The following is a 57671-nucleotide window of genomic DNA, read 5'->3' as shown; positions in this document are numbered from 1 at the left end:
CGACCCCCTGATTAACAGTCAAGTGCTCTAACCAGCTGAGCTATTCGGGCGTGAGCTGCGTAGTTTGTCGATAGCGCAGCGGGCTGTCAAGCCATCGCGGACAGGTTTTCGCGCGCTCTCAGCTGGTCAGCACCCGGTAGCACGGCACGTACGCCGCGCCGCCGGGCAGCTTCATCCGGTGCTGCTCGACGAACGCCTGCAATAGCTTGTCCAGCGCACGCATGATGTCCGCGTCGCCGTCGATATCGAACGGGCCGTGCTGCTCGATCGCCTGCACGCCTTCCTCCTTCACGTTGCCGGCGACAATGCCGGAGAAGGCCCGGCGCAGATCCGCCGCCAGCTCATGCCGCGGACGATCATGACGGATCTGCAGCGCGCGCATCGCCTCGTGGGTGGGGCGGAACGGCAACTGGAACTCCAGTGGAATCTGCAACGCCCAGTTGAAGAAGAAAGCGTCCTTGGTGTCCAGCCGGTTGTGGCGCACCTTGTCGACACCTTTGATCATCGCCCGCGCCACCGCCGACGGATCATCCACGATGATCTGGTAGTGCTGTGCCACCTCGTCACCCAGGCTCAGGCGCAGGAAGCGGTCGATCTGCTCGAAGTAGGCGGCCGATTCGCGCGGCCCGGTGAAGATCAGCGGGAACGGCGTGCCCGCGTTGTCCGGGTGCAGCAGGATGCCGAGCAGGTAGAGGATTTCTTCCGCGGTACCGACGCCACCGGGGAACACCAGAATGCCGTGGCCCATGCGCACGAATGCCTCGAGCCGCTTCTCGATATCCGGCATGATCACCAGATGATTGACGATCGGGTTCGGCGATTCGGCAGCAATGATGCCCGGCTCGGTGATGCCGATGTAGCGGTTGTGCCGACGCCGCTGCTTGGCATGCGCAATGGTCGCGCCCTTCATCGGTCCCTTCATCGCACCCGGCCCGCAACCGGTGCAGATGTCCAGCCCGCGCAGGCCCAATTGATAGCCGACCAGCTTGGTGTATTCGTACTCGTCGCGCGAGATCGAATGGCCACCCCAGCACACCACCAGATTGGGGTCGATGTTCGGCTTCAGGATGCGCGCGTTGCGCAGGATCTCGAATACCCCCTGGGTCAGCCCGGCCGAGCCGCCCAGATCGACGCCGATCTGTTCCAGCTGGGTAGACACATAGACGATGTCGCGTACGACCGCCACCAGCAGTTCGTTGATGCCGCGAATGATCTGGCCATCCACGAAGGCCTGCGCCGGTGCGTGGCTCAGCTCGATCTTGATGCCGCGATCCTGCTGCAGTACCTGGATATCGAAATCCGGATATTGTTCGAGGATCGCCCGCGGATCGTCACTGATGCTGCCCGAGGTCAGCACCGCCAGCGCACAGCGGCGCAGCAACGCATGCAGGCCCGAGCCGCTGGCACCGCGCAACCGCGCCACCTCGTTGCGGGAAAGAATATCCAGCCCACCGACCGGTGAAATGCGGGCGCTGACAGTGGCAGCTTTGCCGGCCGCACTCTTGTGTGTGTCATTCATTTGAATGGTTCTCCTTGCCGCTTCTTCGCGGCAGTACATCCGCACAGAGCAGCAGCAGACCGCCTAGCTTCCTTCGCCAGGCAGGGTGCGGTCAAGCCAACAAAGAAAAGGCCGGCGCCTTTGCAGACGCCGGCCGAGTTTCCGAGAGACAACTTGCTCAGAAGGTGTAACGCACGGTCGCCAGGATCGACCAACGCTGGGTCGGACCATTCAGCTCGTCTGCCCGCGGGAGGGCAAGTGGGCTGTAGTAACCGTTGCTGTCCTTGTACGCCGCCTTGGTGATGTCGTAGATGGGTTTGCCGGTGGCATCCACACCTGCGAAATCAGCAAGGTTGCGTACCAACGGGAAGCTGGCACGGTGATCGACGCCCCACTTCTTGTTGAGCATGTTACCGAGGTTGTAGACGTCGAGGCGGATCATGCCCTTGTTGCCCTTGAACAGACCCGGGATCTCCTGACTGAAACTCAGGTCGATCTGGTTGATCCAGGGAGCACGGGCGCCGTTGCGGCTGGCGATCTGACCCTTGTGATCTTTCAGGTACTTGTCGTTGTCGATGTACTGCCAGAACGAGTTCTGTAGCGCCTGCGAAGTACCCGGCACGAAGCTGATATCACCCTTGTTCGGGATATAGGCCAAGTCGGAGGTGAAACCGTCACCGTTGGCGTCGTTGCCGTAGCGCCAGCTATACGGAGTACCCGAGTGCCCGTCATAGAACACGGTGGCACTCGTGGCGTAGTCACCAAAGAAGCGGTGCTGCCAGGTCAGCGAAGCGATCACCCGCTTCGGGATCGAATAGCTGGAAGTGCTCGCCTTGTTCCCGTTCGGGTTCACCCAGACATTGTTGCTATAGCTCGAGCGGGCCACGCTTGAGGTACCCGGGTTCACCTCGGTTGCGCGGCTCCAGGTGAAACCAACCATACCGGACCAATCGTCCGCGAACGGCTTTTTCAACGCGAGGCTGAGACTATCGGCGCTGCCCTGGTCACTATTGGCCAAGTTGATCACCGCATCACCAAACGCCGGATTGGCCTTAGCGCGTGCCGTGTTGGACTGGGTCTTGCCAGCCACAAGAATCGGCGCACCGGTGGCCGGATTGATCAACACCGAGCCGCTGTTGGGATCCTTGTAGTAGGTGAAACGTCCATCGGGCAGCGTGCCGGTGGGATCGCCGATATTGAGGTTCTGATACCAAATCGCGTTACGGTTCTTGATGTGCTCGTAGTCGGCGCTGAACACCACACCCCACCACGGTAACTCACGATCGAAGCCGAGCGACATCTTCCACACGCTGGGAAGCTGGAAGTTGTCGCTGACCGTACTGACCGCCATCTGCGCGCCCTTGGCACCGGGAATCGCGGCCGAGCCGCCATTCTGCCCATACGGGTTGGCGCTAAACGGCGGCAGGCCGGTCGTGGTGTTGCAAGCGCTCTGCGTTGGGCCGCAGTTGTATTGCACCTGGGTCACGCCGGAGTTCTGGTAGATGTTGCCCAGCCACACGCTCGGCGGGTTGGAGATGAACAGACCAGCGCCACCACGCAGCTGAGTCAGACGCTCAGTGTCGAAGGTGTAGTTGAACGACGCGCGCGGCTGTACCTGGCGGTTGCCGTTGATGGTGCTGGTGTTGGTACGACCGAAGCCACCATAGGCCGTGACGCAGTTCGCTGCGGTTACTTTCTGACCTGGTGCAGCGGCATAGCAGGGGTTGTACAGCGGCCGATCGCCGGTCAACGGAATGTCGACGCGGAAGCCGTACTGCACCGACAGATTGTGGTTCACCTGCCAGGTGTCCTGCAGGAATATGCCGTATTCCTTCAACTCGAAGTTGGCGGCAACATCGCTCAGGCTGAGGCCCGCAGCCGGTGCGTTGTAACGATATTGATAATATTTGCCAGCATTGAAATCGGCGAGCGTGTTGAACTGGTAGCTGCCGAATGCGTTCTGCAGGAACAGGTTGTAGTACTGCCCGCGCTGGAAGTCGAAACCACCCTTGACTGTATGGTCACCCAGATAGAGCGTGCCGGCCCATGCAGCATTGAGCGTTTTTACGTGCAGCACGTTGGCCTGGCTGGAGTACTCGGTGCCGAACTCCACACCCGGCGAGCTGGTGGTGCTGGAGCAGCCGCTGGTGCCGTTCAAGCACACCGAGACATCCGGCTGCGCGACGCCGTTGTAAGGGCCACGGTTCTGCTGGAAGTCGGCGTATGAGAGTGTGGTGTCGGTGGAGAAGACATCCGACCAGTCATCGTAAAAATGCAACGCGTAACTCTTGTTGTCGACGTTGGTCTTGTACCAGCCACTGGACAACACAAGGATGTTGTTGCTGCCGGTGATGATCGGCTTGTTTTCCTTGGTCTGGCTGTAGGTGAAACTGGCGCGATGGTTGTTGGTGATGTTCCAGTCGATCTTGGCGAGGTAACGCTTGTCCTGCAGATCGGTGTTGCCGCCGCCGAGGCCGCCGACATCAAAGCCCTTGGCCTTGGCTGCGGAAGTGATGGCATCGACGTTCTGCTGGGTCAGACCACGGATCTCGGTGGCCGCACCGGAGCCCTGCACGCCGTACTGGGAGGACGGGCCGACCTGCTTGCTCTTCTCGTACGAGGCGAAGAAGAACAGTTTGTCCTTGATGATCGGGCCGCCGACGGTGGCGCCGGCGGTCCAGGTGCGACGGAAGCCGCCGTAGGGCTGGCCGTTGTAGTCGGCGATCATCTTGTCGCGATTCTGGAACACGTAGTACGCCGAACCATGGAAATCGTTGGTACCGCTCTTGGTCACTGCGTTGACGATCGCGCCGACACCGCGACGCGTGGCCACGTCGTAGTTGGCGGTCGAGATGTTGTATTCCTGGATGGTGTCCTGCGAAATCGGTGTGCCCAGCGTCGGCAAGCCATTCGCGTTCAGGCCGAACGGATCGTTCGCGCTGACCGAGTCGACAGTGATGTTGTTGTAGCGGCTGTTCTGGCCGATCGCGGAGATCTCGCCGCGGTCGCGGTCGGAGATCACGATGCGCGGATCGAGGCGCACGATGTTCTGGATCGAGCGACCCGGGGTCGGGGTTGCCTCGATTTCCCGCTGCGAAACGTTGGTCGAGATACCCTTATTGTCCGAAGAGAACGTCTGCGCCAGCGCATTGGCCGAAACGGTGACGCCAGAAAGATTCTGGACTGCCTTCGCCTGCTCCGCACCCATGGTCAAATTGACTGGTGTTTCCTGAGCCAGCTGCAGGTAGACATTATTCTGCACAGCCTGCGCTTGTCCCGCCTTGGAGACGGTCACATCGAACGGGCCACCGACGCGCAGACCCTGCGCCGAATAACGGCCATCTGCACCGGTGGTGGTGATCTTGGTGGTACCGGACGGTTCATGCACGATCTGCACCGTGGCGCCCGCCACCGGCTGGCCGTTCGCGTCGAGCACGCGGCCGCTGATCGAGGAGGAGGTGTCTTGGGCAATGGCCGGCAACGTCACGGCGAGCAACGCCGCAATGGCCAGCGGCAAGAGTTTTGCGCGAATGGAACTGTTCATCATGGACGGACCCCTGAGACTCGCAACGTAAGGAAATTGAGACTTTTGGAACGCAGATACGAGGGGCGGCCGCCGCGAGGCGGCAACCGCTCATGCTGTCGATTCCGTACTGTGTTTTTTGCGGTGGTTCGTGACGCGAAGGTGACGGGGCCACCCCGTCTGCCAACAAATTGTTAAGTCAACTTTAACGGCAGTTTATGACACTTTGGCGACTAGGTTCCACTGTTTTTGCAATATATTGCGCCCCGCGAGAAACGGGCATGTCGCCATTATTTTCATAAATTCAAATAGTTGTGATTGAATCACGCGCAAGATGCTGCAATGGCCAGAGCATGCGCCCGCGTACGGGCCACGGACTTGTCAGCCAGCCGTCCTGCCGAGATAACGAGCCCGTTTGGCGGGCTTCAGGCTCGCCAGATCCAGCATCACCAAGCCATCGACGCAGCCGGAAAAATCCGGGTCCTCGCCGAAGTCGAGGAACTGCACACCTTCGGGCTCGACCAGATCGACATACTGGCGATAGAGCACCGGCAGACTGACGCCGAGCGCATCCAGGTGATGCTTCAGCTTGCCCAGGCCGGCAGACGCGTCCAGGCCTTCCAGCGCGGCACGCACGCATTGCACGACTTCAGGCGAGATCACGAACGGCTGTCGCGCGGCGGCCAGTCCCGGCGCGCCGAAATAGTGCTGGTGCGCCGCGGCGATCCATTCACGTGCCTCACGCGGCAGGCTCACCGACATGCTGACCGGGCCGAACAGGTAATGCAGTTCAGGGTGCCGCTGCAGGTACAGCCCGATGCCCTGCCACAGCTGGTCGAGTGCGCGGGAGCGCCAGTACGCTGGGGCCACGAAACTACGCCCCAGCTCCATGCCTTGCGCCAGCCGCGATTCCAGCGCTGGTGAATAACTGAACAGGCTTGAGGTGTACAGCCCTGCCATGCCGCGTTCGGCGATCAGCCGGCCGCCATGTCCGAAGCGATAGGAGCCGACGATGCGCAGCGCCTGCGGATCCCACAGCACCAGGTGCTCGTAATGCGGGTCGTAAGCATCCAGGTCGCGGCGTGCGCCAGTGCCCTCGCCGACCTTGCGGAAAGTCAGTTCGCGCAGCCGACCGATCTCGCGCAACACCGCGCTGTCGAACGCGCCCTTGAACAGCCACGCTTGCTTGCCGTCGCCCAGGTCGGCCAGTTTTTCCGAGCGCACCAGTTCCGCAGCTACCTGCTCGGCCGGCTCCGGCAACGCCAGCGGCGCCTGACCGCCAAAGATCAGGCCACGATGCTGGCCGACCCGATAGACATGTCGGCGCATCAGCTTGGTGGCCTGCGCCGGCGAACCAGCGCTACGCCGCCCAAGCTCGTCGGCGCTGACCAGCGCACCGATGCTGAATCCGATCCGCCGCTTGCCCGGTGCCACCGCTTCACGCGGCAGCATCGCGGTGCTCAGCGGTTTGGCGAGCATCGACAGCCCGTAGAACATCGCCGAATTACGCGCGGCGACGTGGATCGGCAGCACCGGCGCCTTGCTGCGCAACGACAGCCGCGCAAAACCGTCCGACCACTTGCCGTCACGCACGCCACCCGGACGCACGCGCGAGACCTCGCCCGCGGGAAAAACGATTAACGCCTCGCCGTTGTCCAGTGCGCGGTAAATGCCGCGCAGGCGCGACGCCGCACCCTTGCCGAACACGTCCACCGGCAACATCAACTTGCCCAGCTGCGGAATCACCCCCAGCCAGTCGTTGCCCAGAAAACGCACATCGCGGCGTACCGAACCGATCAGTTGCAGCAAGGCCAGGGCGTCCTGCATGCCCAGCGGATGATTGGCCACCACCAGCAGCGGGCCATCGACCGGGATGTGCTCGCGTTCGCGCGGATTGACCTGATAGCTGGTACCGAGGATGTCCAGCACGCGCTCGACAAAATCAAATCCCTCGGCGGAGCCGACCCGCTCGAGTACGCGATTGAAACCCTCTTCGTCGGCCAACCGCCCGAGCACGCCTGCCATCGGGCGCCGGATGCGGGGGTATTGCGCCAGCCATGGCATACGTTCGGTAAGGGATTGTTCGATGCTCAGCATGTCTGCGCCCTCAGATTTTCCCCATCCTGGCGATCAATTATGACAGCTGAGCAATCATCCGAAACGCTGCGAGCGACAAATCCGGCGACGCTGTTGTTTCAAACGTTCAAATGCAGGAACGAGGCCACGCCGGCCATGAACATCTGAACCGACAGCGCGATCAGCAGCATGCCCATCACACGCTCCAACGCCGTCAGCACACTCTCGCCGAGCCAGCGGAACAGATAAGTGGCGCTGAGCAGGATCAACGAGGTGGCCAGCCACGCCAGCAGCAACGCGATCGTCCAGTCGGCAGTGCGGCCTGGCTGGGTATTGGTCAACAACAGCAACGCCGCCATGGCCGATGGACCGGCCACGCCGGGAATCGCCATCGGCACGATGAACGGCTCGCCCTGCCCGGGCTTGCCGAAGATGCCGCCGCCATCGGCCGGCGGAAACACCATGCGGATGCCGATCAGGAAAAGCACGATGCCGCCGGCGATGCTGATCGAATCCGGCTTCAGCTGCAGCAGCTTGAGGATGTGCTGGCCGCCGAACAGGAACGCCAGCAGCACGCCGAGCGCGATCAACAGCTCGCGCACCATCACCCGGCGACGGCGTTTCGGCGGCACGTCTTTCAGCAGGCTCAGGAAGAACGGAATATTGCCCAGCGGGTCCATGATCAGAAACAACATGATTCCCGCCGACAACGTGGTCATCTGCGTTTCCATCTCAACTCCATTTTCGTGAAGCGATCACGGCACCGCAGTGCCGCCGTTCAATCGGTTCGCAGATCCAGCACCGCTCCGCGAGCTGCCGCACCCTGTGCGCTGAGCAGGTAGATCGCTGCGGCAGCGGCAGCATCCGGCAGCGCTCGCTGCATGATGTCTTCGCCGAAATACGCCTGTTGCCGCAACGATGTACGCATCGGTGCCGGCAGCATCGCATGAACACGCAGTGCGCTGTCGTCGGTTTCCTCGTGCAGGATCGCCACGAAGCGCTCCAGTGCCGCCTTCGACACGCCGTAGCCGCCCCAGTGCGCGCGCTGCAGCAACTCGGGATCGTCCAGCACGAACACCACCGCGCTCTCGCCGGCCCGGGTCAGCAACGGCAGGCAGGCCTGGGTCAGTGCGAACGGAGCCGACACATTTACATGCATGGCACGCAACCATGCGTCAGGTTTGTGCATGCCGATCGGCGTCAATCCGGAAAAACTGACGGCCGCATGCACGATGCCGTCGAGCCGCCCGAAATCGCGCTCCAGCCCTTCGGCCAGTGCGGCGTATTCGCGCGGCGTCGCCACTTCCATGTCCAGCGGATGGATTACCGGCTCGGCCAGGCCTTCCTCGCGCATCGCGTCATACAGCTGTTCCAGTTGGCGTTTGCGCTTGCCGGTGATCACCACCGTGGCGCCTGCGCGCGACGCCGCTCGCGCCACCGCGCCGCCCAGTCCGCCATAAGCGCCGGTCACCAGCACCACGCGATCAACCAAGGTGTCCGCAGCCGGTAGCCAGTCGGCGGGCAAACGGGAAACCGGCAATGTCGTCAAGAGGTTGCTCCGGCAACGTCGCTGGCCATGCGGGACAATTCACCAGCGGATTTCAAATCCTCAATGATGTCGCAACCGCCGATCAACTCGCCCTGGATGAACAGCTGCGGGAATGTCGGCCAGTTCGCGAAATGCGGCAGCGCGGCGCGCAGCTGCGGATCGGCCAGCACATTCACCGCGTGGAACACGGCGCCAGCCTCCGACAGCGCCATCGCGGCGCGACTGGAGAAGCCGCACATCGGAAATTCCGGCGTGCCCTTCATGAAAAGCACGATGGGATGTTCGGTCAGGATCGCCCTGATTCGCTCGTTGATGTCCATAGCTCGATGTTTCATCTTTACAATGCAGGCAGACCGATATTGTATCAGTCACCCGTCGGCTGCCGTCCGCTGCGCCGGCCCATCTCCCCCCAGCTACCGCTAAGGAGCCTCAACATGGCGATTGAACTTCCCCCGCTTCCGTACGAAAAGAACGCGCTTGAGCCGCACATTTCCGCCGAAACGCTGGAGTTTCACTACGGCAAGCACCACCAAGCCTATGTGACGAACCTCAACAAGCTGATCGAGGGCACCGAATTTGCAGGCGCCGCGCTGGAAGACATCATCAAGAAGTCGTCCGGCGGCGTGTTCAACAATGCCGCGCAGATCTGGAACCACACGTTCTACTGGAATTCGATGAGCCCCAAAGGCGGCGGCGAACCCAGCGGCAAGCTGGCCGACGCGATCGCCAAGGCGTTCGGTTCGTTCGACAAGTTCAAGGACGAATTCAGCAAATCCGCCGCCGGCAACTTCGGCTCGGGCTGGACCTGGCTGGTGCAGCGTCCGGATGGCTCGCTGGGCATCGTCAACACATCGAATGCGGCCACTCCGATCACCGGCAGCGACAAGCCGCTGTTCACCACCGACGTGTGGGAACACGCTTATTACATCGACTACCGCAACGCCCGCCCGAAATATGTGGAAGCGTTCTGGAACCTGGTGAACTGGGACTTCGCGGCCAGCAACCTGGCCTGATCTACCTGGGTGAAAACAAAAAACGGAGCCTCACGGCTCCGTTTTTTTATGGACAGATCCGGGCTCGATCAACCCAGCGCATGCAGCACCGGCGCGACCTGCGCCTCGCGCCCGAGTGCCTCGGCAATCCCGCTCAGTCGTACCGCCAGTTGCCCGGCGTCCGGTGCGCACACGGTGGCATGACCCACCTTGCGCCCGGGCCGCGCCTGTTTGCCGTAGTCGTGCCAGTGCGCATCGACAGCTTTCAGCACGGGCGCCGTATCGGGCAATTCGCCAATCCAGTTGAACATCGACGAGATGCTGCGCGCGCCGGTGTCGCCCAAAGGCAGGCCAAGCACCGCGCGCACATGATTCTCGAACTGGCTGGTGTGCGCGCCCTCGATGGTCCAGTGGCCGGAGTTGTGCACCCGCGGGGCCATCTCGTTGCCGAGCAGTTCGCCGTCCTTGACGAACAGCTCCAGCGCGAACACACCTACGTAGTCCAGCCGCTCGGCCAGGGTACGGGCGAGCGCAGTCGCGCGCCGCTGTAACACGTCGATATCCGGCGCGGGGGCCAGGCTCATCGACAGCACGCCATCGGTATGCCAGTTGCGGGTCAGTGGCCAGGTGCGGAAATCGCCGTCGCGACCACGCACGGCAAGTACCGACAACTCGCGCTCGAACGGCACGAATGCTTCCAGGATCAAACCATGCTTCGATCCCTGCGCGCCAAGCGCGGCCCATGCGGCATCCGCATCGGCCAGTACACGGAGCCGGAACTGGCCCTTGCCGTCATAGCCGAGCCGACGGGTTTTCAGAATCGCCGGCGCGCCGACCACGGCCAATGCCTGATCCAGTTGCTCGCGCGTATCGACCGCCATGAAGGTGGGGGTGGGCAGACCGCACTCGCGAAACAGCGTTTTCTCGGCCAGGCGATCCTGCGCTACCGCAAGCGCCTGCGGCGCGGGAAATACGGCTACGCGCTGGGCCAGCCAGCGCGCCGTCTCGGCCGGCACGTTTTCGAAATCGAAGGTGACCACGTCGACTTGCGCGGCAAACGCCTCCAAGGCGGCGTAGTCGGTCCAGTCGGCGACCACCAACGGTGCGACCTGCCCGGCACAGGCATCGGCGGAGCTATCCACCACCAGCGCCTGTGCACCCAGTGGCGCCGCCGCCAGCGCGAGCATGCGCGCCAGCTGACCGCCACCGAGAATGCCCAGCACGGACTGCCGCCGCTCGCTCATTGGCGCGGATCCGGCTGTTCGAGCACGGCCTGCGTCTGCCGCGTACGCCAGTTGTCCAGCGCACCGGCCAGCGCCGGATCGTGCAGCGCCAGCACCGCCGCGGCCAGCAAGCCGGCGTTCACTGCGCCGGCGCGGCCGATCGCCAGGGTGCCGACCGGAATGCCGGCAGGCATCTGCGCGATCGACAACAGCGAGTCCATGCCATTCAGCGCCTTCGACTGCACCGGCACGCCAAATACCGGCAGACGGGTTTTGGCGGCCAGCATCCCGGGCAGATGAGCAGCGCCGCCGGCACCGGCGATGATCACCTGGATACCTCGCGCCCGGGCCTGCTCGGCGTAACTGAACAAAAGATCCGGCGTGCGATGCGCCGACACCACCTTGACCTCATGCGGCACACCCAGCTCGGTCAATACGTTGGCCGTGTGCTGCATGGTTTCCCAATCCGAACGAGAGCCCATTACCACGCCAACGCGCAGCGGCTTGGTTGTTTCTGTCATGGCCGGACCGTCCAAAAACGGCTATTGTACGGGCTTTCCCAGCCATGGCACACCCGCAAACTCTCATGGACAAACGTCTACTCGACATCTTGTGCTGCCCGGTCAGCAAAACGCCGGTGCGCCCGCTGAGTAAGCATGAGCTCGATGCGCTGAACGACGCGATTGTTGCCGGGAAGGTCGATTCCGTCGCCGGGGTGGCCGTACGCGAGCGCATTGCCGAAGCCTTGATCACCACCGACCGCAAGGTGATCTACCGGGTCGAGGACGGCATTCCGGTGATGCTGCCCGAGGAAGGCATCGGTACCGTGCAACTGACGGACTTTCCTGGGGTTTAGGGACGCCCTGATTGATTCAGCAACGACGGCATGACACGGGTGCCCGATATGGCTTATCGTCACCATCTGCGCGATTTGTTCCGGCTTGTCGCGCATTGCTGATGTTTCAGGGGGCTGGCAATGAACGAAGCAAGTGATCCATCCAGAGTGGTCAATTTAAGTCAGCGCCTGGATCCCACCAGCGAGCGCGTCGGCGAGTTGCTTAACGCCGTGCGCAGCATCGCAGCCAAGCGCCTGCAGCCATGGATCGGCAATGCCTTCGAGCATCTCGACGATGCGCTGTTCGACCTGGCCGAGAAGGCGGAAAACAACGCTGCCCAGATGCACTACTTCGACGGCATGCGCGAAGTGCGCAAAAGGCGTCCCGCGGTGGAGCGCAGCTTCCTGAGCACGGTCAACCGCGACCTCGGCGAGCTGGCACACCCACTGCAATCGTCGGGCAATGGCTTAGCCGGATCGCCAGGCACGGTCGAATTGACGCTGGTGGCCGACAACGAGCTGGAAGAGTCGCTGGCCATCACCAGCATGATCAGCAAACACGACTCGCGGCTGGCGAACGAATTGTTTGCGGTCAACCAACGGTTGTCGGTGATTTGCGGCGGCCACAAGATCGAGAACGCCAGCAATCCGGTGGCGCCGACACTCCTGACACAGGCGTTTCGTCAGGCGCTGCACGAACTCAACGCGGACATGCGCGTCAAGCTGATCATCTACAAGCTGTTCGATCGCTACGTCCTGTCATCGCTGGAAGAGCTCTATCAGGAAATCAACGTCGCGCTGGTCCGCGCTGGCGTGCTGCCGCAATTGCGCCAGGGAATGCGCAGCGGCGACGCGAAGGCCAAACCCGCCGCCACCAGCGCCCAGGCAGACGCGACGTCGGACGAAGCCGGCGAGATTCCCAGCGATCTGCTGCAGACCTTGCACGCATTGTTCAGCGCTCGACGCGGTCCGGTTATCAGCGGCGACGGTGGCATGCATGCCATGCCGAGCGGTCCACTGCCGTCGGCAAACGAATTGCTGGGCGCGCTCAGCGTATTGCAGAGCCAGATCGCCAGTGCTGGCCCGTTGCCATACGCGCGGCCTGACGATGCCGCCGAGCTCAGCCGCGAAGTGCTGCAACTGAAGAGCCAGTTGCTGACCCAGATCGGTGCACTGCGCGGCGAGCGGCCCAGCCACGTCGCCAGCATCGACGAGGACACCATCGATCTGGTCGGCATGCTGTTCGAATTCATCCTGGAAGACCGCAACCTGCCGGTGGCGATGCAGGTGATGCTGGCCCGGCTGCAGATTCCCTACCTCAAGGCGGCGATCCTCGACCGCAAGCTGTTCGCCCACCGCCAGCATCCGGCGCGCCGGCTGCTGGATAGCCTGGCCGAACAGGCCAAGAGCTGGTCGGAGGAGTCCGATCGCGATCACCGCCTGCACGAGAAAGTGAAGTCGATCGTCGATCAGCTGTTGCACGACTTCGACGACGACATGGGCATCTTCGAGCGCCTGCTGGCCGACTTGCAGCAGTTCCAGGAAATCAACAAGCGCCGTTCCGAACTGGCCGAGCAACGCGTCGCCGAATCCACCCGTGGCCGCGAAAAACTCGAGCAGGCGCGCCGCCGCGCCGCGCGCGAGATACTCGATCGCATCGGCGATCAGAAACTGCCACCGCTGGTGCATGGCGTGCTCGCCCGGGCATGGGCCAATCATCTGGTACTGACCCTGCTGCGCCAGGGTGAAACCTCGCCCGAGTTCAGGAGCGCGTTGCGCTTCGTCGACGATTTCATCGCCAGCACCCGGCCGGCGACGAGTCCGGAAAGCCGCCAGGCGCTGCGGCAGATGCTGCCCAGTGTCGAACGCGCTCTGCGTCAGGGCCTGATCAATGTGGCGTTCCAGGAGCAAGACATCGAGCGCCTGCTCGGCCAACTGCATACCTATTACCGGCAGCAGCTGGGCGAGACGCTGGATGCGACCGAAGTAGTCTCGGTCGACGAGGATGCGGCCATGCAGTCGATACCCGACAGCATCCAGCCGGTCATCGACCGCGATACCGCCGCAGACGATCCTGCCGACGAAGAAGAAATCGTCGAGGCGCCACTGGACAGCCCGGAATGGCATCAGGTCCAGGCGTTGCAACCGGGCACCTGGCTTGAGTTCTGCCTCACCGATGAAACGATGACCCGCGCCAAGCTGTCGTGGATCAGCCCGATGAGCGGCCGTTACCTGTTCGTCAACCGGCGCGGCTTGAAAGTGGCCGATTACGCGCCACGGGAACTGGCGGTCCTGCTGACGGATGGCCAGGCCCGCATACTCGCCGCCAACGCCTTGTTCGACCGCGCGATGACCGCGATCGTGGGCAAGCTCAGCCAACCCGAGGCCACACCGTCCACGGGAACGCCGTCCAAGGACTCCGATACCGCATGAGTCACGTTCCATCGTTCGCGCCGCCGGACGCGGCACAGATCGCTGTCGATATCGAACGCGCCTTCGCCGAAGATCTGGGTGATGGCGACGCCACCGCCGGCCTGCTGCCGATCGATGCGCATGCTCATGCCGAACTGACCTGCCGCGATGCGGCGGTGATCGCCGGCACGGCATGGTTCGATGCCTGCTTCCGTCGGCTCGATCCAGCTGTGCAGATCGACTGGCGAGCCTATGATGGCGCGCGTGTCGATGCCGGCACGGTGATCTGCCGCCTGTCCGGCCATGCCCGCTCGCTGGTCACCGCGGAGCGCTCGGCACTGAATTTCCTGCAGCTGTTGTCCGCCACCGCCACGGTCACCGCGGAATATGTCGCAGCCGTCGCCGGCACCGCTGCGCGCGTGCTGGATACCCGCAAGACCATTCCCGGTCTGCGCGTTGCGCAAAAGTACGCGGTGCGGTGCGGCGGTGGCCATAATCAGCGCATGGGTCTGTACGACGCGATCCTGATCAAGGAAAACCACATCATCGCCGCCGGTAGTATCGCCGCCGCGGTGCAGGCGGCGCGTCGGCTGCACCCCAATCTGATGCTGGAAGTCGAGGTGGAGAATCTCGACGAGCTGGCGCAGGCGCTGGCGGCCGGCGTGGACCGGATCATGCTGGATAATTTCGAGCTGGCGCAGATGACCCAGGCGGTGCAGTACACCGCCGGCCGTGTGCCGCTGGAAGTCTCCGGCAATGTCGATCTGCGCACGATCGGCGAGTTTGCCCGTACGGGCGTCGACTTCATCTCGGTCGGCGCGCTGACCAAGCACGTGCGGGCGATCGACCTGTCGCTGCGACTGAAGCTGGACTAGCTTGCACGCGACCGGTCGCGCCCACACACTGCGGGGATGAGCGACCTTTCCAATCTGCTGCTGTTGCTGGCACTCGGCGCCGTCGTCGGGCTGTGGCTGAAGCTCAGCGTGGCGCGCGAGCGTGCCGTGCAAGAGGCTCGACGGCAATGTCAGCAGCACGGTTTGCAACTGCTGGATGAGACCGTCGGGCTGCGCGGCGTGCGCCTGCGCCGCGTCAACGGACTGCGCATGATCGAGCGCTGCTACGGCTTCGAGGTAAGCATCGACGGCCATGACCGCGAGCCGGGACGGCTATGGATGATCGGCAACGCACTCACCAGCCTGAGCCTGCCCACGATCGAGCTGTTGCCACACGAGGACGTGATCGCCGGCAAGGCATTGCCCGCACCGGGCAGCAACGTCGTGCCACTGCATCCGCGAACGGACCATCGGCTGCATTGAGGGATCGCAAGGCGCTGCCTGGGTTCGGCGAGGCGCTACTTGACCACCCGCAAATGCGGCGCTCCGCGCTTCGGCTTGTCGCTGGCGTCGGCGGCTGGCGCGGGCCGTGTGTCGTCAGGTTCGGGTGCCGACGGCGGTGGCATATCGCCACCCTCTTCGTCCGCCGGAAACATCATGCCTTGCCCGTTTTCCTGCGCATACAGCGCCAGCACCGCCTGCACCGGGATCTGGATGCTGTGGCTGACACCGGAAAAGCGCGCCTGGAAGCTGATCCACTCGTTGCCTAGATCCAGGTTCGCCACCGCGCGCATCGCCAGGTTGAGCACCACCTGGCCATTCTTGATCACCTGCGGCGGCACTCGCACCCCGGCGAAGCCGGCGTCGACCAGCACGTACGGCGTCAAGTTGTTGTCACTGATCCAGTCATAGATCGCCCGCAGCAGGTACGGGCGATTGGAACTCATCGTTGCTGTTTCATTCGTGCTCATGGACTTGCCGCATCGCCTTTTCCTGATCGGTCATGCTGCGCGCAAAACCCTGACTGTGAAACAAACGCTCGCCGTAATCGACGATCGACTTGCCTTCGCGCCCCAGATCCACGCCCAGCCACGGCAGCCGCCAGATCACTGGCGCCACCAGGCAGTCGGCCAGGCTCATCTCCGGGTTGAGAAAAAATTTCGAGGCCTTGAACAGCGGCAGCGCGGACAGCAGCTGCTCGCGCAGACGCTTGCGCGCCGCCTCGGCAGGCCGGCCGCCAGCACGGATCGTATCCACCTCGGGCAGCCAGTCCTTCTCGATACGCACCGCCGCCACCCGCAGGCGTGCACGCGATTGCGGATCGATCGGCATCAACGGAGGATGCGGATAACGCTCGTCGAGGTATTCGCAGACCACCGTGGTATCGAACAAGGTCAAGTCCCGGTCGATCAGGGTCGGCGTACTGGCATACGGATTGAGATCGATCAAGTCCTCGGGCGGCTTGCCCGGGTCCACCAGTACTCGTTCATAGCTGACCCCTTTGGCGGCCAGCACCAGCCGCGCACGATGACATTGAATGTCATCGGCCGTGGTGTAGAGCGTCAGTACGGTACGCGAGCGAGCGCTTTGGACCATGCGCGGTTCCCCATCGGTGAGACGATTGCGGCGGCTCGTGGCCGCCGCAATCGGGATAATGCCATCCGCCTCAGTGGACGTCCTTCCAGTACTCTTTCTTGAGCATGGCGGCCAGCAAGGTGAAGAACGCCAGGAACAACAACACCCAGATGCCGTAGTGGTGGCGCTCCAGGGCGACCGGTTCGGAAGCGTATTCCAGGAAGCTGGTCAGATCGCGGGTGGCCTGCTGGTATTGCGCCGGAGTCAGCTTGCCCGGCTGCGACAGCACCAGCTTCTCCACGGCCGGATCCTCACCGGGCTTGGCCGGTTTCATCTCCGCGGTCTGCATGCCTTGCAGCTCCCACAGCGGAAACGGCATCGCGGCGTTCGGCAGCGTGGTGTTGTTCCAGCCGACCGGGCTGTGTGGATCCAGATAGAACGTGTTGAGGTAGGTGTAGACCCAGTCCGCAGTCTTCGCGCTGACCTCCAGCGACAGATCAGGCGGAGCCTTGCCGAACCACTTGGTGGCCAAATCGGCCGGCATATGCGAGACCACCGGATCCTCGAAGCGGGCGCCGGTGAAGTTGAGGTTCTGCATGACCTCCTGTTCGGACAGGCCCAGATCGCTGGCGATGCGCGAATAGCGCATGTACTTCAGCGAGTGGCAACCGACGCAGTAGTTGAAGAACAGCTTGGCACCGCGTTGCAGCGAAGCCTGGTCCTGCACATTGGTGCCGGCGGGCAGCAGCCCGCCCTCCTCCGCTGCCTGCGCCGACGCGCTGCCGACGATCAGACCGAACGCCAACGCCACCGGGAAGATGTATCGCTTCATTAGCAGCTGCCGCTTAGTCATGCGTCGTCACCCGTTCCGGAACCGGCTTGGTCTTTTCCCAGCCGAAGTGTGTATAGGCCCAAAGGAATGCAAAGAAGCCGAAGTAGATCAGCGTCATCAAGCGACCGAACGCGTTTTCATACGTCGTGAGGTCGACGTCGCCGAACCATTCCGGGATCACTTCGGCGGTGATGCCCGCACCGACCGCGCCGAGACCGAAGAACGACAGCACGAACAAGCCCAGGGCCACCTTGTAACCGGTACCCCGGTGGCGGATCGACTTGACCTTGCCGCGATCGAACCAGGGCAGCAGGAACAGCACGGCGATCGCGCCGAACATCGCCAGCACGCCCCACACGGCCGTGCCCGCGAACGACGGGATCATTCGCACGATCGCGTAGAACGGGGTGAAGTACCACACCGGCTTGATCTCGGCCGGGGTGACCAGGTTGTTGGCCATGATCGAGTTGTCGTGCTCGAGGAACCAGCCACCAAAGGTCGGTGCGAAGAAGATGATGAAGGCCGCGATCAGCAGGAAGAAGCCCACGCCGACCAGATCCTTCACCGTGTAGTACGGATGGAACGGAATGCCGTCGGCCGGCTTCAGCGCGTCCCAGCGATTGCCCTTGGGACCCTTCTTGATCTCCACGCCGTCCGGATTGTTCGAACCCACTTCATGCAGCGCGGCGATGTGCAGCACCACCAGCAGCAGCAGCACGATCGGCAACGCGATCACGTGCAGCGCGAAGAAGCGGTTCAACGTGGCATCGGCCGGCAGGAAGTCGCCCATGATCCACTCGACCAGCTGGCCGCCGATCACTGGAATGGTGCCGAACAGCGACACGATCACCTTGGCGCCCCAGAACGACATGTTGCCCCACGGCAGCACGTAGCCCATGAATGCCTCGGCCATCAGCACCAGGAAGATCAGCATGCCGAGCAGCCACACCAGCTCGCGCGGCTTCTTGTATGAGCCGTACATCATGCCGCGGAACATGTGCAGGAACACCACCACGAAGAACAGCGACGCGCCGGTGGAGTGCATGTAGCGGATCAGCCAGCCCCACTCCACGTCACGCATGATGTACTGCACCGAGTCGAACGCGCCCGCTGCGCTCGGGTTGTAGTTCATGGTGAGGAAGATGCCGGTGACGATCTGGTTGACCAGCACCAGCAGTGCCAGCGAACCGAAGTAGTACCAGAGATTGAAATTCTTCGGCGCGTAGTACTCGGTCATGTGCTTGCGGTACGCCGGCATCATGTTCGGCGCGCGCTCGGTGACCCAGTCACCGATATTCGTGAATACGTTGGCCATCAGCCAGCCTCCTTCGGATCCACGCCAATCTGGATGGTTTTGTCGTCGATGAAATGATACGGCGGCACCTCCAGGTTCTTCGGCGCCGGCACGCCGCTGAATACGCGGCCGGCCAGGTCATAGCGCGAATGATGGCAGGGGCAGTAGAAGCCGCCCTTCCAGTTCGGATCGAACGGCTCGGGTTTGATCTCCGGCACGAAATTGGGCACGCAACCCAGGTGCGTGCAGATGCCGACGATCACCAGCCATTCCGGCTTGATCGAGCGCGTCTCGTTCTGCGCGTACTTCGGCTGCTGAGCGGCGGAAGCACCGTCGGACTTCGGATCCACCAGGCGCGAATCCACTGCCGGCAGCGTGGCCAGCTGCGCCGGGGTGCGGTTGATCACGAACACCGGCAGGCTGCGCCACGACACGGCCAGCATCTGACCCGCCTCGATCTTGGCCAGCGACTGGGTAACCGGAGCGCCAGCGGCCTTGGCGCGCGCGCTGGGTTCCCACGACTTGATGAAGGGCACAGCTGCCGACACGATTCCTAGACCACCAACCACCGCGGTGGTTGCTGTCAGGAAACGGCGGCGGCCGTGATCGACGACTTCGTTCGCCATCAGGCTCTCCGGTACTTGCAATGTCATATCTGAGGTGGGGTTTGGGGCCCCGCAAAAATCGCGTTAGTGTAGCGTCAGGCCCCGCCCCGTACAATAAACGCCATCGCGGCGAACGCCATCTGCCGCGACATTCACCACGACCTGCCGGGACTTACTCCTTATCGACATGAAACATGCCGCCGGCACGCTCCTCTTCATTGCGCGCTTCGCCGTCCTCGGGCTGGCGGTGGCCTTCGTCATCGGCCTGTTCTGGCCCGGCAGCGGCGAGCACCTGCGCGCACGCTTCGGCCTGACTGCGCCATCCGCTCCGCCCGCCCGCCAGAGCCATGTCGGCAACGGCCCGGTCTCCTATGCCGACGCGGTAGCCGCCGCGGCGCCCTCGGTGGTCAACATCTACGCCAACAAGATCGTCACCGAGCAAGCCGTGCGCATGTACGAGAACCCGGTGCTGCAGCAGCTGTTCGGCGGCCAGCCCACCACCTACCAGCACCGTGAGCAAACGCTCGGCTCCGGCGTCATCGTCAGCGCGCAAGGCCAGGGCTATGTGCTGACCAACAACCACGTGATCGCCCACGCCGCCGACATCCAGGTGCTGTTGTACGACGGCCGCATCGCCAAGGCCACCCTGGTCGGCGCGGACGAGGAGTCCGACCTGGCGGTGCTGAAGATCGACGCCAGCAACCTGCCGGTGATCCGGATGGCCGACCAGCAAGCGTTGCGCCCCGGCGATGTCGTGCTGGCCATCGGCAATCCGCTCGGCCTCAACCAGACCGTGACGATGGGCATCGTCAGTGCGATCGGACGCCAGTTGAACAGTTCCAGCGCCGAAGATTTCATCCAGACCGACGCGGCCATCAATCTCGGCAACTCCGGCGGCGCGCTGGTCAATGCCGAGGGCCAGCTGGTCGGCATCAACACCTTGCTGATCGGCAAGGCTGCCGGTGCCGAAGGCATCGGTTTTGCGATTCCGGTCGCCACCGCCAGCAAGGTTCTGAATCAGATCATCAGCACCGGCCACGTGGTGCGTGGCTGGATCGGCGCCGACTACACGTTCGTGCCGGTGGCTGCCGACAGCGGGCTGCCATCGGCAGCGCGCGGCGCGCAGGTCACCGCCGTATACGTCGGCGGTCCGGCCGCGCAAGCCGGCATCCAGCCGCGCGACATCCTGTTGCGCATCGGCAGTGACGACATTCGCGATCCGACCGACCTACGCCGGCGCGAGGCTGCATTGAAGCCCGGCAGCAAGGTAGATATCTCCGGCCTGCGCAACGGCAACCCGTTCCACCTAGAGATCACCCTGGCGCAACGGCCGCTGATGAGCGCCGGCCCCATGCCGGACCAGTGATTCAACCGGGTCCGCGCGACGCCAGCGGCGGGTGGATCGCCGCACCGTAGCGTTTGCGCAAGGTGTCCACCCGTTCCACATACACCTGCGTTTCGGCGTAAGGCGGCACACCCTTGTAGCGCTGCACCGCGCCGGGCCCCGCGTTGTAGGCAGCGGCGGCCAGCCGCTCGTTGCCGTCGAAATCATGCAACAGCAACCCCAGGTAGCGCGCGCCGCCGCGAATGTTCTGATCGGAGTCGAACGCATCCAGCACGCCCATGTCGCTGGCGGTGCCCGGCATCAGCTGCATCAGCCCTTGCGCGCCCTTCAGCGACAGCGCGCGCGGGTTGAACGCACTCTCGGCGTGGATGATCGCGCGCAGGAAGGCCTCGTCGACGCCGTACTCGATGCCGGCGGCGCGAATCGTGTCCGCATACGCGGTGAGGTTGAGCGACACGCTGCCCCAGCGAATCGTCGAGTGGAGATCGCAGGCGACACAACTGGCGATGTAGGTAAACAACATCGTCACGGTATGGTCTTTCTGTCCGGCCGGGCGCAGGTTGGTGTATTCCACACTGCCGTCCGCTCGCACGATGCGATACACCGCCCCGCGCAAGACTCGCGTGTCCGGGGCATCCGCGACCGCCGCCAACGGCGCTTCGGCACCGCGCGATTCGTGATAGTTCCATCGGCCTGGCGTACCCGCGATGGTTGCCGTCAGCGGAGGTTTCGCAGTGGTCTCGACCGAACCTTGCACCGCCGCCAGCGAGGCACGCTGCACCTTCGCCCCGCCGAGTTCGCGCGCGCCGGTTTCGGCCGAACCCTGCACATTGACCAGCGAGGCCGCCCCGACGCCATCCGCGTAAAGGCTATGCGCCGTGGTCGTCACCGAACCGCTGACTCCCGTCAGCGCAATCCGTGCGGACGGCGGCGGCACTAGTGCCTGATGATGCGGAGCGGGCGCCGCATAGCTGCTGATCGCCTTGCAGCCGTGATAACCGGCCTTGCTGCTGCTGAACACCGTTTCGCCACTGGAGCCGATGCACTGGTAAAGCGTGCCGGCCCGGACGACCGGCCCCCACAACAGCGCACAGCCCAGCACGACCCCGGACAGGATCGATCGTAATGGGAAGCTCCCGAAAGGCAGATCGACGCTTCCCCCATGCCGTGCGACGTCGAACATGGGCCGCAGTGTGCCGCCAAGCGCCGCCAACGCCAAGTGTGCGCTGGCGATTTCGTGCGCCACGACCGCTCCCAGCCTGCCGTATGGCACCTGCCGCGCTGAATGCACCGTCCCAACCGATGCAAGTGCTTGATCCGCCATGCTGATCAGCTGGCGAGGCCGTGGTTACGCGGGTAAGCTATGCGGTTCGGCAAATTGCACTTCCTGCTTCACGAACCACGGTATCGACGCCATGAGCGGCAAACTCTTCATCAAGACCCACGGCTGCCAGATGAACGAGTACGACTCGGCCAAGATGGCCGACGTGCTCAAGGCGTCGCACGGCATGGAGCTGACCCAGGACGAAGCCGAGGCCGACGTGATCCTGATCAATACATGCTCGATCCGCGAGAAGGCCCAGGAAAAGGTGTTCAGCCAGCTTGGCCGCTGGAAGCAGCACAAGAAGGACGGCAAACCGGTGCTGATCGGTGTGGGCGGCTGCGTGGCGTCGCAGGAGGGTGAAGCGATCGTCAAGCGAGCCCCCTACGTCGACCTGGTATTCGGGCCGCAGACACTGCACCGCCTGCCCGAATTGATCGAGAAGCAGCGCGCCAGCGGTCTGCCGCAGGTGGACATCAGCTTCCCCGAGATCGAGAAGTTCGACCGGCTGCCCGAACCGCGCGCCGAGGGTCCGACCGCGTTCGTCTCGATCATGGAAGGCTGCTCGAAGTACTGCAGCTATTGCGTGGTGCCGTACACCCGCGGCGAGGAACTCAGCCGCCCGTTCGACGATGTGCTGGTCGAAATCGCCAAGCTCGCCGCCCAGGGTGTACGCGAGGTCAACCTGCTCGGCCAGAACGTCAACGCCTACCGCGGCCCCACCCACGACGGCGGCATCGCGGATCTCGCCGTGCTGATCCACGCGATCGCGCAGATCGACGGCATCGGCCGCATCCGCTTCACCACCTCGCATCCGCTGGAATTCTCCGACTCGCTGATCGAGGCCTACGCGAACGTGCCGCAGCTGGCCAACTACCTGCACCTGCCGGTGCAGGCCGGTTCCGACCGCATCCTCAGTGCGATGAAACGCGGCTACACGGCATTGGAATTCAAGCAGAAGATCCGCAAGCTGCGCGCGGTACGGCCAGACATCTGCGTATCGTCGGACTTCATCGTCGGCTTTCCCGGCGAGACGGACGAGGATTTCGAGAAGACCATGAAGCTGATCGACGATATCGGCTTCGACCAGAGCTTCTCTTTCATCTTCTCCTCCCGCCCCGGCACGCCGGCGGCAAACCTCGCCGACGACACCCCGGCGAGCGAGAAGCATGCTCGATTGACGCGACTGCAGGCGGCCATCAACGCGAATGCGAAGAAGATCAGCCAGGCGATGATCGGCAGCGTGCAGCGTGTGCTGGTAGAAAAGCCAAGCACGCGCCATCCGAGCGAACTGACCGGCCGCACCGAGAACATGCGCTTCGTCAATTTTCCAGGCCACCCGCGTCTGATCGGCCAATTCGTCGACGTGGAAATCACCGAGGCGATGAGCAACTCGCTGCGCGGCCGCGTGAAGCTCGCGGAAGAACAAGCCGCCTGAGCAGCGTCAAATCCCTGTGGGAGCGACTTCAGTCGCGATGGCCTGATGTTTTCGAAAAAGAGCTATCGCGACTGAAGTCGCTCCCACAGAAGCTCGCTCCTGCACAGGCGCCAGCGTCAGTCCAGCCGCTTGCGGAAGCGCAGGATGGCCAGGGTCATCATCATCAGCGTGAACGCTGCCAGCGCCAGCACGTCGATCCACATCTCCCACAGGCCTGCGCCGCGCAACATCACGCCGCGGATCAGGCGCAGGAAATGCGTCAACGGCAACACCTCGGCAATCCACTGCACTACTTTCGGCATGCCCGCGAACGGAAACATGAAACCCGACAGCAGGATCGATGGCAGGAACACGAAGAACGTCATCTGCATCGCCTGGAACTGCGACCGCGCCTGCGTCGATATCAGCAGGCCAAGCGAGAGATTGCCGAGGATCAGCAGACCCGCCGCCAGATACACGTCGAACACGTTGCCGCGGATCGGCACGTCGAACAACCACATGCCCAATACCAGGATGACACTGGTCTGCACCAGACCGATCGCCACATAAGGCAGCACCTTGCCGACCATCAGTTCGGTACTGGTCAGCGGCGTGGCGATCAGCAGCTCCATGTTGCCGCGCTCGCGTTCGCGCACGATCGCGATCGCGGTGAACAGCACCATCGTCATGGTCAGGATCACGCCGATCAGTCCAGGCACGATGTTGATCGCCGACTGCCGTTGCGGGTTGTAGAAACTGACCACGCTGATGCGCGCGCCGGGGGGCGTGCTGGTCATCGGCGCCCGCGTGTCCGGAACCGCGCTGTCGATCGGCACCTGCGCGAGCTGCGCGGCGGCGCCCTGCACCGTCGTGTCGCTGCCGTCGACCAGCACCTGCGCCAGCTCGCGACCGTCGATGCGGCGTCGCTCGAAGTCCGGCGGTACCGCAATGCCGATGCTGATCCGGCCACGCCGTATCATCGTCATCAGTTGCTGCGGCGTGTCTGCCCTGGCCACGGGCGTGACCACGCCGGTCGCCAGCATGTCCATCACCAGCGCGCGCGAACCGGCGGTGTTGGCCTGGTCCGCGATACCGGCATCGAGCCCGCGCAAGTTCAGATTGATTGCATAACCGAACAACACCAGCTGGATCACCGGTATGCCCACGATCATCGCCAGCGTGATGCGGTCGCGGCCCAACTGGCGCAGCTCCTTGATCACGATCGCCCACAGCCGGCGCCAGTTCATGCCGCATGCTCCCTGCGGTCGTCCTTTGCGTCGCCGTTGCGTGTGGCGGCGACGAACACGTCCTCGAGATTCGGCGGCGCCGGCATGACTTCGCCCTTCTGGCCAGCGTCGGCGAGCGCCTTGTCCATGCGCTGGGTCGCCTCGCCGCCATCGTCGGCGGTCAGCACGCGCAAGGTGTTGCCGACCTGGGCCACGCCGAGCACTCCCGGCACGTCGACCAGCACATGTTGCGCGCGACGGGGATCGGCGGTCTCGACCAGGAACGTGCGCCCCTTCAGCTTTGCCATCAGTTCGTCCGGCGTTCCATCGGCGACCAGCGTGCCGCGATCGAGAATCGCCAGCCGATGGCATCGCTCGGCTTCGTCCATCAAGTGGGTGGACACCAGCAAAGTGGTGCCGACGTCGGCCAGCTCGAAAAGCTTTTCCCAGAAGTCGCGGCGCGATTCCGGATCGACCGCGCTGGTCGGCTCGTCGAGAAACAACAGCTCCGGTTCGTGGATCACCGCGCAGGCCAACCCCAGCCGCTGCTTCTGGCCGCCGCTCATGGTGCCGGCGAGCTGCTTCTGCAGGTCGCCGAAATGGTATTGCTCGACCAGCTCGTCGATGCGGCTTTTCGTCTTCGCCTTCGGCACGCCCTGGATCGCGGCGAGGAACTCCAGGTTCTCGCGCACCGTGAGGTCCTCGAACAGCGAGAACTTCTGTGTCATGTAGCCGATATGCGAACGCAGTTCGTCGGCTTGCGCCGGGATGCGCAGGCCGAGCACCTCGATCTCGCCTTCGGTCGGTGTCAGCAGGCCGCACAGCATGCGGATCGTGGTCGACTTGCCCGAACCGTTCGGGCCGAGGAAGCCGTAGACGTGCCGGGCCGGCACTTCGAGGTCGACATGATCCACCGCAGCCAGCTTGCCGAAACGCTTGGTCAGCCCGCTCGCGCGGATCGCAACGCCATCGCCATCGGTCGTACCGCCGGTGTGGGGCTGGGCCGTCACTTCGGGGGTCCGGCGAACTCGACGCGCACTGGCAATCCTGCGGGCATATCCGCCGCATCCGGGCCTAGCGTGATTTCCGCCAGATAGCTCAACCGCGCCGCGTCGTCGCCGATCAAGGCGTAATACGGAGTGAACGCGGGTTCGCTGCGCAGCATGCGCACCTTGCCCGCATACGGCTTGTCGCGACCGGCTACGAACACCTGCATCGTATCCCCCACATGCACGTCGGCACGCTGCTGCTCGGGCACGTAGATGCGCGCATACGGCGCTACGCCAGCCAGCAGGATCACCACCGGCGCGCCGACCGGCGCCTGATCGCCGAGCTTGTACGGGATGTTGTCGATCCGCCCGGCAAGCGGCGCCACGATGCTCAGCTTGCCCAACAAGATCTGCTGGGCGCTGGCTTGTGCGGTCGCCGCCGCCAACCCTGCCTGTGCCTGCGCGATCTGCTCCGGACGCGTGCCATGCAGCAGCTCGTCGAGCGCGGCCTGCGCCGCGGCCACCTGGCCGTCGGCGTCGCCCGCCGCGGCGCGGGCGCGATCGAGATCGGCGGCGGCGACATAGTCTTTTCCCTGCAGCGGAAGCAGGCGGTTGTAATAGGCACGCGCTTCGCGCGCTTGTGCCTGGGCCGCGCGCAGGTTCGCCCGCGCCTTGTCGATGTCCTCGTTGCGCGGCCCGTTCTCGAGTTCGGCCAGCACGCCGCGTTGTTGCCGCGCCTGCGCTTCGGCGGCGGCCAGTTCGGACTGGGTATGCGTGGGATCCAGTTGCATCAGCGCCTGCCCCGCCTTGACCTGTTCGCCCTCGCGTACGTCGATCGCGACGATGCGTTCGGCGACCGGCGCCGGCATGGTTATCCGATCGTATTCGAGGGTGCCCAGGGCCTGCGGTGGCTTCTTCGCGCAACCATAAAGGGCGGCGAGCGTGAACAGAATCGTGGCCGATAAATGGCGGCCTCTGCGTGCCATGTTCATGCGGCTTCTCCCGATCCTGCTGCAACCGCGCCGCGATCGAGCAGCGCGAGAGTGTGTTTGAGCATGACGTCGGCGCCCAGGCCTTCGGCTCCGAACATGCGCTGCCAGATGGGTGCTCCGGCGGCGGGAAACAGGGTCAGTCCGACCAGCGAGACGACCAGCAGGCGCGGATCCAGATCCGCATTCAGACGTCCATCCGCCTGCGCCTGGCTGAAGCGCTGCGCCAGCAACTGCGGCAGATTCGGGATGGCCTGGTTGAACAGCACTTCGCGCAACGCGCCGCCTTCGCAGAGTACCTCGCGCACCCACAGCGGCGGCAGCCACGGATGATTCGCCACGACTGCACCGATTCCGCGCACGAAACCCTCGATCAGCACCGCCGGATCGTCGCCGATGCGCTCGAGGTGCGCACGCATCGGCGTCACCGCCGGCAGCAACCGTTCTTCGATCAAAGCCTGCACTAGCCGGGCCTTGTCGCCAAAGTAGTAATGCAGCATGGCCGGCGTCACGTTGGCCTCGACCGCGATCGCCCGCAGCGAGGTTGCCGCAATGCCCACGCGCGAAAACTGCGCTATCGCGACATCCAGCAGATGCGCGCGCAAGTCCAGGTCTTCGCCGCTCGGACGTCCGGCGCGACGCTTGCGCCTGGGTGCTGCACGTTTGGCAGGAGCGATCATGCACGTAAATTAATGCATAAATTAATTATGCGCAAATGCAGTGTTGGTTCTGTAGATGAAACGCGTCGTCATGGCTCTTCCACCAGCACCGCGCTACTCTGCCGCGTCTATGAGCAAACTCAACCAGCGCGACTTCATCCTCGACCCCGAAGACAATGCCCGCCTCGCCAACCTGTGCGGGGCGTTCGACGAGCACCTGCGCCAGATCGAACTGCGCCTCGGCGTGGAGATCAACCATCGCGGCAGCATTTTCCAGATCATCGGCGAAGACGCCTCGGCCCGGGCTGCCGAAAAAGTGCTGCGCTCGCTATACGCCACCACCGAAGACGAATCCCTGACCGGCGCACGGATCAACCTGCACCTGGCCGAGTCCGGCATCGACGCGATCACCGAGCCATCGGCTGAAGGTACCCAAGAGGTGGCGATCCGGGTCAAGCGCGGCGTGATCAAGGGCCGCGGCGCGAACCAGGCGCGCTACCTGCATGCGATCGCCAGCCACGACATCAATTTCGGCGTGGGTCCTGCCGGCACCGGCAAGACCTACCTGGCCGTGGCCAGCGCAGTCGAGGCGCTCGAAGCGAACCGCGTGCAGCGTCTGCTGCTGGTGCGCCCGGCGGTCGAGGCCGGCGAAAAACTCGGGTTCCTGCCTGGCGACCTGTCGCAGAAAGTCGATCCCTACCTGCGCCCTCTGTACGACGCGCTGTACGAAATGCTGGGCTTCGAGAAGGTGGCCAAACTGATCGAGCGCAACGTGATCGAGATCGCGCCGCTGGCGTATATGCGTGGCCGTACGCTCAACGACTCCTACGTGATCCTCGACGAAGCGCAGAACACCACGGTCGAGCAGATGAAGATGTTCCTGACACGAATCGGCTTCGGCACGGTCGCGGTGATCACCGGCGACGTCACCCAGGTCGACCTTCCGCGCAACACCCGTTCCGGCCTGCGTCAGGCGGTGGAAGTGCTGCGCGACGTCAGCGGCATCAGTTTCACGTTTTTCACCTCACGCGACGTGGTGCGCCACCCGCTGGTGGCGAAGATCGTGCGCGCCTACGAGGCGTTCGAGCAAAAGGAAGAGGGTGCTCCATGAGCCGGCGCGACGCTGCTCCTGACCACAAGGGCATCCCACAGAAAAATGCCACCCTTCACGTCGGTTACGCCGTTGCCCGGGCTGGCCTGCCCTCGGCGGCCAGCTTCCGACAGTGGGTCGAAGCGGCGCTGCACGGCGCCAAACGCCGGAAACCGGCGGAGCTGGCGATCCGCATCGTCGATGCCGACGAAGGCCGTGCGCTCAACCGCGACTATCGCGGCAAGGATTACGCCACCAACGTGCTGTCGTTTCCCGCCGAATGGCCGCCCGGCGTAGCGCTACCGCTGATCGGCGACCTGGCGATCTGCGCGCCGGTGGTGCTTCGCGAAGCCGCCGAGCAACATAAATTGCCCCGCGATCACTGGGCCCATCTCACCATTCACGGCGTGCTGCATCTGCTCGGCTACGACCATATCGAGGACGGCGAAGCCGTAGCGATGGAAGCGCTGGAGACCCGCATCCTCGCCGGCCTCGGCATCGCCGACCCATACGCCTGACAGCGCCTCCTGCCCTGACGGCCCTGCAAAATCACGCGCGACGCGGGGGCCGGATTCGAGCTTGTGCTCTGAACCGTCACGATTTTTCGGCTAGAATCGGCCTTCCGCCCGGTCATGGGCTGCATTCAAACGAGTGATGAACGACGACCCTGGCAGTACCAGCGGCCCGGCACACCGCACCTGGTGGGACCGGCTGGGCCACATGTTTTCCGGCGAGCCACGCAACCGCAGCGAACTGATCGAGGAGTTGCGCTCCGCCCAGACCAACGGACTGTTGTCCGTCGACACCCTCACCATGGTCGAGGGTGCGATCAAGGTCACCGAACTGAGCGTGGACGACGTGATGGTGCCGCGCGCGCAGATCGTGATGATCGCGGCCGAGTCGCCGCTACCCGACATTCTTGCCGCAACCGTCGAATCGGGCCACTCGCGCTTCCCCGTACACGGCGACGACAAGGACGAGATCCTCGGCATCCTGCTGGCCAAGGATTTGCTGAAGTTCTTCGGCGCTGCGGAGCATTTCGACATCCGCGCGATCCTGCGCCCGGCCGTGCTGATTCCCGAATCGATGCGCCTGAATGTGCTGCTGGAGGAGTTCCGTCGGTCGCGCAATCACATGGCGCTAGTGGTCAACGAATACGGCGGCGTCGCCGGCCTGATCACGATCGAAGACGTGCTCGAAGAGATCGTCGGCGAGATCGACGACGAGCACGACGACGAGGAAGAGCCCAAGCTGATGCACGAACAGCCCGGCGGCGGCTGGCTGGTCAGCGCGCTGACCCCGATCGAGGATTTCAACGAACAGACCGGCGCCGAATTCTCCGACGAGGAATACGACACCGTCGGCGGCATGGTCACTTCCGAATTCGGCCACCTGCCCGAGGTCGGCGAAGAGGTCGGCATCGGCGAGTATCTGTTCCACGTCACCGAAGCTGATGACCGTCGCGTGCAGCAGTTCCGCGTAGCGCGGCAATAGGCATTGACGACTGCATCACTGCTTCGTTGGACTGTGGGAGCGACTTCAGTCGCGATGCTCTTGCAGACTTATCGCCACCGAAAGATCAAGAGCATCGCGACTGAAGTCGCTCCCACAGCAAGGTCATACGCATGCGGCACATCGGCTTCGCGCTTCTTATCGCCATGGCATGGCTGCTCTGCGCGTCTTCCGCCCGCGCCAGCGTGGCCAACGCGCCAGGCGCCAATCTCCAGGTATCGTTGATCACCTACGGCCCCGGTGAAACCTACTGGGAGCGCTTCGGCCACGATGCCATCGAGCTGCGCGACAGCGCATCGGGCGAAGCGATCAGCTTCAACTACGGCGTGTTCGATTTCAACGAAGCGAATTTCTTTCTCAACTTCGCCCGCGGCCGCATGCACTATCTGATGGACGCGGCACCCAGCAACCTCGACGAGAGCTACTACGTCGAAGCCGGTCGTTCGGTCACCCGCCAGTCATTGGCGATGACAGTCGAGCAGGCCGGCGCACTGCGCGATTTCCTGTTGTGGAACCTGCGCCCGGAAAATGCCGGCTACAACTACGACTACTACGTCGACAACTGCACCACCCGTGTGCGGGACGCGCTGAACAACGCGCTCGGCGGCGTGCTGAAGACCCAGCTCGGCGCACGTGCCGGCGGCATGACCTTCCGCCAGCAGACCGCCCGCCTGATGAGCGCACAGACATGGCTGATGCTGGTGATGGATCTGGGCCTGGGCCCGTATGCCGATCAGCCTCTCAGCGCGTGGCAGGAAAGTTTCCTGCCCGAAGTACTGCAGCTGCAGTTGCGCGAGGTGCGCATCGACAATGGCCATGGCGGCCTGCAACCGCTGTTGCAGAGCGAACAACTCGTCTCGCCGAATCGGCTGGACGTGCCGCCGGCAGCCGCACCGGACCTGCGGCTGCCGCTGGGGTTGGCCGGCCTGTCGCTTGGCGCGCTCATCGTGCTGACGCGGCGCTGGTGGCCCATCGGCCATGTGCTGCTGGGCACGCTGTATCTGCTCTGCGCCGGCATCATCGGCCTGGTCTTGCTGACGCTGTGGACGCTGACCACTCATCACTCGGCATGGAACAACGCCAACTTGCTGCTGTTCAACCCGCTTGCATTCCTGCTGCTGCCGACACTGTGGCGATCGCGCCGCGGCCTCGCCGCTTCGCGCTTCATGGACGGCGTGATCGCGCTGCAACTGCTCGCCAGCATGGTCGCCGTACTGCTGCACCTGCTACCCGGCACCGTGCAGCAGAACCAGCCGTGGCTGTTGTTCGCGCTGCCGTGCTGGCTGGCGCTGGCCTGGAGTCTGCGCCGGAACCGGTAAGCTCCGGCGATGTGTAATTGCCCCGTCTTCCGCGGCGGGGCATGATGCGCGCATGAACCTGATCACCCCGCCATCACCGACCGCACTGTCGACCGCCGACCAGCCGATGGTGGTCAACTGCGTCGCCTACCGGAACGACGGTAGCCGGATTGGCGAGATCACCCTCGACACCATCAGCGAGGTGCTGGCACAGCCGGACACCTTCGTGTGGGTCGGCTTGCACGAGCCTGATGAAGCGCTGCTGATGAAGCTGCAGGAGGAATTCGGGCTGCACGATCTGGCCATCGAGGATGCGCACAACGCCCACCAGCGCACCAAGATCGATGCTTACGGCGACTCGCTGTTCCTGGTCGTGCAGACCGCGCAGCTGATCAACACCCGGCTGGCGTTCGGCGAGACGCACATCTTTCTCGGCCAGCGTTACCTGGTCACCGTGCGACACGGCGCCTCACTGTCCTATGCACCTGCGCGGCGTGACTGCGAGCATGCGCCGCACATGCTCGCGCTGGGCCCAAGCTATGCACTGTATGGCGTGCTCGACTTCATCGTCGACAACCTGCTGCCGATCGTGCGCGACTTCCGCGAGGAACTGCAGAAGCTGGAGCAAGACATTTTCGTCGACACGTTCAACCGGGGAACAGTGCGGCGGCTGTACGACATGCAGCGCGACCTGATGACACTGCGCCTCGCAGTGGCGCCATTGCAGGATGTGATCAGCCAGCTGGTGAAGCTGCATCCCAAGATGATTCCGGACGAGCTGCGCGCGTATTTCAGCGACGTCTACGACCATGTGTTCCGGGTCAACGAGGCGATCAGCGCAATGCGCGAGATGCTCAACGCCGCGATCAACGTCAACCTCTCGCTGGTCACCCTGGGCCAGAACGAGGTGATGAAAAAGCTCGCTGGCTACGCCGCGATGCTCGCCGTGCCCACCTTGTTCACCAGCTGGTACGGCATGAACTTCACTCACATGCCCGAGCTCAGCCAGCCCTGGGCCTACCCCGCCATCATCACGGTAGTCGCCTGCGTGGTCGGCACCATTTACCTCGCGCTCAAGCGGGCGAAGTGGTTGTGAACCCATCGTAGGAGCGCACCCTGTGCGCGATGCTCTTGCTACATCTTGCAAGAATGATCGCGCGCGGAGTGCGCTCTCACCACAAAACAAGAACGGCGGCCCGAAGGCCGCCGTTTCCATCGCACTGGCGAATCAGTGCAACGCCGCTTTCGACGCATCCTTGGCCGTCCACTGCTTCAACCATGCGTTGACCGCGTCATGCCACTGCACGCTGTTGTGCGGTTTCAGCACCCAGTGGTTTTCGTCCGGGAAGGTCAAGAACTGGCTGGGGATACCGCGGCGCTGCATGGCGGTAAATGCCCCAAGGCCCTGGGTGATCGGGATGCGGAAATCGTTGCCGCTGTGCACTACCAGCATCGGTACGCGCCAGTCCTTGACGTGGTTGAGCGGGTTGAACTTCTCGTAGTTCTCCGGGTGCTCGTACTGGGTGCCGCCGTTCTCGCGCTCCTCGAACCACAACTCCTCGGTGTCGTAATACATCGCGCGCGTATCGAACACGCCGTCGTGATCGATCAGGCACTTCCACGGCTGGTTCCACACACCGGCAATCCAATAGGTCATGTAGCCGCCATAGCTGGCGCCCAGCGCGCAGGCGCGATCACCGTCGAGGAAGCTGTACTTGTTCAGTGCAGCCTTCCAGCCCAGCTTCAGATCCTCAAGCGGCTTGCCGCCCCAGTCCCCTGAAATCGCATCGGTGAACGCCTGGCCGTAACCGGTAGAGCCATGGAAATTCACCGTCACCACCGCAAAGCCCTGGCCGGCATAAGTCTGCGGATTCCAGCGATAGCTCCAGCCGTTGTCCATCGCGCCCTGCGGGCCGCCGTGGATGATGAACGCGACCGGATAGGTCTTGCCCGGCTGGTAGTCGACCGGCATGACCACATAGCCCAGCACGGTCTCGTTGTTCGCGCCCTTGAAGTTGAAGAACTCGAAATCGCCGACCTTCGCGTTCTTCAGAGTCTCCGCGTTGTAATGCGTGACCTGCTTCAGCGCGCTGCCATCGGTAGTGGCCTGGCTCATATCAAGCGTGTAGACGTCGGCCGGGCGCTTCAGATCATCACGCGTCAGCAGCAGTTTGCCGGCGGCCATCGAATAGCCGCCCACCGCACCTTCCCCGCTTAACCGGCTCACCTCGCCGTTGGCCACATCGATCGCGAACAGCGGGTGCTGGCCCTCGTCATCGGCGGTGGCATACAAAGTCTTGCCGTCGGCGGAAATCGACAGGCCACCCGGCGAGCGATCCCACTTCGGAGCCACCTCGTGTTTCGTGCCACTGGCCAGATCCAGCGCCATGATCGCGAAACGGTCGGCCTCGAAACCCGGGGTCTTCATCGCCAAGTAGTACAGCGTCTTGCCGTCCGGCGACGCCACCGGAAATGCATCCCACGCCTTGTTGTCGGCAGTGAGGTTCTTCGGCGCAGTCGAACCGTCCACCGGCACGCTGTACACGTCGAAGTTGGTCGACCACGGCTCGGTGGTGCCGGCAATGCGCACGTCGAAATACACGCGCTTGCCGTCCGGCGCAAAGCTGAACTCGCTCTCGTCGCCAAACGGCTTGCTCGGCACGTCGCCGTCGATGGCGCGACTCAACAGCTTCGGCTCGGCCGCCAGCTGCCCCTTGCCATCGAAGCTTGCCACGAACAGCTGGTTGCGCCGGCCATTGGCCCAAGTATCCCAGTGCCGCACGAACAGCTTGCTGTACAGCGTGCCGCTGGCCTTGTCCTTGTCGCGCGCCGCGACGCGTTGCTGAGTGCACACCAAAGTAGTGCAGTCGGTAAACACCTCGTACGACAACAGCACCTGCTTGCCATCCGGCGACAGCTTGTAGCCACCAAGATCCAGCAAGGAATGACTCACCTGTACAGCAGGAACGTGCTTGGCGAGATCCATACCGCTCTTGCCGCCCAGATCCACCCGCCACAACTGCGCCACACCCTTGGCCGGCGCCACGAAATACAGGCTGCGCCCGTCCGCCGACCAGCGCGCCGAACTCCCCTTGTCCACCACCTTCACCGGCTGACCGTCCTTGCTCAAGTCCAACACATACACCGCGTTGACACCCTTGTTCGCCGCGTAATCCGTGCTGCGCACGCCAAACGCCGCATAACGCCCATCCGGCGACAGCTGCGGATCACTGACCCGATCCATCATCACCAGATCGCGCACATTGAACGCATGCACCCCCTCGGTCTTGACGAAAGTGGTGTCCACGACGTCGCCCGCCATCGCGGGTGCAGCCACCAGCGCGAGCAGCAGCGCGGCAAACAGAGGTTTCATGGGAGTTTCCTTGGGTAGTCAGAACCGCGACGGTAAGCGCGCTCCGTAGCTAGCGCAACCCTGCGATCCAAACTATGCGAGCTGGGAGACGATCAACGCACGTCGCATCCAACATACTGGATGTCAACACCAATCTGCGTGGAGCTTGGCAGCAGCCGGCCGTGAACACATCGGCAAATGACGCGAAGCGTTCAATATCGTTTCGTGATGTTTATCGCATTCCTGACACTCGACGACCCCGCGAACCTGTCCCAATCGCAGTCGTTGGGGTTCGAAGGGCCTTTTGGTACAAAACATGCCTGCCAAGCTGAACTTACAGGGGGGGAGTTGACCATGTTACACCGACGCATGTCTGCCGGTTTCACCTTGATCGAATTGATGATTGTCGTGGCGATCATTGCGATCCTCGCCGCCATCGCCATCCCGGCCTATCAGGACTATCTGATCCGAAGCCAGGTCAGCGAAGGCATGCTTCTGTCCACTGGCGCCAAGGCGGCGGAATGGGACTTCATCTCCAATACCGGGCGACTTCCCAGGTCCAATGAGTCCGCGGGGCTGGCAAGCAGCACGTCGATCCTCGGCCAATATGTTTCCGGTGTGACTCTTGCTCCTGCCGGCAAGGTCACGATTGCATTCTTCAGCCCCAAAGCCAACACGGCCATTAAAAACAGCATTCTGGTGCTTTCCGCCATCACCCAGGCCGGCAGCATCGCCTGGAGCTGCAATGGCGGAACCGTGGCGGACAAATACCTGCCCGCGACCTGTCGCAAGTAGCCTCGTCGACTCATGCAGCTGCCGCACAAAACTGACTACCAGCGTCACTAAGTGCCCGAGACTGACAGCACCACATGCTGCCTTCGTGTCCATTTTCAGAACGCCGCAAGCTTGAATTACCAACGGTTGCGGGCTTTCGTGACCACGTGCACAATCCCTTCACCCACAAATATGCGGGAATACATGCGCTGCAGAAATGGCATATAACCTGCTTGACTCTGCAGCGAGCTTCCTGGTCGTTCCTGACCATGAATATGGGGTCCGATCCCGCCTAGGGGGATACGGGACTGGGGCTCAGGGGGCATCACACGGTTAGCTAACCAATACAGAGGAACCACCATGAAGAGCATGCAGAAAGGCTTTACCCTGATCGAACTGATGATCGTGGTTGCGATCATCGCGATCCTCGCAGCTATCGCCATCCCGGCTTATCAGGACTACCTGATTCGTACGCAGGTGTCTGAAGGCGCCGTGTTGGCCGACGGTGCCAAAACTGCGGTCGGCGAGTTCTACAGCAATACGGGCCGTTTCCCGGGAGGCAATACATCTGCCGGGCTCGCAGCACCCTCGCTGATTTCCGGACAGTATGTGGACACGCTCACTGTGACGAGCGGCCTCATCACGGCCACATACCTGGGTGTCAAAGCAAACAAAGCGCTGTCGACCGCTACCCTGTCAATGTCTGCCATCACCCACGCGGGCAGCGTCGAATGGCACTGCAAAGGCAATGCGGCCCTGCTGCCCAAGTACCTGCCGACCTCCTGCCGCTAATATCTTCGGCAAGGTTGCTACCAGAAGGGCCGCCTCTCGGGCGGCCCTTTTTTTCGGATAACAGATGCACAATCGCTACTCGATAAAGCCACTATTCGCATTAGCAGCATTCGCATTGCTTACACTGGCCGCTTACTGGCCTGGTCTGCAAGGTGGCTTCCTGTTCGACGATTTCGCCAACCTGCCGGCCTTGGGTGCCACCGGCCCGATCGATACTTGGCCAACCTTCTGGCGCTACATTACTTCCGGTGCCGCCGACCCCACCGGGCGGCCATTGACGTTGCTAACTTTCTTGCTCGACGCGAACGATTGGCCAGCCGATCCATTCCCTTTCAAACGCACCAGCTTGATCCTGCACCTGCTCAACGGGGTATTACTGTACGCCCTGCTCGCCAAACTTGGGCAATCCCTGGTAGTTGAAACTCGCCGTTACCAGACCGCTGCTCTGCTCGGTGCCACGCTATGGCTGCTGCACCCGCTATTTGTATCCACCACCCTGTACATCGTTCAGCGCGAGGCGATGCTGCCGGCCACCTGTGCACTGGCCGGTCTTCTGATCTGGCTGCACGGCCGCGGTCATCTGACCCGTGGAAATATCCGCAGCGGGCTGATCTGGAGCGTGGTTGGACTGGGAGGTTTCACCCTACTGGGCATCCTGGCCAAAGCCAACGGCGCTCTACTGCCGTTCTACGCACTGTTAATAGAAATCATTGTGTTGAAACACCGTCACGCAATGCCATCGGGACGGGCGAAACTAGTCCATCGCGGCGTCATGTGGATACTGGGCGTTATACCTGCGGCGGCCATTCTTGCGTACCTGACTCGTATCGCCGTACTTGGCATGCTGCATGGTGACAACGTGGGAATACGACCATGGTCGACTACGCAGCGTCTGTTGACTGAACCGCGAATACTGTTGGATTACCTGTCGTTACTGTGGGTGCCGCGACCGTTCTCGAGCGGATTGTTCAACGACCAGTACGTCGCATCTACGTCACTGTTTCACCCTGCCACAACGTTACCGACGATCATTGCCGTTCTTATAATGATCGGTGGCGCATGGCGGCTGCGCAAACACTACCCCGCATGGTCGCTGGTTATCCTGTTTTACTTCGCAGGGCAGTTGCTCGAATCCACATCGATTGGCCTGGAACTGTATTTCGAACACCGTAATTACGTGCCCGCATTACTGATGTTCTGGCCGTTGGGGTTGTGGCTAGCAAATACTCGGACACTGTCCTCACTCAAGCGCGGCCTGATGATCGTGCTGCCGCTCGGCTTGGCACTGATGACCCATGTGAGTACTGAGGTGTGGGGTAATGTGCATGCACAAGCGTTAATTTGGGCAGACATCAACCCAAACTCGGCTAGAGCACAGGCCAACGCTGCGCAAGTTCAGATGCAAGCAGGACACCCTTACGATGCGGCGCGCCGCTTGGAAAAATTGCTCACCACTCAACCTGACCAAGTACAGCTTGCTTTCAACTTGATCGGCGCGCACTGCATGACCGGAGGAATCACGCCGGACGACATCGCCGCAGCGCGCACCGCCATGCGCGACAGCACCAACACAGGATCGTTGTTCGCCAATTGGTTTGACCGCACCCTGCCAGCAGCTGTGGCTGGTGATTGCCCCGGCTTGACACCAGTGGTCATGCTCGACCTGATCAATGACGGACTCCAGAACCCCAAGCTGGCGGACGCCGGGCAACAACAGGACTTCCTCTATATGCGCGGCCGAATTGCACTCGCACAGCATCAGCCGGATGTGGCGCTCACGAACTACCTCCGCGCACTTGATTTGCAAATACGCCCCGGATTCGCCCTGGAAGCCGCCGCGATGCTAGGTGCCGCGGGCTACCCCACGCAAGGCGTCCAACTGCTTGACCACTACCAACGGGTAAAAGATCAAGTCTTACCGCCGGACTTTGGCATGCCGATGGTCCATGAGTGGGTGCTCACGCGACAAAACTACTGGCCGCATGAACTCACGCACTTACGCGCCACCCTGCGCGAGCAGATGGAAGAGCACACAACACCTACTTGGCAGTCACCTGTCGATACCCACACACCGAGCGGACAACGTACCTCGCCAGCGAATCAGTAAAATCGATCATGACTCAAGGATTCACTACAAATCGCAAGTGGGCGTTGATCGCGTTGTTCTCGCTGTTTGCATTATTGATGCTGCCCAACCTGATCTGGTGGTGGTACGGACACGGCATTGCGCTGTGGATCCAAGCCTTGATGGTGCCGGTCATTCTTCTGCTGGTGTTTTTCGCATTGCTGGGCGACGCACCATGGTTGGCCTGCCTGCTGCTAGCTCCATTTGCGTTGCTGGCCCCGATTGAGGCGCTATTCGTCGCCACCTATCGCCATCCCACTTCAGCAGAAATCATCGCCACGCTGGTCGCTACCAATCCTCGGGAAACGCGCGAATACCTTGGCGGTGCACTTATCCCCATCATACTTTGCCTATTGGCCGCTGTGACGCTGGTACTGCTGGCCGCACGATGCAGCGCGCGCGCGCGCGTGCGCTGGCGAGGTCACGGGCGGTCGTGGATTCTTGTCATCGCGATCGCCACGCCGCTAGTGGCCATGGCGACGGTACTGGCCACGACACCCGGGAATCTGCATCAGCGTATGCATGGAGCATTGAAACTTTGGTCGACCCTTGGCGCGCCAGTCGAACTCGGTTATCCATTCGGGGTGTTCCAACGCGTAGCCGGGTATCGGGCGGAATGGACCACCATGCGTGCCAATGCTTCGCGACTGGACGCATACCGTTTTCATGCGCACCGAATCAGTCCAATGCACCAGCGCCAAGTATATGTGCTGGTGATCGGTGAAAGCAGTCGGCGCGCGAATTGGCAGCTTTTCGGTTATCCGCGCGCGACCAATCCCGAACTAAGTCGTGTTGCCAACCTGGTCCCGATTGGAGACATGGTGACCTCATGGCCGGAGTCGATCGACGCCATCCCCCAAATCCTGACGCGCAAATCTATCACGAGCAAAAGCGCGACCTTCGATGAGGCCTCAATTTTACGGGCCATGCAGGAGGCTGGCTACGAAACCTACTGGATATCCAATCAGCTGGCGATCGGCGAGTTCGATTCGCCTGTGTCGATGTATGCTTATCAAGCTCAGCACGTTCAATGGCTGAATCATGCCTCATGGGCGGCGCCGGGGAGCTACGATGAGGATCTGCTGGCCCCCCTACGTGGCGCGCTGAATGATTCAAATAGCGATCTATTCATCGTGTTGCACATGATGGGTAGCCATCTGAGCTACGACTATCGCTATCCAACAAGTTTCAAACACTTTCTCCCCACCTATTCCGACCATGACGACAGCGTCCTGCAAGGTGCGCGCTTATGGAACAGTTATGACAACACGATCTTGTATACCGATCATGTGCTTGCCGAAGCGATTAATATTTTGCGTCAAAGCGACGCGACCACCGCATTGTGGTTCGAGTCGGACCACGGCGAGATGCTAGTGACGCCGACGTGCTCCTTCGCGGGGCATGGTCTCGGCACAAATTTCGAGTTCCAGATTCCGGCTTTTTTCTGGTATTCGGATGCCTACGCACATCAATTTCCGGGCCGAGTGACCAATCTGCGTGCCCATGCGGGAGAACGCACCCTCAGCGCGAACACTTTCGAGTCACTGATCGACATGGCTGGCGTGAACTTTCCAAGCCATAACGAGACATGGAGTCTGTTCAGCCAGCAATGGGAGTACCACCCCCGCATTGTCAACTCAGCGTGGCAGAGCGATTTCGACCATGCCTCTATCGGCAAAAAGTGCCCAATTGTCATTCCGGCGGACCCGCAAGCCTCGCCATCGCTGCCCAGCAAATCTTCGAGCTCGACTGCCCCGCGACCACCGGCTATAAAACAAGTGAGCCGCTAACAAGGCCCCACATCCATGTGTCCGTTACGATGCGTGATCTATTGAGTACCCGATTGTGCCTAAGAAATTGCTCTCGTCTCGCCGTAGTGGCCTCTGGCTAATGCTTGTGTTTCTGGCAATCACTGCCGCCGTGTACTGGCCCGGCCTTCGTGGTAGCTACTTATTCGACGACTACCCCAACATTGTCGACAACCCTGGCGTACAACCGCCGGATACAAGTCTGTCCTCATTGATCAATGCGGCCCTCTCTTCACCAGCGAGCGATTTCAAACGCCCGCTCGCTTCACTCAGTTTTGCGATCAACTACCGGGTCAGCGGCCTCGATCCGTTCTGGATGAAGGCGACCAATCTCTTCATTCACTTGCTGAACGGGCTGTTGGTTTTTCTGCTGGCAAGAGCGCTTCTGCTGGTACGGAAAGAAGATGTACCTGTGGCCAATGGCATCTCCTCGGTGGAGAGCGATGTGGCCCGGGCTGGCATAGTTGGTGCGCTCGTTGCCGGCGGCTGGATGCTGCTACCAATCAATCTGACCGGCGTGCTATACGTCGTCCAGCGCATGGAGAGCATGGCCAACCTATTTGTGTTGATTGGCTTGCTCGGCTATGTCAGTGGTCGTCGGCAGATGCTTGCCGTCACCTCTGTCACTTCGTTCGCAGGCAAGGGGAACTTCGGCTTTTCGCCAAACTTTCGCGGCTTTATTCTTTGCCTGGTCAGCATCACAATTCCAACGGTCTTTGGCCTTCTTTCCAAGGAAACGGCGGTGATGTTGCCGCTATATGCATTGCTAATCGAATGGGTGTTGTTTCAGTTCCGCGAATCGATCGAAACCGGAGATGTCGACGCAAAAACACCACGATGCGATTTACGCATCGTCGGTCTTTATCTACTCGTCCTGGTTGTACCGATGCTACTTGGGCTGGCCTGGCTAGTTCCGGGTTTGTTGAAATCCGAAACATGGGCATCACGCAACTTCACCCTTGGCACGCGCCTGCTCAGTGAAGCACGCATTGTCGTTGACTACATCGCGTGGACTTTTTTACCTACTCCAAATGCGCTTTCGTTCTATCACGATGATTTTCGTATATCAGCAGGGTTGACAACCCCTTGGAGCACGCTTTGCAGCATTGTCTTTCTGATTATCTTTATCGCCATGAGCATCTCGCTGCGATCGCGCAGACCCTTGGTTGCCTTGGGCATGGCGCTCTTCCTCGGATGCCAACTTCTTACCGGGACCATCCTCCCGCTGGAACTGATCTACGAACACCGGAATTATTTCGCCAGCTTCGGGCTGCTCATGGCGGTCGTGCCGATACTGGCGACACCATGTAAGCAGCCCTTTGCTCTCCCTCGTCACGTTTTTCTTGGAGGGTTATTTCTGTGCTGGACGGCCTTGACCGCTCTGACATCCTATGCGTGGGGTGACCCGTTACGGCTAGCCGAAGATCTGGCATCCCGTGCGCCAAACTCCCCAAGATCCCAGTATGAACTAGGTCGCACCTATATCATCTATTCGCACTATGATCCGGCTTCGCCGTTTACCCTACTTGCCTATGCTCCGCTGGAAAAATCTGCAGCGTTACCGGGTTCATCGATCCTCCCTGAGCAAGCCTTGATCTTCATGAACGCAAGGATGAATCTGCCACTAAAAGATTCTTGGTGGACTAGTTTGATCGCCAAACTCAAGGCGCATACGCCAGGTGTACAGGATGAAAGTTCGTTAGGCGCGTTGACTCAATGCGCGCGCGAAGGTCACTGCGACTTGCCTCGATACCGCATGATTGACTCTTTTATGGCTGCGCTCGCGCATCCCCATCACAGTGCGCGTCTACTCGCTATCTATGGCGATTATGCCTGGAACGTATTGGGTGACAAGGAACTGGGTCTACGCATGACAAGAGAAGCCATCGGAACCAGTCCAAATGAAGCTGCTTATCAAATCACCTTGGTTCGGATGTTGGTAGCTCAGGGCCGCGCGGATGAAGCCGATCAGGCGTTTCAGCAATTGGAGCGACTCAATATCGGTGGTCGGTTGAACAGCAACCTTGAGACATTGCGCGAGCAAATGGCACGGCTACCGCAGGATTGAGCAAAGGCGCCCTACGCACAGGCACCGGCAACGCTTAAACTAACAACCTGCGATCCACATCAGGCTATGAACCTCGTGAAACGAGCACTTATTTCTGGAATCACCGGTCAGGATGGCGCCTACCTGGCAGAATTTCTGCTGGAGAAGGGTTACGAGGTTCACGGCATCAAGCGCCGGGCATCGTCATTTAACACCGAACGCGTCGATCATCTCTATCAGGACCCGCATGAAAAGGGGCAGCGGTTTTTCTTGCACTACGGCGATCTGACCGATGCCACCAACTTGATCCGTATCATCCAGCAAGTGCAGCCGGACGAGATCTACAACCTCGGCGCGCAAAGCCATGTGCAGGTGTCATTCGAGACGCCCGAATACACAGCCAATACCGATGCCATGGGCACGCTACGGATGTTGGAAGCGATTCGTATCCTTGGAATGGAACGCAAGACTCGCTTCTACCAAGCCTCAACATCCGAGCTTTATGGCAAGGTGCTGCAGGTTCCGCAATCGGAAACCACACCGTTCTATCCACGCTCGCCGTATGGCGTGGCAAAGCTCTACGCCTACTGGATCACGGTGAACTATCGCGAAGCTTACGGCTTGTATGCCTGCAACGGCATCCTGTTCAACCATGAATCGCCACGTCGCGGCGAGACCTTCGTGACCCGCAAAATCACCCGCGCACTGGCACGCATCCACCTGGGTCAACAGGACTGTCTGTATCTCGGCAACCTCGACGCTCGTCGTGACTGGGGTCATGCACGCGATTTCGTGGAAGCGCAATGGCTGATGCTGCAACAGAACACGCCGGAAGACTTCGTCATCGCCACAGGGATCCAGCATTCCGTACGCGAATTCGTCGACTGCGCCGCCGGTGAGCTTGGCATCAGTATCGAATGGACTGGGACTGGCAGCGATGTCGATGAACACGGCATCGTAGCCAGCGCGCCGGACGACTCGGCGGCCCAACCCGGCCAACGAATCGTGGCGATCGACCCACGCTACTTCCGTCCCGCAGAAGTGGAAACTTTACTGGGCGACCCAAGCAAGGCTCGCCAAAAGCTGGGGTGGCAGCCGGTGACCGATTTCAGCACACTGGTGCGTGAGATGATGGAATCAGATCTGAAGCTCGCTCAACGCGACGCGTTGATCAGCCATGCCGGATTCCACTCGCCCAATCCCCACGAATAAACCGACCATGGACATCCACGCACGCATATATGTTGCCGGTCACCGTGGACTGGTGGGCTCAGCGATCGTGCGCCGCCTCAAAGCCGACGGTGCCAGCAACCTCATCTTGCGCACGCATCAAGAACTCGATCTATCCAACCAGTCGCAAGTCGAGCAGTTCTTCGCAACAGAAGAGCCGGATTATGTGTTTCTGGCTGCTGCCAAGGTAGGCGGTATCCTTGCCAACAGCACCTACCCGGCCGAGTTCATCCACAACAATCTGGCCATCCAGACCAACGTCATCCACAACGCCTGGAAGTATGGTGCGAAGAAGCTGCTGTTCCTCGGCTCATCCTGCATCTATCCGCGCGACTGCCCCCAACCGATCAAGGAGGAGTACCTACTGACCGGCCCGCTGGAGCCGACCAACGAGTGGTATGCCATCGCGAAGATCGCAGGGTTGAAGATGTGCCAGGCGTATCGGCAGCAATATGGCTTTGATGCCATTTGCGCAATGCCGACCAATTTGTACGGACCGGGTGACAACTTTGATCCCGACAATTCGCACGTGGTGCCGGCGTTGATTCGGCGCTTTCATGAGGCCAAAGTCGCGGGCATCCCCAAGGTCACCATATGGGGGAGCGGCCGCCCGCTGCGCGAATTACTGCATGCCGATGATCTCGCGGATGCCTTGCTGGTGTTGATGCATGCGTATAGCGCAGAAGGAATCGTCAACATTGGATCGAGTGACGAAGTCAGCATCGCCGAGCTCGCCCACACTATTGCCAGCGTAGTGGGCTATACGGGAAGCATGCTGTTCGACGCCTCCAAGCCCGACGGAACGCCACGAAAGGCGCTTGATGCACACCGTATGCGCGACCTTGGCTGGTCAGCGCAAATTCCACTGGAAGAGGGGCTGGCGGCAACCTATGCTTGGCACATCAAAAACTACGTCGCGCAATAATGTGATCTTTCAACAAAAACAGACGCTCGAGAGCAGTCCATCATTCTTCCAAGCGTATTAACGAGGGCCGCTTGCATGATCCCCCGCTGTTATCCACTGAAATACTTTTCATGAAGGCTGTCATTCTTGCCGGCGGCTTAGGCACGCGCCTCAGTGAGGAGACGGCTGTGCGTCCCAAGCCGATGATTGAGATTGGCGGTATGCCCGTGCTCTGGCACCTGCTGAAAATCTACTCGCATCATGGCATCAATGATTTCATCATTTGCCTCGGCTACAAGGGCTATGTAATCAAGGAATATTTCGCCAACTATTTCCTGCATATGTCGGATGTCACTTTCGATCTTTCCAACAACACGCTTGAAGTCCATCAAAAGCATGCTGAGCCATGGCGTATCACGTTGGTCGATACCGGCGACCAAACGCAGACAGGTGGCAGATTAAAGCGCGTGGTGGAATATCTGGACGGAGAGACGTTTTGCTTCACCTACGGCGATGGACTTGCTGATGTCGACATCACCCAGCAACTTGTCTTCCACCGGGCCAACGGCACCCTGGCGACCATGTGCGCGGTACAACCGCCCGGTCGCTTCGGCGCTATCGACATCAAGGACCACCGAATCACCCGCTTCGAGGAAAAGCCATTGGGCGATGGCTCATGGATCAATGGCGGCTTTTTCGTGCTTGAGTCGGCTGTACTGAACTACATCAAAGACGATGCCACAATTTGGGAGCGCGGGCCGCTCGAAAGTCTTGCCCGCGAGGAACAGCTGTCTGCCTACACCCACCACGGGTTCTGGCAGCCCATGGACACCCTGCGTGACAAAGTCAGATTGGAAGAACTCTGGCAAACGGGTAAGGCACCGTGGAAGGTATGGCCTTGAACACACTCTTCGGCGGTGCGTATGCCGGCCGTCGCGTCTTGGTCACCGGCCATACCGGCTTCAAGGGATCTTGGCTGGCGCTTTGGCTGCGCGAACTGGGCGCGCACGTCGCTGGGCTGGCGCTCGATCCCATTACGACTCCCGCACACTGGGACTTGCTCGGACTCGATGATGTTACCGATCATCGCGTGGACCTGCGCAACGCAGATGCCGTACGCCGCGTATTGGAACAGTATCAGCCAGAAGTCATTTTCCATCTGGCAGCGAAACCACTGGTGCGCCGCAGTTATGCCGAACCCGTCGAGACATTCGCAACCAATGTGATGGGCTTGATCAACTTGCTTGAAGCAGCGCGTGCGTGCACATCAACGCGCGCGGTGGTCAATGTAACCACCGATAAGGTTTATCTCGACCAACCGACCGACAACGGCTACAACGAAGCATGTCCGCTCGGCGGCCACGACCCCTACAGCACGTCCAAGGCGTGCGCAGAACTCGTTTCCGATTGCTACCGAAAAAGCTACTTCCACAGCGTCGGAAACGGTGGAGCATGCATCGCGACCGCACGCGCCGGCAACGTGATCGGTGGCGGTGACTGGTCCGAGGATCGGCTAGTGTCCGACCTGGTCCGCGCCGCAGTTGCAAATACACCACTGCGACTTCGCAATCCGGACGCAGTGCGTCCTTGGCAGCATGTGCTTGAACCGTTATCCGGTTATCTGCGGCTCGGCCAAGGCCTGCTCGCTGGCGAGCCGGTCGAAGGCCCATGGAATTTCGGTCCCGCTGACGACGCGACCGTCCCTGTCGCCACACTGGTTGCACGCATGCGGGAACGCTGGCCCAGCGTACTTGTTGAACCCAGCCCCGGCCCGCATCCACACGAGGCCTCGACGCTGCGACTGGACTGCAGCAAGGCCGCACACGAACTGGGCTGGTACCCAGTGTGGAATGCAGCGACAACGGTGGCACGCACGGTGGATTGGTATCGCGCGTTCCACCAGAACGGCGAACTGTGCAGCAAAAACGACTTGCGCGATTACATAACCGATGCGCGTGCCGCTGGGATCGAGTGGGCCGGCCGATCATGAGTGCGATGAAGCTGCTGCCGACCTCACTGGCCGGATTAACAGTGATCGAGACCGCACCGATCATTGACGAGCGCGGCAGTTTCGTGCGCGCGTTCTGTGAAGATGAACTCGCAATCCTTCGGCCCGACCTGCATTTTCCGCAGATCAATCTCTCGATCACCCAACAGCGTGGCACCGTACGCGGCATGCACTTCCAGCGCCCTCCTGCCGCCGAGGCCAAGCTCATCCGCTGCGTACGCGGGCGAGTATTCGATGTCGCGGTGGATCTACGCGTCAGCTCAGCGACTTATCTGCATTGGCACGCCGTTGAACTCGACGCCAATGCGTCACTGCAAGTATTCATCCCCGAGGGATTTGCCCATGGCTTCCAGGCGCTAAGCGATGATGTACAACTGATTTACATGCACACCGCACGGTGGAGCCGCGAACACGAAGGTACACTGCGCCATGACGACCCAGCACTGGCTATCGTGTGGCCGCTACCGGTGCTTCACATCTCGGCCAAAGACCACTCGGCACCACTGATCGACGATGACTTTGCAGGAATCCACGCATGAAATGTCGCCACTGCGCGACCCCACTCGATGACGCGCTGCTCGACAACGTGTTTCTGGACCTGGGCACCGCGCCACCTTCCAACGCATTCCTTACTGCCAACGCGTTGTCAGCGCCCGAGCTGTATTTTCCGCTGAAGCTGCGTACTTGCCCGCGCTGCCTGCTGGTACAAGTCGACGAGGTTCAGTCGCACACGGCGCTGTTTGCTCCCGACTATGTGTACTTTTCATCGTATTCGCGCTCATGGCTGGCCCATGCTGAGCTCTACGTCGAAAAAGCCACATCAAGGCTCGGCCTCAACAGTGGCAGCCTAGTCGTCGAAATCGCATCCAACGATGGTTACCTGCTGCAATACGTTGCTGCACGCGGTATCCCCTGCGTCGGTATTGAGCCGACTACGGGTACCGCAAGCGCCGCGCGAGCAAAAGGCATCGATACAATTGTCGAGTTCTTCGGGCTCGATTTCGCAGGCCGCTTGGTGGCCCAGCGCCGTCGTGCGGATTTGATCGTGGCCAACAACGTGCTTGCCCACGTCCCCAATCTAAACGACTTCGTCGCCGGGTTGGCCTGTGCGCTGGCACCGCAAGGTGTCGTCACGGTTGAGGTTCCGCACTTGCAACAGTTAGTCGAGCGGTGCCAATTCGACACCATTTATCACGAACACTTCTCCTATTTCTCGCTGCACACCATTCGCACAGTGTTCGCCGCACACGGCCTGCACATCTGGGATGTTGAGACGTTGCCAACCCACGGTGGTTCACTTCGAATATGGGCCGCGCACAGCGGCAGCGATCACAGCGACACTCCCGCAGTCGCTGCTGCGTTGGCCGCCGAAGTTGCCGCTGGCATGCTCGAGATGAACTATTACCGCGGCTTCCAGGCTCGCGCCAATGCCGTCAAGAACGAATTGCTCAGCTTTCTATTGCAGCAACAACGCGATGGCCGAAAGGTCGTCGGTTACGGCGCCGCCGCGAAGGGCAACACGCTGCTCAACTACGCCGGCGTGCGTTCGGACCTGCTGCCTTACGTGGTCGACGCTTCACCGCACAAGCAGGGCCGCTACCTGCCCGGCTCGCGGATTCCGGTGGTCGCCGAGGAGAATCTGCGAGCCGATCAGCCCGATATTGTGCTAATCCTGCCATGGAACCTATGCCAGGAGGTTACCGAACAACTGACCTATATTCGCGAGTGGGGTGGTCGCTTCGCGACAGCCGTACCGACGATGGAAGTCGGCTGACCGTGCGCGTTGCGGTCACCGGTGCGAGTGGCTTCATTGGCCGCCACGTAGTGCGCGAGCTAGTACACCGGGGTGCCGAGGTGATCGCGATCTCACGGCATCCCGATCCGCCGATAAGTTCTACCGTGACACCGCTGGTAGCAGATATCGGTAGCACCGGCACCAATCCATTCGTACGCATGGGCCGTCCGGACGCGCTCCTGCACTTGGCTTGGGGTGGGCTGCCCAATTACGGTTCGAGCGATCATCTCAATAAAGAACTCCCGCGTCACACAGCATTCCTTGACGCCTGTATCGATGCCGGCCTGACGCGGCTGATAGTTACTGGCACCTGCCTCGAATACGGTTTGCAGTCGGGGGAGCTCAGCGAAGCGACGGCGGCGTTGCCGACTACGTCCTACGGTGAAGCTAAACATCGGTTACACCAGCATCTACAGGAACTGCAAGCCACTCACGACTTCGGCCTGAGCTGGTTACGACTTTTCTATGTTTATGGACCTGGACAAGCGGCGACTTCGCTGTACCCACAATTACGCGCAGCCGTGGCGGCTGGCAAGAGCAGTTTCGACATGTCGATCGGTGATCAAGTTCGCGACTTTCTTCCCATCGAAACTGCAGCTGCACGCATCGTCGCGGTGATTCTCAACTATGCCAATGCGGGCACCATCAACATCTGTAGCGGTCAGCCCAGAACAGTCGCCGATACCGTACGCGACTGGCTACAAACTTGGCATACTGATATCACGCTGAACCTTGGCGTGTATTCTTATCCTGATTATGAGCCGTTCGCATTCTGGGGAAGCACGCTGCGACTAAATTCCCTGTTGAGGTCAATATGAGCGTGCATGAGCTACTACGTCTAGAAGGAATTCCGGTCTACCAAAACAAGATGTTTGGGACCGCAAGCGAGGCGTGTGCTTGCCCACGCGGCGATGTGATATTGACTCAAGATGCGGCCAGCGGATTGGTACATAACAGCGCGTTTGACGCCAATCTTCTCAGCTATGACGGAAGCTATCAAAATGAGCAAGGCCATTCGCTGGCGTTCCAGGCACATATCACGCAGGTGCTCGACGTAATAAGCCGCCAGTTCGATGCGATGCGCATCCTTGAAATCGGCTGTGGCAAAGGCACATTTCTAGAGCTGCTGCGCGCTGCCAATCACGACGCACATGGAATAGACCCCGCCTACGAAGGAAATTCGGAATACATTGTCCGCGAACACTTCAAACCCGGTCTAAGCATTCGCGCCGACGCAATCGTGATGCGCCACGTGCTCGAACACATTCCATCACCATTGGAGTTTCTCGACCTAGTGAGGCGAGCAAACAGCAACGGAAGCGGCAGTGGCCTGATCTACATCGAAGTGCCCTGTCTAGAGTGGATTCTACGTCGCAGGGCTTGGTTTGACGTGTTCTATGAACACGTAAACTACTTCCGTCTTACTGACTTCCATCGAATGTTCGGTCGCGTACTCGAGGCCGGCCCGCTATTTGGCGGTCAGTACATTTACGTGGTTGCCGATCTACATTCTCTGCGAGACCCTGCAGCAACATCTCTAGGCGTGCCACCACGGGCATATATCCCCGACGACTTTTTTGACACCCTAGACCGCTGCGCGCAAATTGCAAGCATCGGCGCCTACAACGCAATCTGGGGTTCCGCTGCCAAGGGCGTCATGTTCTCGCACCATATGCAACTTCGCGGCGCCACTCTACACGCGGCAATTGATATCAATCCCGCGAAACATAGCCAGTTTCTGGCTGGTAGCGGGTTGCCAGTACTCCCACCGAGTGATGCGCTCTCTCAGTTGGGCGACACCCCTAACATTTTTGTGATGAACTCGAATTATCTTTCTGAGATCCGCGAGATGGGCGGCCCAGGCCCCAATTACACCGCCGTGGATCAACAAATATAATCTGTCAGTTAAACGAGTAAGTCGACAAAAGCAAACCATAAAAAACTTGAGCGAGCCAAAGTATGAACCCAGTATCTGAATTTGAAGAATCCGTGGCACGCAACGTCAACAATTTAAAACAGGACGATGAATTGAGAAAGCAGTCCATTGACTGGATGTCGAAATCAATTCCTCATCGATATTCCTACAATTTCCGCTGGATGGGCCGCCCGATTATCCAATACCCGCAAGACATGATTGCGATGCAGGAAATCCTCTGGCGGGTACAGCCCGACCTGATTGTGGAAACGGGTATCGCCCACGGTGGGTCCTTGGTGTTTTACGCGTCAATCTGCGAGTTAATTGGTAAGGGCGAGGTTCTTGGCATCGATATCGATATCCGCACTCACAACCGCGAAGCTATTGAGACACATCCCATGTTCAAGCGCATCACAATGCTAGAGGGATCGAGCACCTCGCCGGAAATGATCGCACAGGTCAAAGCAATCGCCGAGAACAAGAAGGTGCTTGTCGTGCTTGACTCAAACCATACACACGATCATGTACTTGCCGAGCTGCACGCCTATGCACCACTGGTCGCGCTGGGGAGCTATTGTGTGGTGTTCGACACTGTCATCGAGGATATGCCGGCGAATCTCTACCCAGATCGCCCATGGGACACCGGCAACAACCCAAAAACTGCAACCCGAGCGTTCCTAGCCGAGCATTCGAATTTCGTCGTCGACGACGACATCGAAGCCAAGATCCTCATCACCGTCGCACCCAGTGGCTACCTGCGCCGGGTGGAGTAAATCAAGAACCAAAACGTAAGGTAACGTACTCAGTTCAGCCCATCGTCACTGCGGCATTCCGCGGATGACACCTCGTGGCCCCAAAGTCGCGCGTTGAGCGCAGTCATACCTTGATGACCTCGACAAGCACAGCAATAGGGTTTGCACAGTGCATCAGATAAAGAGGAACCTCACAGCCAACGCCTTGGGCCAAGGATGGTCGGCTTTGACGTCTCTTATCGTGGTGCCGCTCTATCTACACTTCGTGGGCGCCGAGGGGTATGGTCTCATCGGATTTTTTGCCACGCTCTGCGCAACCCTCGCCATATTGGATGGTGGCCTTGGTGCCACCGTAACGAGGGAGTCGGCAACTCTCAACCAAGTTGAAGGCATCCAGCGAGAGCAGTTACTAACCACCCTTAGAACAATCGAAACTATCTTTTGGGGAATAGCAGCCATTGCTGGCCTAGTTGTAGCCCTACTCGCGCCCTTTATCGCCGCCGACTGGATGAAAATTTCGCCTGCAAAGGTTGAAACGACCACAGATGCGTTGCGACTCATGGGCGCTGCTGTTGTGCTGCAGTTCCCCGTCGCCTTCTACTCTGGGAGCATGGTAGGGCAGCAACGACAGGTACGTTTGAATGTCATCGTTGCAGCTGCGACTACAGCCAGGGCATTGGGAGCGGTAATCGTGCTCTGGATTCTGTCGCCCACCGTAGCGGCCTTTTTTGCCTGGCAATGTATTGTAGGCATCCTCACTCTGGTCGCGTTGTACGTCGCAACCTGGCGTTCGGCCGACGCTCGGGCGACACCTCGCTTCAAGTTGGCTTCGCTACGCAGAACTGGACGGTTTACAGCCGGTGTGGGCGCCATAAATGTATTGGCGCTATTACTGACGCAAACAGACAAAATTGTTCTATCCAAAGTCCTGCCACTTCAGTATTTCGGGTTTTACATGGTTGCGTGGACCGCAGGAACAGTGGCGCTACGGTTGACTGGGCCGATTTTTAACGCCTACTACCCACATATTACACAATTAGTCTCTCGTGCTGATTCAGCGAGCAAACTACTACACGACTACATGAGGGGCGCCAGCCTGATGGCTACTGCAGTCGTCCCACTATCCCTATGGATCGCCTTTTTCGGGAAGGACCTTCTTCTATTTTGGACGGGCGACCCAAACCTGGCAGCTGCCGCGCATCTGCCGCTAGCCTTCATAAGTATAGGAACGATGTTCAACGCTCTGATGCATTTCCCGTATGCGCTCCAACTTGCTCAGGGAAGAACTAAGATCCCGTTGGTGCAAAACATCATAGCAAGCGTACTTGTAGTGCCAATGACCGTGTGCCTTGCTGAACGCTATTCGCTACCGGGGGCTGCACTACCATGGCTGCTACTCAATCTCGGCTACATGTTATTCGCCGCCCCACTCATGTATAGAACACTACTAACTGAAGCCAGACGGCCTTGGGGTATCGCCGCGGTGGTGAAGCCAATCATCCTCGTTACTACGATAACAGTTGTGTTTTACTCGATATCGACCTTCTTTGAAGATCGAGTTGGAATTGCCGCCTTAGCCGCCTCCTCGCTGATCGCTTCTTATCTTGCCTGCGCGTGGATGTCTGGCTGGAAACTGACGCACGTGAAGACCTTCACATGACCACAGACCAAACTGCCTTCCTGCAGTCATCACAACACCCGCGAGTAATTGTAGGAATGCCGGTGTACAACGGCGAGCGCACCGTCGCAGCCGCGATCCAATCTATTCTTAATCAAAGCTTCCACAAATTTCGACTCATTATTTCCGATAATGCGTCTACCGACCGTACCGCCGATATTTGCAGGGAGTTCGCAAATCGCGATGCACGACTCACCTACATAAGACAGCCATACAATCTCGGCGCCGAAGAAAATTTCAGCTTTGTACTTGCAGCGTCTGCATGCGATTATTTTTGTTGGGCAGCAGCAGACGATACGCGCTCATCAGATTTTCTGGAACTGACTCTGCGATTCTTGGCCAGCCATCCCGACTACATTGCTGCAACCTGCCCAACGAGGTTTAAAGGCTCCAACTTTAATTCCATCACGATGGGCGACCAATCCAGCACCGAAGACGACCCCTACGATAGGATTCTTAGCTTTTTCGATTGCTGGCATTCGAATGCCCGATTCTATTCGCTGTTTCGGTACCGAGTCCTTCGATCATGGCTTGTCAAACCAGATAGCTTCCTCGGCGCAGACTGGTTACTAGTCCTGAAAGCATTAAGCGAGGGGAAGAGCCATCGACTCGAATCCGGATATGTTGAGCTAGGAAAGCATGGCATAAGTAACAGTCTGACCATCTTTTATCGGTATCGAACACGACCGATACATTGGATCCTACCGTTTTTTGATTTTTCGAAACATGTCATTCAACTTTTCGCAAAAGCCAGCGCGCGCAGTAAAGTGAGGATATTTGTAACATTGATTCGAATTAACGCGATTGCATTCAAAACACAGATAGTTCATGAATTACGTCGACTTCGAAGATCGATGAGCTCATGAAGATGAGCCGTTCACCAGAACAATAATGGCGACGAAAAATCATATGCGCATTACCTATGACTACCAGATCTTCAGCAAGCAAAGATATGGCGGTATATCGCGATACTTCCATGAAATCGCGAGTATCATTCCATCAATTGATGGTGACTACGTGGAAATATTCGCTCCACTATATGTAAACGAATATATAGGGTCGTCGAAGGCCACAGCTGTCAACGGAACGAAATTTTCCCCCAACAAATTTACGAAGCTAGCGGTAAAATTTGTAAATGTATCGGTAACTTGTTTACGAAATCGCACAAAGCGTAATACGGATATTTTTCACGAAACGTATTACTCCATGCTCGATTGCGCACCTCGATCAGCAAAGCGCGTCATCACTGTATACGACATGATCCACGAACGATTTCCCGATTTGTTTTCTCGCTACGATGTGACACATCGAGCCAAACGATCTGCCTTGCAGCGCGCCGATCACATCATCTGCATATCCGAAAACACTCGCCATGATTTGATTGAAGCAACCAACATACCGATCGAGAAGACGTCGGTAGTACATCTCGGCTATTCCTTGATAACTAATCCACGGTCCTCGCCGTCACTGGTACCCGAAGCTCCCTACCTGCTCTACGTCGGTGCGAGAGGGGGCTATAAGAATTTCGAAGGCCTCCTTGAGGCCTATTCGCGATCGAACCTGCATGCTGAATTCTCACTAGTCTGTTTTGGTGGTGGCAGCGTCACATCGCGCGAATCGTCATTGATTCATTCGCTTGGAATCAAGCCGGGAAAGGTCGTCTTTCTCTCCGGCTGCGACAGTTTACTATCTTCGCTATACGTATCCGCATCTGCGTTCGTCTACCCTTCAAAATACGAGGGTTTCGGCATCCCACCCTTGGAAGCCATGTCATTTGGCTGCCCGGTTGTCTGCTCGAACACGAGCTCCATGCCGGAGGTTGTGGGAGACGCTGCTGAACTGTTCGATCCCCATGACCCTGAGGGCTTGCGTGAAGCTCTTGAGCAAGTTCTATCGTCACCAGACCGCTTGCGGCAATTAGCTGCTCTTGGACATGAGCGGATCAAGCTCTTTTCCTGGGAAAAGTGCGCTCGTGAGACACTCGACGCATACAAACACATACTGCAAAGCTGAGAATCCATGAAACGTGCACTGATTTGCGGCGTCGGTGGCCAGGACGGTAGCTACTTGGCGAAACTGTTGCTCAGCAAGGGCTACGAAGTCTATGGGTCATCCCGCGACGCCCAGGTCTCTGGTTTCGCGAATCTTCGGACACTCGGCATTCGAGACGAAATTCAATGCGTTTCCATCGCCGTCACTGACTTCCGCAGCGTGCTACAAGCTCTGGTCAAGATTCATCCAGACGAAATCTACAATCTTGCTGGTCAAAGCTCAGTTGGCCTGTCTTTCGACCAGCCGGTCGAAACATTGGAGAGCATCAGCATCGCAACGCTCAACCTGCTCGAAGCCATTCGTTTCACGGGTAAGCCCATGAGGCTGTACAACGCAGGTTCGGGCGAATGTTTCGGTGATGCCCCGGAGGTGACTTGCAACGAGTCAACACCCTTTCGACCGCGCAGCCCCTATGCAGTAGCGAAAGCTGCCGCTTTTTGGGAAGTGGCAAATTATCGCGAAGCCTATGAGCTGTTTGCGTGTACCGGCATCCTTTTCAACCACGAGTCGCCACTACGACCCGAACGCTTCGTCACGCGAAAAGTCATCGCCACGGCATCGCGTATTGCGCAGGGCAGCACAGAGAGGTTGCTACTTGGCAACCTTTCCATTTCTCGTGACTGGGGCTGGGCACCCGAATACGTCGAGGCGATGTGGCGAATGCTTCAGCTTGAGAAGCCGGATGACTTCGTCATCGCTACCGGGGCGAGCCACACGTTGGAGGAATTCGTAGATTTCGCATTTTCGGAGCTTGGTCTTAACTGGCGTGATCACGTCAGCGTCGACCCTCAACTCTTCCGGCCAACCGATTTGAGGAAGAACATGGCAAACCCTGGAAAAGCTCTACAATTGCTCGACTGGCAGGCAAAATACGACATGAGGGGCGTCATACAGGCAATGCTCGCTGCCGAACACGTTGCTCAATGAAGCTACGGTGGACGTCTCTATACTCGCTATAATTTTTTGGCATCGACTCTTCTATCGTGCGTCTTCTATTCCTCTGTAAACGCGACCCGCAACAACGCGATTTGATGGAACGCCCTTACGGGCGCTTTTACCATCTTCCAGTCGCATTGGCTTCAATGGGGCACGACGTGGGCGTGGTCTTATGCGGCCATCGCGGTAGGCCATCGATTCGGACATCTACCGACGGCGGAGAATGGATTAGTCACGACATCCGTACTCTCGGACCTATCGGGTTATTGCAACGCGTTGAACATGAGGCAGCAGCCTTTCGTCCGAATTGGGTGCTTGGCATGTCTGATGCGTCATTTGGTTCGCTTGCTCAACGAGTGGCCTCGCGCTGTGGTGCTCGACTGGCAGTTGATGCCTACGACAACTTTGAAGCCTATATGCCCTGGAACTTCCCACTGCATTGGCTTTGGCGCCGCTCGGTACGCAACGCCGACCTTGTAACGGCAGCAGGCCCCCAGCTTGCTCAGCGACTGCAATCACATCGCCGCGGGGGCCATGATGTTGAAGTCCTACCGATGGCGGCTGATCCGGAATTCACTCCGCAAGACAAATCGCAATGTCGCCAGCAGCTCGGCCTGCCACATGGCACCCCACTCATGGGCTATGTCGGCAGCTGGGCGCGAAACCGTGGCACTGACATGTTGCTGGATGCGTTCCGACGCGCGCGCGCTACGCGTCCCGATCTCCAACTGGTACTTAGCGGCCGTCCACCAGAGTACGCGTTGAAAGAGCCAGGCGTAATCGGCTCTGGGTATGTTCCAGACGCGCAATTGCCGCTGCTGATCAATGCACTCGACATTGCCTGCGTCATCACCGCCGATACGGGTTTCGGACGCTACAGCTATCCAGCCAAGTTATGCGAAGCGATGGCTTGTGGCGTGCCAGTCGTTGCCACCGCCACAGAACCCGTGCGCTGGATGCTGGGTAACCGACCTGAATACTTGGTGCCGGTGGGTGACACTGAGGCGTTTGCGGAACGCATTCTCGACCTGCTTGCGGTGCCACGCGCAGACTACGGCTCCCGCCCCACCTGGGCCATACAGGCACAGCGGCTGGATTATCTATTGACATCCGTATCCCAACGCCAAAACCCCTAAATGAGCGTCGTAATGATCTCGCGCAACGGCATCAGCAGGCTATCGAGCGCCTTGGCCAAAAGACTAGCCACGACGGACTACGTATACTCAATCTCAAACGTTGCGCGCTTAATACGCTGATGCTGCAGATTCGACGTCCGGACGCCCCCCCGGTTTTGAGTAGCACCGCAGTTTGGAGTCCAATCCCCCAACCGAAGGAGATTGGACGTGAAGAGGCGGTTTACCGAAGAACAGATCATCGGCTTCCTGCGCGAGGCGGACGCCGGTCTGCCGATCAAGGAGCTGTGCCGCAAGCACGGCATCAGCTCGGCAACCTTCTACAAGTGGCGCAGCAAGTTCGGCGGTATGAACGCGTCGTTGGTGTCCCGGCTCAAGGAGCTGCGGGACGAGAACGGCACCTGAAGAAGATGTACGCCGGCGCCCAACATACTCCATCGACATTCGCCACTAGAACTTGTACGAGCGAGACTTTTTCGGTAATTGTTAAATTATCGCCGACCGAACCAAGGTAAATGTGAATCGTTGCTTCGGACACGTGCCTATATGACTAGTATCGCCACAAGCCATGACCTATTTCTTGGGCGAACCTTATGCGGGAACCTGCCTTTCAATATCGCCATCGCCACCGAGGAAACTCGCTATTCGATCGGAAGGACCGCTCTCGCTGAGGTTTGCGGGTGAGCGGCGAAGACACTCAAAGTGTTTTTTGAGAATGTAGTGCTCGACGCCTTCAGACACGTTGCCCTCCATGACTGCGTTGGCGCCCAGGCCATCCGGTCGCTCCGTGTATGAACGCATAACGATGGTAGGAACACCGAGTGCGGCCAGCTCCTCTTGGTTGGAACCTCCATCTGTCAACACGCAGGCTGCACCCGCCGCCAGTCGAATGAAATCCCGATAGCCCATGCGTGGAAGGAGATTGATATTAGAATTGGATGCCAATTGATTTAGCAATCCCTCGCGGGCCAACCTTCCACGCGTCGCAGGATGTATCACGAATCGCACCGAAAACTGGATCGCCAGACTCTCCACGAGCTCAACCAGCTGACGCAACCGCTTCGAGTCATACAGATTTTGGAAGCGGTGCAGAGACACCAAGAGATAAGGATGGTTTGGGTCTGAAACGATACTCACTGCCCCTGTCAGGCGCACCGCATCAATGATGGAGTTCCCATCGGTATTCATGACACTAAAGCAACCACGGCGACGCATATATTCAGTCGCGCCAGCATTCGGACACAGCGCAATGTCCGTCATCCGAAAGACAAGTCGTC

At 60.3% G+C, this 57671-nt stretch carries 51 protein-coding genes, 1 tRNA gene and 1 pseudogene (2 of these 53 cut by a window edge); 32 read left to right on the top strand and 21 right to left on the bottom strand.

Translation table 11 applies throughout. The features are described from left to right. The 7 genes from BUA26_RS15700 to grxD form a co-directional block, all read right to left on the bottom strand. Window positions 1–50 (bottom strand) — tRNA-Asn (locus BUA26_RS15700) (it extends 27 nt beyond the left edge of the window). Between the two features lie 68 nt (window positions 51–118). Further along, entirely contained in the window at window positions 119–1519 is a 1401-nt protein-coding gene (gene ppnN, locus BUA26_RS15695; RefSeq protein ID WP_072761807.1) for a nucleotide 5'-monophosphate nucleosidase PpnN, read from the bottom strand. Window positions 1520–1676: 157 nt separating this feature from the next. Next, window positions 1677–5045 carry a TonB-dependent receptor gene (locus BUA26_RS15690; protein ID WP_343124229.1) on the bottom strand — a complete coding sequence of 1123 codons (3369 nt, stop codon included), beginning with the start codon at window positions 5043–5045 and terminating at the stop codon, window positions 1677–1679. 357 nt (window positions 5046–5402) lie between these two features. Next, window positions 5403–7118: a bifunctional ornithine lipid synthase OlsF gene (locus BUA26_RS15685; protein WP_072761806.1), complete on the bottom strand. Its 1716-nt coding sequence runs from the start codon at window positions 7116–7118 to the stop codon at window positions 5403–5405. A 98-nt stretch (window positions 7119–7216) separates the two neighbouring features. Next, entirely contained in the window at window positions 7217–7816 is a 600-nt protein-coding gene (locus BUA26_RS15680; RefSeq protein ID WP_072761981.1) for a YhgN family NAAT transporter, read from the bottom strand. Window positions 7817–7875: 59 nt separating this feature from the next. Continuing rightward, window positions 7876–8646 (bottom strand): SDR family NAD(P)-dependent oxidoreductase, encoded by a 771-nt coding sequence (locus BUA26_RS15675; protein ID WP_072761805.1) that lies wholly within the window; start codon window positions 8644–8646, stop codon window positions 7876–7878. Continuing rightward, the gene (grxD, locus tag BUA26_RS15670) at window positions 8643–8966 is read right to left on the bottom strand and encodes a Grx4 family monothiol glutaredoxin (RefSeq protein ID WP_072761804.1); all 324 of its coding nucleotides are present in this window, start codon (window positions 8964–8966) and stop codon (window positions 8643–8645) included. The genes BUA26_RS15675 and grxD overlap by 4 nt, the downstream gene beginning before the upstream one ends. Before the next feature lie 114 nt (window positions 8967–9080). Between grxD and BUA26_RS15665 the strand changes: the two genes are divergently transcribed. Next, window positions 9081–9659 (top strand): superoxide dismutase, encoded by a 579-nt coding sequence (locus tag BUA26_RS15665; RefSeq protein WP_072761803.1) that lies wholly within the window; start codon window positions 9081–9083, stop codon window positions 9657–9659. Window positions 9660–9727: 68 nt separating this feature from the next. On the opposite strand, the gene BUA26_RS15660 is transcribed toward BUA26_RS15665, so the two are convergent. Then, window positions 9728–10882 (bottom strand): 5-(carboxyamino)imidazole ribonucleotide synthase, encoded by a 1155-nt coding sequence (locus BUA26_RS15660; RefSeq protein ID WP_072761802.1) that lies wholly within the window; start codon window positions 10880–10882, stop codon window positions 9728–9730. Next, the gene (gene purE / locus BUA26_RS15655) at window positions 10879–11382 is read right to left on the bottom strand and encodes a 5-(carboxyamino)imidazole ribonucleotide mutase (RefSeq protein WP_072761801.1); all 504 of its coding nucleotides are present in this window, start codon (window positions 11380–11382) and stop codon (window positions 10879–10881) included. The genes BUA26_RS15660 and purE overlap by 4 nt, the downstream gene beginning before the upstream one ends. 65 nt (window positions 11383–11447) lie before the next feature. Here purE and BUA26_RS15650 point away from each other — a divergent pair, with 65 nt between their 5' ends. The 4 genes from BUA26_RS15650 (at window position 11448) to BUA26_RS15635 (ending at window position 15424) form a co-directional block, all read left to right on the top strand. Continuing rightward, window positions 11448–11717: a Trm112 family protein gene (locus BUA26_RS15650; protein ID WP_072761800.1), complete on the top strand. Its 270-nt coding sequence runs from the start codon at window positions 11448–11450 to the stop codon at window positions 11715–11717. A 120-nt stretch (window positions 11718–11837) separates the two neighbouring features. Next, entirely contained in the window at window positions 11838–14129 is a 2292-nt protein-coding gene (locus BUA26_RS15645; protein WP_072761799.1) for a DUF1631 domain-containing protein, read from the top strand. After that, window positions 14126–14983 carry a carboxylating nicotinate-nucleotide diphosphorylase gene (nadC, locus tag BUA26_RS15640; RefSeq protein ID WP_072761798.1) on the top strand — a complete coding sequence of 286 codons (858 nt, stop codon included), beginning with the start codon at window positions 14126–14128 and terminating at the stop codon, window positions 14981–14983. Before BUA26_RS15645 ends, nadC begins: the two co-directional genes overlap by 4 nt. A 36-nt stretch (window positions 14984–15019) precedes the next feature. Continuing rightward, the gene (locus tag BUA26_RS15635; RefSeq protein ID WP_072761797.1) at window positions 15020–15424 is read left to right on the top strand and encodes a DUF3301 domain-containing protein; all 405 of its coding nucleotides are present in this window, start codon (window positions 15020–15022) and stop codon (window positions 15422–15424) included. A 35-nt stretch (window positions 15425–15459) separates the two neighbouring features. Here BUA26_RS15635 and BUA26_RS15630 read toward each other — a convergent pair whose 3' ends face one another. The 5 genes from BUA26_RS15630 to petA form a co-directional block, all read right to left on the bottom strand. Beyond that, entirely contained in the window at window positions 15460–15888 is a 429-nt protein-coding gene (locus tag BUA26_RS15630) for a ClpXP protease specificity-enhancing factor (RefSeq protein ID WP_083573045.1), read from the bottom strand. 10 nt (window positions 15889–15898) lie between these two features. After that, on the bottom strand, window positions 15899–16537 hold the full coding sequence (locus BUA26_RS15625; RefSeq protein ID WP_072761795.1) for a glutathione S-transferase N-terminal domain-containing protein: 639 nt from the start codon (window positions 16535–16537) through the stop codon (window positions 15899–15901). Window positions 16538–16607: 70 nt separating this feature from the next. Next, window positions 16608–17348 (bottom strand): cytochrome c1, encoded by a 741-nt coding sequence (locus BUA26_RS15620; protein WP_072761794.1) that lies wholly within the window; start codon window positions 17346–17348, stop codon window positions 16608–16610. A 13-nt stretch (window positions 17349–17361) separates the two neighbouring features. Then, window positions 17362–18663, bottom strand: a complete 1302-nt coding sequence (locus BUA26_RS15615) for a cytochrome b (protein WP_072761793.1) — start codon at window positions 18661–18663, stop codon at window positions 17362–17364. Beyond that, window positions 18663–19268 (bottom strand): ubiquinol-cytochrome c reductase iron-sulfur subunit, encoded by a 606-nt coding sequence (petA, locus tag BUA26_RS15610; protein ID WP_072761792.1) that lies wholly within the window; start codon window positions 19266–19268, stop codon window positions 18663–18665. The genes BUA26_RS15615 and petA overlap by 1 nt, the downstream gene beginning before the upstream one ends. A 166-nt stretch (window positions 19269–19434) precedes the next feature. Between petA and BUA26_RS15605 the strand changes: the two genes are divergently transcribed. After that, window positions 19435–20613, top strand: a complete 1179-nt coding sequence (locus tag BUA26_RS15605) for a S1C family serine protease (RefSeq protein WP_072761791.1) — start codon at window positions 19435–19437, stop codon at window positions 20611–20613. Window position 20614: 1 nt separating this feature from the next. Here the strand turns inward: BUA26_RS15605 and BUA26_RS15600 are convergent, their stop codons facing one another. Beyond that, window positions 20615–21775 carry a lytic transglycosylase domain-containing protein gene (locus tag BUA26_RS15600; protein WP_072761980.1) on the bottom strand — a complete coding sequence of 387 codons (1161 nt, stop codon included), beginning with the start codon at window positions 21773–21775 and terminating at the stop codon, window positions 20615–20617. A gap of 232 nt (window positions 21776–22007) precedes the next feature. On the opposite strand from BUA26_RS15600, the gene miaB reads away from it, so the two are divergent. Beyond that, complete coding sequence (miaB, locus tag BUA26_RS15595) at window positions 22008–23351, top strand: tRNA (N6-isopentenyl adenosine(37)-C2)-methylthiotransferase MiaB (RefSeq protein ID WP_083573057.1); 1344 nt, start codon at window positions 22008–22010, stop codon at window positions 23349–23351. 116 nt (window positions 23352–23467) lie between these two features. Here miaB and BUA26_RS15590 read toward each other — a convergent pair whose 3' ends face one another. Genes BUA26_RS15590 through BUA26_RS15575 form a run of 4 tightly spaced genes read right to left on the bottom strand, consistent with a single transcriptional unit; the run spans window position 23468 to window position 27214 of the window. Then, window positions 23468–24577, bottom strand: coding sequence for an ABC transporter permease (locus tag BUA26_RS15590; protein ID WP_072761790.1), 1110 nt, complete (start codon window positions 24575–24577; stop codon window positions 23468–23470). After that, entirely contained in the window at window positions 24574–25515 is a 942-nt protein-coding gene (locus tag BUA26_RS15585; RefSeq protein WP_072761978.1) for an ABC transporter ATP-binding protein, read from the bottom strand. The genes BUA26_RS15590 and BUA26_RS15585 overlap by 4 nt, the downstream gene beginning before the upstream one ends. Window positions 25516–25562: 47 nt before the next feature. Then, entirely contained in the window at window positions 25563–26537 is a 975-nt protein-coding gene (locus tag BUA26_RS15580) for an HlyD family secretion protein (protein ID WP_072761789.1), read from the bottom strand. Continuing rightward, window positions 26534–27214, bottom strand: a complete 681-nt coding sequence (locus BUA26_RS15575) for a TetR/AcrR family transcriptional regulator (RefSeq protein ID WP_072761788.1) — start codon at window positions 27212–27214, stop codon at window positions 26534–26536. Before BUA26_RS15575 ends, BUA26_RS15580 begins: the two co-directional genes overlap by 4 nt. 109 nt (window positions 27215–27323) lie before the next feature. Between BUA26_RS15575 and BUA26_RS15570 the strand changes: the two genes are divergently transcribed. From BUA26_RS15570 to BUA26_RS15550, 5 genes are all read left to right on the top strand, one after another. Beyond that, window positions 27324–28304, top strand: coding sequence for a PhoH family protein (locus BUA26_RS15570; protein ID WP_072761787.1), 981 nt, complete (start codon window positions 27324–27326; stop codon window positions 28302–28304). Further along, a complete protein-coding gene (ybeY, locus tag BUA26_RS15565) occupies window positions 28301–28801 on the top strand; it encodes an rRNA maturation RNase YbeY (protein ID WP_072761786.1) in 501 nt (166 codons plus the stop codon). The genes BUA26_RS15570 and ybeY overlap by 4 nt, the downstream gene beginning before the upstream one ends. A gap of 136 nt (window positions 28802–28937) precedes the next feature. After that, window positions 28938–29777 carry an HlyC/CorC family transporter gene (locus tag BUA26_RS15560; protein ID WP_072761785.1) on the top strand — a complete coding sequence of 280 codons (840 nt, stop codon included), beginning with the start codon at window positions 28938–28940 and terminating at the stop codon, window positions 29775–29777. A gap of 164 nt (window positions 29778–29941) precedes the next feature. Then, entirely contained in the window at window positions 29942–31114 is a 1173-nt protein-coding gene (locus BUA26_RS15555; RefSeq protein WP_255368399.1) for a lipoprotein N-acyltransferase Lnb domain-containing protein, read from the top strand. 52 nt (window positions 31115–31166) lie between these two features. Further along, complete coding sequence (locus BUA26_RS15550) at window positions 31167–32189, top strand: magnesium and cobalt transport protein CorA (protein WP_072761783.1); 1023 nt, start codon at window positions 31167–31169, stop codon at window positions 32187–32189. A 132-nt stretch (window positions 32190–32321) separates the two neighbouring features. Here BUA26_RS15550 and BUA26_RS15545 read toward each other — a convergent pair whose 3' ends face one another. Continuing rightward, complete coding sequence (locus BUA26_RS15545; RefSeq protein WP_072761782.1) at window positions 32322–34466, bottom strand: dipeptidyl-peptidase 5; 2145 nt, start codon at window positions 34464–34466, stop codon at window positions 32322–32324. 333 nt (window positions 34467–34799) lie between these two features. Between BUA26_RS15545 and BUA26_RS15540 the strand changes: the two genes are divergently transcribed. The 20 genes and pseudogenes from BUA26_RS15540 to BUA26_RS15445 all read left to right on the top strand — a co-directional run. After that, on the top strand, window positions 34800–35240 hold the full coding sequence (locus BUA26_RS15540) for a pilin (RefSeq protein WP_072761781.1): 441 nt from the start codon (window positions 34800–34802) through the stop codon (window positions 35238–35240). 339 nt (window positions 35241–35579) lie between these two features. Next, window positions 35580–36011, top strand: coding sequence for a pilin (locus BUA26_RS15535; RefSeq protein WP_072761780.1), 432 nt, complete (start codon window positions 35580–35582; stop codon window positions 36009–36011). A 64-nt stretch (window positions 36012–36075) separates the two neighbouring features. Further along, window positions 36076–38118 carry a tetratricopeptide repeat protein gene (locus tag BUA26_RS15530; protein ID WP_143154303.1) on the top strand — a complete coding sequence of 681 codons (2043 nt, stop codon included), beginning with the start codon at window positions 36076–36078 and terminating at the stop codon, window positions 38116–38118. An 8-nt stretch (window positions 38119–38126) separates the two neighbouring features. Beyond that, window positions 38127–39926: a phosphoethanolamine transferase gene (locus tag BUA26_RS15525; protein ID WP_083573044.1), complete on the top strand. Its 1800-nt coding sequence runs from the start codon at window positions 38127–38129 to the stop codon at window positions 39924–39926. 100 nt (window positions 39927–40026) lie between these two features. Next, window positions 40027–42012, top strand: a complete 1986-nt coding sequence (locus BUA26_RS15520) for a tetratricopeptide repeat protein (RefSeq protein WP_072761777.1) — start codon at window positions 40027–40029, stop codon at window positions 42010–42012. A 75-nt stretch (window positions 42013–42087) separates the two neighbouring features. After that, complete coding sequence (gmd, locus tag BUA26_RS15515) at window positions 42088–43203, top strand: GDP-mannose 4,6-dehydratase (RefSeq protein WP_143154311.1); 1116 nt, start codon at window positions 42088–42090, stop codon at window positions 43201–43203. 7 nt (window positions 43204–43210) lie between these two features. Beyond that, window positions 43211–44146 (top strand): GDP-L-fucose synthase family protein, encoded by a 936-nt coding sequence (locus BUA26_RS15510; protein WP_072761775.1) that lies wholly within the window; start codon window positions 43211–43213, stop codon window positions 44144–44146. A 110-nt stretch (window positions 44147–44256) separates the two neighbouring features. Beyond that, window positions 44257–45027 (top strand): glucose-1-phosphate cytidylyltransferase, encoded by a 771-nt coding sequence (rfbF, locus tag BUA26_RS15505; RefSeq protein ID WP_072761774.1) that lies wholly within the window; start codon window positions 44257–44259, stop codon window positions 45025–45027. After that, on the top strand, window positions 45018–46115 hold the full coding sequence (gene rfbG, locus BUA26_RS15500) for a CDP-glucose 4,6-dehydratase (RefSeq protein WP_072761977.1): 1098 nt from the start codon (window positions 45018–45020) through the stop codon (window positions 46113–46115). The genes rfbF and rfbG overlap by 10 nt, the downstream gene beginning before the upstream one ends. 5 nt (window positions 46116–46120) lie before the next feature. Then, window positions 46121–46672: a dTDP-4-dehydrorhamnose 3,5-epimerase family protein gene (rfbC, locus tag BUA26_RS15495; protein ID WP_072761976.1), complete on the top strand. Its 552-nt coding sequence runs from the start codon at window positions 46121–46123 to the stop codon at window positions 46670–46672. Next, window positions 46669–47907 carry a class I SAM-dependent methyltransferase gene (locus BUA26_RS15490; RefSeq protein WP_072761773.1) on the top strand — a complete coding sequence of 413 codons (1239 nt, stop codon included), beginning with the start codon at window positions 46669–46671 and terminating at the stop codon, window positions 47905–47907. The genes rfbC and BUA26_RS15490 overlap by 4 nt, the downstream gene beginning before the upstream one ends. Further along, a complete protein-coding gene (locus BUA26_RS15485) occupies window positions 47811–48746 on the top strand; it encodes an NAD-dependent epimerase/dehydratase family protein (protein ID WP_343124228.1) in 936 nt (311 codons plus the stop codon). The genes BUA26_RS15490 and BUA26_RS15485 overlap by 97 nt, the downstream gene beginning before the upstream one ends. Continuing rightward, the gene (locus BUA26_RS15480; RefSeq protein ID WP_072761771.1) at window positions 48743–49825 is read left to right on the top strand and encodes a class I SAM-dependent methyltransferase; all 1083 of its coding nucleotides are present in this window, start codon (window positions 48743–48745) and stop codon (window positions 49823–49825) included. The genes BUA26_RS15485 and BUA26_RS15480 overlap by 4 nt, the downstream gene beginning before the upstream one ends. A 62-nt stretch (window positions 49826–49887) precedes the next feature. Next, window positions 49888–50616 (top strand): cephalosporin hydroxylase family protein, encoded by a 729-nt coding sequence (locus BUA26_RS15475; protein WP_072761770.1) that lies wholly within the window; start codon window positions 49888–49890, stop codon window positions 50614–50616. A gap of 148 nt (window positions 50617–50764) precedes the next feature. Further along, on the top strand, window positions 50765–52255 hold the full coding sequence (locus BUA26_RS15470; RefSeq protein WP_072761769.1) for an oligosaccharide flippase family protein: 1491 nt from the start codon (window positions 50765–50767) through the stop codon (window positions 52253–52255). Continuing rightward, window positions 52252–53139: a glycosyltransferase family 2 protein gene (locus tag BUA26_RS15465; protein ID WP_083573043.1), complete on the top strand. Its 888-nt coding sequence runs from the start codon at window positions 52252–52254 to the stop codon at window positions 53137–53139. The genes BUA26_RS15470 and BUA26_RS15465 overlap by 4 nt, the downstream gene beginning before the upstream one ends. A 43-nt stretch (window positions 53140–53182) precedes the next feature. Then, entirely contained in the window at window positions 53183–54286 is a 1104-nt protein-coding gene (locus BUA26_RS15460) for a glycosyltransferase family 4 protein (protein ID WP_072761975.1), read from the top strand. A gap of 6 nt (window positions 54287–54292) precedes the next feature. After that, window positions 54293–55252 (top strand): GDP-mannose 4,6-dehydratase, encoded by a 960-nt coding sequence (locus BUA26_RS15455; RefSeq protein WP_072761767.1) that lies wholly within the window; start codon window positions 54293–54295, stop codon window positions 55250–55252. A gap of 104 nt (window positions 55253–55356) precedes the next feature. Beyond that, window positions 55357–56397 carry a glycosyltransferase gene (locus BUA26_RS15450; RefSeq protein WP_072761766.1) on the top strand — a complete coding sequence of 347 codons (1041 nt, stop codon included), beginning with the start codon at window positions 55357–55359 and terminating at the stop codon, window positions 56395–56397. Window positions 56398–56604: 207 nt separating this feature from the next. Beyond that, window positions 56605–56813: pseudogene (locus tag BUA26_RS15445) on the top strand (transposase); the annotation flags it as partial. A gap of 172 nt (window positions 56814–56985) precedes the next feature. On the opposite strand, the gene BUA26_RS15440 reads toward BUA26_RS15445, so the two are convergent. Further along, a protein-coding gene (locus BUA26_RS15440) for a UDP-N-acetylglucosamine 2-epimerase (protein WP_072761974.1) crosses the window boundary here: on the bottom strand, window positions 56986–57671 show its 3' portion. The gene runs 433 nt beyond the window's last position; 686 of the gene's 1119 nt are visible here — the last part of the coding sequence; its start codon lies beyond the right edge, outside the window; the stop codon is at window positions 56986–56988.

It is taken from the genome of Rhodanobacter sp. OK091, from assembly GCF_900142825.1.
In the GTDB taxonomy this organism is placed as follows: Bacteria; Pseudomonadota; Gammaproteobacteria; order Xanthomonadales; family Rhodanobacteraceae; genus Rhodanobacter.
The sequence above is the reverse complement of the archived record's forward strand: the minus strand, read 5'-3'. Positions and strand labels throughout refer to the sequence as shown.

Bases quoted from the DNA above. Each gene is read 5' to 3' on its own strand.
- ppnN (WP_072761807.1), bottom strand. From the start codon at position 1,519: ATGAATGACACACACAAGAGTGCGGCCGGCAAAGCTGCCACTGTCAGC.
- BUA26_RS15690 (WP_343124229.1), bottom strand. From the start codon at position 5,045: ATGATGAACAGTTCCATTCGCGCAAAACTCTTGCCGCTGGCCATTGCG.
- BUA26_RS15685 (WP_072761806.1), bottom strand. From the start codon at position 7,118: ATGCTGAGCATCGAACAATCCCTTACCGAACGTATGCCATGGCTGGCG.
- BUA26_RS15680 (WP_072761981.1), bottom strand. From the start codon at position 7,816: ATGACCACGTTGTCGGCGGGAATCATGTTGTTTCTGATCATGGACCCG.
- grxD (WP_072761804.1), bottom strand. From the start codon at position 8,966: ATGGACATCAACGAGCGAATCAGGGCGATCCTGACCGAACATCCCATC.
- BUA26_RS15665 (WP_072761803.1), top strand. From the start codon at position 9,081: ATGGCGATTGAACTTCCCCCGCTTCCGTACGAAAAGAACGCGCTTGAG.
- BUA26_RS15660 (WP_072761802.1), bottom strand. From the start codon at position 10,882: ATGAGCGAGCGGCGGCAGTCCGTGCTGGGCATTCTCGGTGGCGGTCAG.
- purE (WP_072761801.1), bottom strand. From the start codon at position 11,382: ATGACAGAAACAACCAAGCCGCTGCGCGTTGGCGTGGTAATGGGCTCT.
- BUA26_RS15650 (WP_072761800.1), top strand. From the start codon at position 11,448: ATGGACAAACGTCTACTCGACATCTTGTGCTGCCCGGTCAGCAAAACG.
- BUA26_RS15645 (WP_072761799.1), top strand. From the start codon at position 11,838: ATGAACGAAGCAAGTGATCCATCCAGAGTGGTCAATTTAAGTCAGCGC.
- nadC (WP_072761798.1), top strand. From the start codon at position 14,126: ATGAGTCACGTTCCATCGTTCGCGCCGCCGGACGCGGCACAGATCGCT.
- BUA26_RS15635 (WP_072761797.1), top strand. From the start codon at position 15,020: ATGAGCGACCTTTCCAATCTGCTGCTGTTGCTGGCACTCGGCGCCGTC.
- BUA26_RS15630 (WP_083573045.1), bottom strand. From the start codon at position 15,888: ATGAGTTCCAATCGCCCGTACCTGCTGCGGGCGATCTATGACTGGATC.
- BUA26_RS15625 (WP_072761795.1), bottom strand. From the start codon at position 16,537: ATGGTCCAAAGCGCTCGCTCGCGTACCGTACTGACGCTCTACACCACG.
- BUA26_RS15620 (WP_072761794.1), bottom strand. From the start codon at position 17,348: ATGAAGCGATACATCTTCCCGGTGGCGTTGGCGTTCGGTCTGATCGTC.
- BUA26_RS15615 (WP_072761793.1), bottom strand. From the start codon at position 18,663: ATGGCCAACGTATTCACGAATATCGGTGACTGGGTCACCGAGCGCGCG.
- petA (WP_072761792.1), bottom strand. From the start codon at position 19,268: ATGGCGAACGAAGTCGTCGATCACGGCCGCCGCCGTTTCCTGACAGCA.
- BUA26_RS15605 (WP_072761791.1), top strand. From the start codon at position 19,435: ATGAAACATGCCGCCGGCACGCTCCTCTTCATTGCGCGCTTCGCCGTC.
- BUA26_RS15600 (WP_072761980.1), bottom strand. From the start codon at position 21,775: ATGTTCGACGTCGCACGGCATGGGGGAAGCGTCGATCTGCCTTTCGGG.
- miaB (WP_083573057.1), top strand. From the start codon at position 22,008: ATGAGCGGCAAACTCTTCATCAAGACCCACGGCTGCCAGATGAACGAG.
- BUA26_RS15590 (WP_072761790.1), bottom strand. From the start codon at position 24,577: ATGAACTGGCGCCGGCTGTGGGCGATCGTGATCAAGGAGCTGCGCCAG.
- BUA26_RS15580 (WP_072761789.1), bottom strand. From the start codon at position 26,537: ATGAACATGGCACGCAGAGGCCGCCATTTATCGGCCACGATTCTGTTC.
- BUA26_RS15575 (WP_072761788.1), bottom strand. From the start codon at position 27,214: ATGATCGCTCCTGCCAAACGTGCAGCACCCAGGCGCAAGCGTCGCGCC.
- BUA26_RS15570 (WP_072761787.1), top strand. From the start codon at position 27,324: ATGAGCAAACTCAACCAGCGCGACTTCATCCTCGACCCCGAAGACAAT.
- ybeY (WP_072761786.1), top strand. From the start codon at position 28,301: ATGAGCCGGCGCGACGCTGCTCCTGACCACAAGGGCATCCCACAGAAA.
- BUA26_RS15560 (WP_072761785.1), top strand. From the start codon at position 28,938: ATGAACGACGACCCTGGCAGTACCAGCGGCCCGGCACACCGCACCTGG.
- BUA26_RS15555 (WP_255368399.1), top strand. From the start codon at position 29,942: ATGGCATGGCTGCTCTGCGCGTCTTCCGCCCGCGCCAGCGTGGCCAAC.
- BUA26_RS15550 (WP_072761783.1), top strand. From the start codon at position 31,167: ATGAACCTGATCACCCCGCCATCACCGACCGCACTGTCGACCGCCGAC.
- BUA26_RS15545 (WP_072761782.1), bottom strand. From the start codon at position 34,466: ATGAAACCTCTGTTTGCCGCGCTGCTGCTCGCGCTGGTGGCTGCACCC.
- BUA26_RS15540 (WP_072761781.1), top strand. From the start codon at position 34,800: ATGTTACACCGACGCATGTCTGCCGGTTTCACCTTGATCGAATTGATG.
- BUA26_RS15535 (WP_072761780.1), top strand. From the start codon at position 35,580: ATGAAGAGCATGCAGAAAGGCTTTACCCTGATCGAACTGATGATCGTG.
- BUA26_RS15530 (WP_143154303.1), top strand. From the start codon at position 36,076: ATGCACAATCGCTACTCGATAAAGCCACTATTCGCATTAGCAGCATTC.
- BUA26_RS15525 (WP_083573044.1), top strand. From the start codon at position 38,127: ATGACTCAAGGATTCACTACAAATCGCAAGTGGGCGTTGATCGCGTTG.
- BUA26_RS15520 (WP_072761777.1), top strand. From the start codon at position 40,027: ATGCTTGTGTTTCTGGCAATCACTGCCGCCGTGTACTGGCCCGGCCTT.
- BUA26_RS15510 (WP_072761775.1), top strand. From the start codon at position 43,211: ATGGACATCCACGCACGCATATATGTTGCCGGTCACCGTGGACTGGTG.
- rfbF (WP_072761774.1), top strand. From the start codon at position 44,257: ATGAAGGCTGTCATTCTTGCCGGCGGCTTAGGCACGCGCCTCAGTGAG.
- rfbG (WP_072761977.1), top strand. From the start codon at position 45,018: ATGGCCTTGAACACACTCTTCGGCGGTGCGTATGCCGGCCGTCGCGTC.
- rfbC (WP_072761976.1), top strand. From the start codon at position 46,121: ATGAAGCTGCTGCCGACCTCACTGGCCGGATTAACAGTGATCGAGACC.
- BUA26_RS15490 (WP_072761773.1), top strand. From the start codon at position 46,669: ATGAAATGTCGCCACTGCGCGACCCCACTCGATGACGCGCTGCTCGAC.
- BUA26_RS15485 (WP_343124228.1), top strand. From the start codon at position 47,811: ATGGAACCTATGCCAGGAGGTTACCGAACAACTGACCTATATTCGCGA.
- BUA26_RS15480 (WP_072761771.1), top strand. From the start codon at position 48,743: ATGAGCGTGCATGAGCTACTACGTCTAGAAGGAATTCCGGTCTACCAA.
- BUA26_RS15475 (WP_072761770.1), top strand. From the start codon at position 49,888: ATGAACCCAGTATCTGAATTTGAAGAATCCGTGGCACGCAACGTCAAC.
- BUA26_RS15465 (WP_083573043.1), top strand. From the start codon at position 52,252: ATGACCACAGACCAAACTGCCTTCCTGCAGTCATCACAACACCCGCGA.
- BUA26_RS15460 (WP_072761975.1), top strand. From the start codon at position 53,183: ATGCGCATTACCTATGACTACCAGATCTTCAGCAAGCAAAGATATGGC.
- BUA26_RS15455 (WP_072761767.1), top strand. From the start codon at position 54,293: ATGAAACGTGCACTGATTTGCGGCGTCGGTGGCCAGGACGGTAGCTAC.
- BUA26_RS15450 (WP_072761766.1), top strand. From the start codon at position 55,357: ATGGAACGCCCTTACGGGCGCTTTTACCATCTTCCAGTCGCATTGGCT.